This window comes from uncultured Rhodospira sp., from assembly GCF_937138205.1.
Classification (GTDB): domain Bacteria; phylum Pseudomonadota; class Alphaproteobacteria; order Rhodospirillales; family Rhodospirillaceae; genus Rhodospira.
This window is the reverse complement of record NZ_CAKZOT010000028.1, coordinates 1-46,364: the sequence shown is the minus strand read 5'-3', so window position 1 is coordinate 46,364 and position 46,364 is coordinate 1. Positions and strand designations below refer to the sequence as shown.

Here is a 46,364-nt window from a genome sequence, read left to right as displayed (position 1 = left end):
TAATTTCCAGTTATCCAATTCCGATATGAGACAAAAGCAGCGGGCAGGATGCACCCAACGCTCACCACTGATCCTTATGTTACCCCGAAAACGGCGCAAACGCCAGCGTGCTTTTTCCCAGGCAAGCACGTGTAAAGGATTTGGGCAACCCGGCGTGTCAGCGTCCGGCTCTGGGTCACTTCGGCGCGCCGGTGCTTCAGACTGACATTGTCATGCCATTCCACGGGCGTGCCGGCCGGCTGGCGCGCCCAATGCGTTCAGGCGCCGGCCGGCCTTGCCCCTCTCTCCCCATCCTCATTATGGTCGCCGGCCTCAGGGCGACAATTGTTCCCGCGGCCCCGTCACGCCGCTGCCGGCTGCTCCAGCGCCGCGCCGTTGACGATCAGGCCGTCCTCGCCGGCGGAGACACGGGCGGTGTCGCTGTCGCCCCCATCGCCGAGCCGGCCCTCCAGCACCATCATGGCCAGCGGGTTTTCCAGGTGGCGCTGGATGACGCGCTTTAGCGGCCGGGCGCCGTACACCGGGTCATACCCCCGCTCGGCCAACCACGCCCGCGCGGCCTTGTCCATCTCCAGGGCGATCCCCCGATCCTCCAGCCGCTGTGCCAGGCGGGCGACCTGGATGTCGACGATGCCGGCCATGTGCTCCTTGAACAGGCGGTGGAACAGCAGGATTTCGTCCAGCCGGTTGAGGAACTCCGGCCGGAAGGCGGCGCGCACCTCCTCCATCACCAGTCCGCGCACGGCCGACGAGTCCTCGCCCTCCGCCTGCGCCGCCAGGATGTCGGCGCCCAGGTTGGAGGTCATGACGATCAGGGTGTTCTTGAAGTCCACCACGCGGCCTTGACCGTCGGTCAGGCGGCCGTCGTCCAGCACCTGCAGCAGCACGTTGAACACGTCCGGGTGGGCCTTCTCGACCTCGTCGAACAGCACCACCTGATAGGGCCGGCGCCGCACGGCCTCGGTCAGTGCGCCGCCCTCGTCATAACCCACGTACCCAGGCGGCGCCCCGATCAGGCGGGCCACGGCGTGCTTTTCCATGTACTCCGACATGTCGACGCGGATCAGCGCCGTCTCGTCGTCGAACAGGAAGGCGGCCAGGGCCTTGGTCAGTTCGGTCTTGCCGACGCCGGTCGGCCCCAGGAACAGGAACGAGCCGATCGGCCGGTTCGGGTCGCCCAGCCCGGCGCGCGCCCGGCGCACGGCGTTGGAGACGGCCGAGACCGCCTCCGCCTGCCCGACCACGCGCGCGGCCAGGGCCGTTTCCATCGCCAGCAGCTTGTCGCGCTCGCCGGTCAGCATCTTGTCGACCGGGATGCCGGTCCAGCGCGAGACCACGCTGGCCACCGTCTCCTCGGTGACCACCTCGTTGAGCATGGCGTCGCCCTGGGACGTTTCCGCCGTCTCAAGCTGTTTGAGCAGGCCGGGGATCACCCCGTACTCCAACTCGCCCGCGCGCGCCCAGTTGGCCTCGCGCCGCGCGATGTCCAGTTCGCCGCGCGCCCGGTCGAGCTGTTCCTTCAGCGCCGTGGCGCCGGCCAGGGCACCCTTCTGCCGCTCCCAGTCGGCGGCCATCACCGCCGCCTTGGCCTCCAGGTCGCCGAGTTCGTCCTCCAGCTTGCCCAGGCGTTCGCGGGAGGCCGGGTCGTTCTCCTTCTTCAGCGCCTCGCGTTCGATCTTGAGCTGGATCACCCGACGGTCGAGGTCCTCCAGCGCCTCCGGTTTGCTGTCCACCTGCATCCGCAGGCGGGCGGCCGCCTCGTCCACCAGATCGATGGCCTTGTCCGGCAGGAACCGGTCGGTGATGTAGCGGTTGGACAGCGTCGCCGCCGCCACCAACGCGGCGTCGGCGATGCGCACGCCGTGGTGCAGTTCGTACTTCTCCTTGATGCCGCGCAGGATGGAGATGCTGTCCTCCACCGTCGGCTGCGAGACGAACACCGGCTGGAACCGCCGCGCCAGCGCCGCGTCCTTCTCGACGTGCTTGCGGTACTCGTCCAGCGTGGTGGCGCCGATGCAGTGCAGTTCGCCGCGCGCCAGGGCCGGCTTGAGCAGGTTGGAGGCATCCATGGAGCCTTCCGCCTTGCCGGCGCCGACCAGGGTATGCATCTCGTCGATGAACAGAACATACTCGCCGTCGCTGGAGGCGATTTCCGACAGCACGGCCTTCAGGCGTTCCTCGAACTCGCCCCGGTACTTGGCCCCGGCCACCATGGCGCCCAGGTCGAGCACCATCAGCTTCTTGTCGCGCAGGGATTCGGGCACGTCACCGTTGATCATGCGCAGGGCCAGGCCCTCGACGATGGCGGTTTTGCCGACGCCCGGCTCGCCGATCAGGACGGGGTTGTTCTTGGTGCGCCGCGACAGCACCTGGACCGTGCGGCGGATTTCCTCATCGCGGCCGATCACCGGGTCGAGCTTGCCCTCGCGCGCGGCGGCGGTCAGGTCGCGGGCGTATTTTTTCAGCGCGTCGTATTGGTTCTCTGCCCCGGCGGAATCGGCGGTGCGGCCCTTGCGCAGGCGCTCCACGGCGGCGTTCAGGCCCTGCGGCGTCACCCCGGCCTCGGCCAGCACCTTGGCGGCCGGCGAGCCCTTGGCCAGGGCGAGCGCGAGCAGGATGCGCTCGACGGTCACATAGCTGTCGCCGGCCTTCTGGCCGATCTGTTGCGCCTGATCGAGCAGCCGCGTGGTCTGCTGCGCCCAGTACATGGACGAGGCGCCCTCGACGCGGGGCAGCTTGCCGACCTCCATGTCGATGCCGGAGCGGGCCTTCTCGGCGTCGCCGCCGGCAGCCGTGATCAGGCTGGCGGCCAGGCCCTCCGGGTCGTCGAGCAGGGCCTTGAGCAGGTGTTCGGGTGTCACCTGCTGGTGGTGCTCCCTGAGGGCAATGGTTTGCGCGGCCTGGATGAAGCCCTTGGCACGGTCCGTGAGTTTTTCGATGTCCATGACGGGTGTCCTCTTTCCTGTGGCAGGGACACCGGCCCCGGAACGGCGGCCGCGCGTCCCCCCGATCGGCGCCCCCTGGTCCAGGCGGGCGCCACGTGGTGGCGGGTCGTCGTGAAACCCGGCTCTCGCTCCGGTCGATATAGGGAGGGCGGGAGAGGGGGCGCAAGTTGGCGTGGCGCGGCCCCACGAGAAGGCTTATGCTGGCATCGCATGGATTGCTGTCACATCGGTTGATCCCGATTTTGTTGAGATGCGCGGGCACTTGGCGTTACCGTGGCGCCCCTCTTGACATGAGTTTTTTGGTAGGGTGATGGTGTGATGGAGCTATTTCTCAGGAGCTTGAGAAGCAGTTTTCAGGTGTTCCTGGGATTCATAGGCATTTTCAGCGTCGCCTTTGCTGTGTTCGCCTATTTGGTTCCATTCTCAACGCAGGTTCCTGCGTTCTATCTTTTCGTTTCAATTGGGGTGTTGCTTATTGTATGTGTCACGCTTCTGGATGCGATGCGCTGGCTCATCAAGGAGGGGTGTGCGGTCGTTCCGATGGCGATCGGATGCCACACAATCGGGGAGAAAACGCTACTGCTCTTCCGCCGATCCGAGGTGCTGGGCGTTGGAACGCTGGTCTCGATATACTATCTGGAAAACAAGTGCGAGATCCTGATCGGCCAGGGTTACGTTGAGACGATTACGAAAGAAAAACTCGTGCAGATTGTGGTCCTGACTGCCGAGGATGGGACGGATGACAAATGGAAATCCATAATCGAGAGAAGTCCTGACGCATTGAGGTGTACTTTCGCCAAGCCGGGGTATCAGATCGGGAGAATGGCGTGATGGTCGAGGTCAAGACACGGCCCTTGCGGGTGGCTCGCGTTGTCGATGACTACAAGGTCGTCATCAATCGCGGCGCCGAGGACGGTATCAAGGAAGGCCAGCGCTTCCTGGTGTACGGAATCGGGGACGAGGTTGTGGATCCTGAAACGAAAGAAACACTTGGGCGCCTTGAACTGGTTCGAGGGCGTGGCGAAGTAGTTCATGTTCAGCCCCGGATGGCAACAATTCGAAGCATTGAAAAAATTCGGGTACTTGGTGCAAGGAGAAAATTAGTAACTGGCCTTGCGTCTGCTCTTGCATTCGGCCGGAATGCGTCAACTGAGGAAATAGAAGAGCCGGATCATGACGAGGATATGCCTTTCGAAGACCCCCAACCCGGCGATCAGGTGAAGCCCATTTGAAGGCGCTTGTGCCGGGATGTGGATGAGGGTGGCGATTGAGACGCCCCGTTTTGGGGGTGGGTCGCTGGCCCTGTCGTGCGAGTCGACATAGGAAGAGGGCAGACAGGCGCGCAAGTTGGGGGATTGTCGCCGCGTCGGCCGATGGCATATTCTGCCATGAACGCAAATGCCCGCCGAGGAGCCCCCACCATGCCTACCCGCAACGTCGTCCTCACCGATCATCAGGCGGCGATGATCGAGCGCCTCGTCGCCTCCGGCCGCTACCAGAACGCCAGCGAGGTGCTGCGCGACGGCCTGCGCCTGATCGAGACCCGCGACGCCGAGGAGGCCGCGCGCCTGGAGGCGCTGCGCGAGGCGGTCGCCGTGGGGATCCGGGACATCGAGGCGGGGCGGTACACGGTCCTGGACAGCGCGGAGGCGCTGGCGGACCATTTTGACGCCATTGCCGAACAAGCCTTCGCGGCGGCGGAAGCGGACGGTCCGGTCCGATGACTGGTCGCGAGGGTCGATGGATCGTGCGCCCGACCAAAAAGGCGGACAAAGACTTTGCCGACATCCTGTACTGGACCCTGCGCCAGTTTGGGAAGGCACAGGCGACAGCCTATAGGCAAACGATTGAATCCGCTCTGGAGGCGTTGCAAGGGGGGCCGACCGTGCCCGGGATCAGGCGGCTGGATGGCGTATCCGGTGGCCTCATGACCCTTCACGTCGCCCGACAGGGACGCAAGGGCCGTCATCTCATCGTCTTTCGCGTCGCGCCGAACACCGACCACCCGACGCTCGACATCTTGCGCATCCTGCACGACGCCATGGATCTGCCGCGTCATGTGCCTGACACAGAGGACGGCTCTCCGGTTTGAACGGCGGGTCTCCCGCCCGTCCCTCACCGTGGCGACGCCGACGCGCCGCCCCCGGCCATCGGGCTGAGCGACCCCCGGCTCTCGAACGGCAGCCCGTCGGGGTCGGCGCCGTCGACGAAGGCCGCGCCGCGCAGGACGTAGTCCAGCGACCGCTGCTGCCCGAGGTCCATGAAACGCTGCACCAAGTCCAGCGAGCCGACGGTGGTCCGCACCGGCACGGTGATGGTCGACAGGCGCGGCACGGTCAGGGACGCGTCGGCGTACCCCTGGGCCAGGGGGCGGCCGTTCAGGTCCAGCGCCACGCGCAGGCCGTTCAGGTCCATGGCGCGCGTGTTGGGGTTGGCCACGGACAGGATCAGTTCGACCTCCTGCTGCAACAGCCCGGCCTGGACGAACCGCATGTCGCGCAGACCGACGTCCGGCGGCTCCAGGCGGCCGGGCGGGGTGGCGCAGGCGACGAGCGGGGCGGCGGCCACAAGGGCGAGGGCGGCGCGGCGGGACAACATGGCGGACTCCAGTACAGAACCAAGACCCGAGCCTCAGTCCACCGGCACATCGTGACCAAAGTGAGATGGTGGCCACCACGGGGCGCCGCCACCTCGCCGGGCCGGCGCGCGGCATTCTGCTTTCTGGACAGGCGCCCCGCGGAACGGCTACACATGACACAGGGTCCAGCCGCCGGCCGGGCCGTCCGAGCGCCCCCCAACCCCACCGAAATGGAGAGGAAAGGCCGGATGCCGACGTCCAAGCCCCTCGTCGTCGTCACGCGCAAGCTGCCCGAGGCGATCGAAACGCGCATGGCCGAGCTGTTCCGCGTCAAGCTGAACCTGGAAGACCGTCCCTTCAGTCGCGAGGACCTGGTCGCGGCCATGGCCGAGGCCGATGTGCTGGTGCCGACCGTCACCGATCATCTCGACGCCGCCGTGCTGGCCCAGGCTGGTCCGAATCTGCGCCTGATCGCCAACTACGGCACCGGCGTCGACCACATCGACGTGGCCACGGCGCACCAGCGCGGCCTGACGGTCACCAACACCCCGGACGTGCTGACCGAGGACACCGCCGACATGACCATGGCGCTGATCCTGGCCGTGCCGCGCCGGCTGGTGGAAGGCGAACGCCTGCTGCACTCCGGCAACTGGAGCGGCTGGTCGCCCACCCACATGCTGGGCCACCGCATCTGGGGCAAGCGCCTGGGCATCGTCGGCATGGGCCGCATCGGCCAGGCTGTGGCGCGACGCGCGCGCGGATTCGGCATGGCCGTGCACTATCATAACCGCCGGCCGCTGCATCCGGACATCGAGTCCGAGCTGGAAGCCACCTACTGGGACAGCCTGGACCAGATGCTGGCCCGCATGGACGTGATCTCGGTGCACTGCCCGCACACGCCGGCCACCTATCACCTGCTGTCGGCGCGGCGTCTGAAGCTGTTGCAGCCGCACGCCTACGTGGTCAACACGGCGCGCGGCGAGGTGATCGACGAAGCCGCCCTGGTGCGGATGCTGTCGGCCGGGGAACTGGCCGGTGCCGGCCTGGACGTGTTCGAACACGCCCCGTCCGTCAACCCGAAGCTGCTGGCCATGGACAACGTGGTGGCCATCCCGCACATGGGCTCGGCCACCATCGAAGGGCGCATCGATATGGGCGAAAAGGTCGTCATCAACATCAAGACCTTCACAGACGGCCACCGCCCGCCGGACCGCGTGCTGCCGAATCTGATGTGAGGGGAGGGGCGGGTTCGAGGCGCTCCCGTTCCTGATGGTTCGTGCGGCCGATTGTACTCCGTAAGGAGTGCGCATACCTTGTGGTGACTCTTTGTCCAACGGTGGGGTCCAGCAACGGTCTGATCCTGGTCTGGTAACCGGGGTCCCGGCCGCGGATGCCTCTCTGTTGTCAAATTCATACGTGAGGCTGAATGGAGGCTGGGATGATCCTGAATACCTTGACCCCTGCCTACCCGAAACTGAAAAAGTTCGTTGAAACGCAGTTGTCGCATCGAGCAACGTCGAACCAGAAGACGTGGAAAGCATTTTTGCGGTATAGTGAACTAACCGACCAACAGGCCCGAAACGCTTTGACGAACGGCAAACTTCCTCATTTGAGGATCAAAGAAATGCCGGAGGCGAATGGCGAGTTCAACGGTGGAAAAGACCCGAATTCGATTGCCCTTGCCAAAGAAGTGGCGGTCATTTTCGAAAGCAATGCCAATGATGCGGCTTGGCAGCTTCTGGTCGAATCCACGGTCCTTCACGAACTTGTGCATTGGGGGGACTGGAAGGATGGTAAGGATCAGCCCGGCGAAGAGGGAAAGGCTTTCGAACGAGCCGCCTACGGCCGCGACATTGGCCGACCCGCCAGGACAAAGACACGCGCGCCGAATGTTGAAAAGCGGGGGTGTGGCACACCCACCTGCAAACCGTGACCGTCGCGGTTCCGCCAGAATACGGCGGGTCGACCTCATCAGCGTGACTGTCGCGGCCGCAATGGCGCTTTCCTGCGCACGCACGACTTGGGCCACGGAGGCCGACATGACCGAGGCACTGCTCCAGGACTTCCTCACGCAGGCGGTGATGCACGAGACCGTGCGGCCGTATTTTCACGTTGACAGCCGGCCGGAACGCCTGCCCGTGACCGTTCTCAACACAACGCCGAGCGCGGTTGGCTCCCTAACGCTTTTTGGCACGCCGGCTGTCGTTCACGAGGGCGCGACGGCCGCCGATGTCGACTCGAGCCAGGACAAGGCGGTGCTCGTCCTCGACTCCGTAGAGATGGATGAGTCGACCGCCCGGCTGCGGTTCCAGTATCCCATCGAAGGATTGGCGGTCGATGCCACGTTCGCGCGTCAAGACAACGCGTCCTGGACGATAACGACGATCGACGCTGCGGAACAATAGGTCGACAGCGTCGACGACCTGGGGTCTGCTGCTCGGGATGCCGCTTCGAAGGCGGCGCCGCACCGGAGCTTTTGTCCAACGATCCGTCATGACGGCATTCTTACTGGCTCTCACCGTCTTCCTCGCCGCCCACATGGTTCCCTCCATGCCCCCCGTGCGGCGCGCCCTGGTGGCGCGTCTGGGGGAGCGGGGCTATCTGGCGGTCTATGCAGGGGGCTCGACGGTCCTGCTGGTGTGGCTGATCGTCGAGGCATTGCGGGCGCCCTACGTGCATGTGTGGACGGCGCCGGCGTGGGTCTACGCCATCCCGGCGGTGGTGATGCCGGGGGCGTTCGTGCTGCTGTGCGCCGGGTTGCTGACCCCCAACCCGCTGTCGGTCAGTCTGTCCCGCGCGCCGTTCGATCCGGCGCGGCCCGGCGTGGCCGGCTTGGCCCGGCACCCTGTCCTGTGGGGCTTCGGCCTGTGGAGCCTGTCGCACATGCCGGCGAATGGCTCGGCCGTTCTGGTGATCCTGTTCGGCGTGTTCACCGCCTTTTCGTTCGGCGGCATGGGGCTGGTCGACGCCAAGCGCAAACGGACGATGGGCAAGGCCACGTGGGCGTGGCTGGATGCCGCCCGCCGCGCCGGACGGGGCGCGGGGCTGGCGGCGTGGCCGACGGTGGCCGGGACCGCCCTGGGCCTCGGCCTGTATGCGCTGTTTCTCTTCTGGGCGCACACGGCGTGGATCGGCGTCTCGCCGCTGCCCTTGTGGCCGGCGTTCTGGTGAGTGTCGCGCCGCCCGGAGCATCGGCCGTCACGCCCCACGCAAAAAGGCGATCGTCTTCACACTTCTTTCCGCCGAAGCGGCGGCACTTCGCTCACGCGACGACGCGCCTCGTCATTGCGAACCCTCGTCGCAAGACGAGGGTGAAGCAATCCAGAGCAAAGAACACCGATGTTCGCCCTGTATTGTTTCGTCGCTGCGCTTCTCGCAATGACGAGCATAAGTGAAGATGTGTGATGCCGTCCGACGAATGAACCGACTTCATTCGTCGGACGGCCGGCGCGCCCCTGGCATCGCTTCGCGATACCAGCTTCTGCCAAGATGGGGTCGGCGCCCACGGCGCCGTTTTGCGGCGCCGACAAAGTTTGGCCGCCCTTTGGGCGGCCGGGGCTGCGGCGAAAGAACACAAAGACTCAGCATCACCGGCGCGCCGGAGTGACTTTGAGCCGGTCGAGTCAATCCAATCGTCGGTCGGTATGAATCGGATAGCCAAAGGGGGGAGGTCGGGAGGCGGTTCAGGCGGAAGGCGCCGCCTTCGCGGATGTGAGAACCTGATAGCCCCCCGGGACCGCTACCACACCAGCGCGGGGATGGCGGCGATCGGCGCCACGCCCTCGGCCGCGCACAGGGCCGTGACGCGGTCCGGGTCGGGCATCTCGCCATGGCGGCTGAGGCCCAGCGGCTCGGCGTACAGCCCGCCGGTGACGAACACCGCGTCGATGGCGGCGGCGGCGGCGCCCCGGATGTCGGTGTGCAGGCCGTCGCCCACCACCAGCACGCGGCGGCGGTCGCTTACCCCCAGACGCTCCAACGCCAGCTCGTAGACGGCCGGGTCGGGCTTGCCCCGGTCGATCACGGTCCCGCCCATTTCGGCATACCGCGCCGCCAGGGCACCGGCGCAGATCACCTTGCGGCCCTCGCGGATGACCTCGTGGTCGGGGTTGGCGCAGACCATGGGCAGATCGCGCGTTCGGCAGCGGGCCAAACGCTCTTCATAGTCCGCCACGGTCTCGTCGAACGACCACGGCCCGGTGTTGAGCACGAAGTCGGCCTCGTCCGGCGTCTCCACCGGCGTCAGGTCCAGGCCCTCGAAAATGCTGCGGTCGCGCGCTGGCCCCAGGTGCCAGCAACGCCGGCCCAGCGCGGCGAAGGCCGGATCGGTCCGGTCCCGCAGCGCCTGATGGACGGCGTCCCCGGACGACAGAATGTCGCCGTACAACTCGCGCGGCAGGCCCATGCCGGCCATGGTCTCGATGATCGGCCCCGACAGGCGCGGCGCGTTGGTCAGCAGCACCGTGGCCAGCCCGGCCGCCTGGATGCGGGCCAGCGCCTCGGCCACGCCGGGATAGGCGGTGTTGCCGTCGTGCAGAACGCCCCAGAGGTCAAGGATCAGACCGTCGCGGTCGGTGCACAGTCCGCTCAAGCCCGGCAGCAGAGGAATGGGCGTCATGCGGCGGCGGCTCTCAGGTCGGCGCCGATGGCGTCGGACACCGAGGCGATGCCCTGCTCCCGCATCAGCGCCAGCAGGTCGGCCTTGAGCGTGGGGATCAGGCGCGGCCCGGTGTAGGACAGCGCCGAATAGAGCTGCACCAGGCTGGCCCCGGCGCGCAGGCGCTCCAGCACGTCCTGGGCGGTGGCGATGCCGCCCACCGAGACGATGGGCACGCGCCCGAACAGGCGCGCCGCCATGAAGTGCAGCACCTCCAGCGCGCGCGCCTTCAGGGGCGCGCCGGACAGGCCGCCGGGGGCCTCGCGCGCCGGGCTCTTCAGGCTGTCGGGGCGGGTGGTGGTGGTGTTGACGCAGACCAGGCCGTCCAGCGGATTGTCGGCCTCCACGGCGATGCGGGCGATCGCCTCCATCTCGGCGTCGGTCAGGTCGGGCGAGATCTTGGCCAGCAGTGGTGTGGTCACCCGCGTCGGCATGGCCGCGCGCACCCGGCGGATGACACCGCGCAGCAGGTCCGGCTCCTGCAGGCGGCGCAGGCCCTGGGTGTTGGGCGAAGAAAGGTTGAGCACCAGCAGGTCGCAATGCGGCCCCAGCACGGCGGCCAGGGTGGCGTAGTCGTCGGCGGCGTGCTCGATGGGCGTGTCGGCGTTCATGGCCAGGTTGGCCGCCACCAGCCCCCGGTCCTGCCAGCGCGGCCGGCGCGACAGCCGGTCGTAGGCGACGATCATGCCCTCGTTGTTGAGGCCCATGCGGTTGATGATGGCGCCGTCCTCGGGCAGCCGGAACAGGCGCGGGCGCTCGTTGCCGGGCTGTGGCAGCGGGGTGATGCCGCCCACCTCGACGAAGCCGAAGCCCATGCGCAGGCAGGCATCGGGCACCAGGGCGTTCTTGTCATAGCCGGCGGCCAGCCCGATCGGGTTGTTGAAGCGCCGGCCCCACAGCTCGACCGCCAGCGCGGGGTCGTCGGGCGGTGGCAGGCCCGGGCCGAGCCCGCGCGCCAGGGTGCGGACGCTCAGGTCGTGAGCCTTTTCCGGGTCCATGCCATGCAGAAGGCTGAGGAACATGGACTCGACCGGTTTCATGGACCGAAGTCTCCAGGCATGTCGGACAGAGGCGGGAAGATCAGGTGCCCCTCGCGATCCTCGCGCAGGGGCAGGGCCGCCAGGACCGCCTCCAGGGGAATGCGGCCATACAGGTGCGGAAAGGTGGCGCCGCCGCGCGATGGTTCCCAGCGCAGCTCGCCGTCCAGGCGGGCGCGATCCACCTCCAGCAGCATCAGGGGGCGAACGCGGGCGTAGTGCAGGCGGGCCGTCTCCTCCACCTGGTCGGCGGTGGAGAGATGAATGTACCCGTCGCGGGCGTCGTTGGCGGTGCCGGCGAAGACGCCGGCGGCGACGGCCTCGTGCCAGTCGTCGACGTGGCACAGCCGGTAGAGATGACGCGGGGGCGGGGTCTGGGGCGATGTCGTGATCATGGCGGCGAGATTAGCCCATTTCCGGCGGGGGCAAAACCCTTCCGGTGATCGTTACGACGCACCGCAGGTCCCCGGGAACCATAACGAAAGCGTCATGACGCCGCAGGGCAATTGTCAGGGAACCGGTGGTACGGTTCCACCATCAGACGCGCGCCCGGCCATGGCGCCGTCCCCCCACGGGCGGCCGGTTCCGTCTCAAACAAGCCGCCCCATCCCTGGGGATTGTTGCTTGACGCCGCGTCAAAGGCCATCTTGAATCGGACCATGGCTCACGCTCTGGAACAATCGTCCGCGCCAGTCGCGGACTATGGCTATCTCGAAGCCTTCACCCGCCAGCATCGGCAGGCGGACGACATTCGCGCGCTGTTCAAGGAACACATCGATCAAACCGCCACGGTGATCCGCGACACATCCACGAACTTCAAGACAGTGGCGCAATCGGTTTTGGACCGGTGCAACGCCGGTGAGACCGTTGAATGCGATGGTCTGGACGCGTTGATCGACGGCGTCATGACGTGGGAAGTGGCCCTTGCTCAGGATCAGGACGAACTGGCACGGGCACTGGAGATCGCGGAGCGCGCGGCGCGGGAAGAAAACCCGGCCGTTCTGCCGGTCATTGCCGAGGCCGGGCGCCACCTGACCGCCATTCACGCGGACAATGCCGAGGTGTGTCGCGACGCCCGATGGATGCTCATGGCCGTGAGGGCCCGCTGCCAGCCAAGCGCCCCCGTCGGTCCCATCCAGGGGCAGCCGATGGACCTGGACGCCTACGAGCGTTCGTTTGGCTGATGGCGCGGTGGGTCAAGGGCGACAAATACGACAAGCGCGCCGCCAAGCACCTTCGGCTGGAGGATCGTCGCCGGGCTGACCGCTTTTTGGAAAAACTGTCCGAAACGCCGCCAGACACGGCTCTGAACCTGAAGCCGATGGAAGGGCACAACGGAGAACTCTGGGAGATGAAAGCGGGCGGACAGAACAGGTTCATCTTGAGGCGCGTGCGGGATGACCAAGGCGGGTATTTTGTGGTCGAGGATGTCGGTCCGCATGACATTTACAAGGGATACAATAAACGCCGGTGATCCATTGCAACGGCCCTAGGGCGGATCGCGTCCCATTTGACCCGCGCCGCTGGGCAAATGGGACGCGTGAATCCGCCCTAACTATTTGATTTAGAGCAAATCGTGATCAAACTGAAGCACGGGGTGATTCAGATTGATCACGATCTGCTCTAGACAGAACCGGGACGCCGCTGCGTCTGTGCCGCCCACGCCATCGGCACAGAGTCCGCGTACAGGGTTTCCGGCGCCACGTCGATCTCGCCGGGCCAGGCGACCGTACCGTGTTCCACGCGCACGCGTTTGAAGAGCGCCGGTGCCGCAATCGCCGTCCACGGAGTCATGGCCAGCAAGGGGCGCATGTCGAACCGGCGGCGCTCTCCGTTGGCATAGTCCAACTCCAGGCAATACTCCGGCAGCGGCCGGACGGCAATGACGTCGACGGGCATCGGGGGCCTCACTGCAAGGGCGCGATCCGGAACGGAGCCTCACCGTTCACGGCCAAGTCCCAGTTGACCATGAGTTCTTCCTTATGCAGCTCAATCCACGCATGGACAAGCTTGAGCTGTTTCGGCGGCAGCCTTCCGTCAAGAACGGTCCCGTCCTCAATGGCAAGGGCCGCCTCTTCCCCCTGGTAGCGCGCATGGATGTGCGGCAGATGGTGCTGTCGCGTATCTCGGTAGAACATGAGAATAATGATGCCATAGAACATGCTGATCGTGGGCATGGCGTTTGTCTTCTCCGACCGCGCCCCAGATCGCCCAGGCGGGCACAGGCGACGCGTCACGACAGCCGAACAAAGCCGGCGATCGAAGTATCTTCATCCAACCGCGGCCAGTTTGCGGCCGTCCGCCAGGACGACGTGCAAAGCGGCCCCATCCGTGCGGACATCAACGATTGGCCTCATCACCCCACCTCCTTGATCGCCTCACCGACCGTGGTCAGAAGCTGGTCGATCTGCCCGGGCTCAATGATCAGCGGCGGCGAAAGCGCAATGATGTCCCCGGTCACGCGGATCAACACGCCCTTTTCATAGCACTTCAGGAACACCTCGAACGCGCGCTTGCCGGGGTCGCCCGGGCGCGGCTCCAGCTCGATGCCGGCGACCAGGCCCATGGTGCGCAGATCAATGACGTGGGGCAGGCCCTTCAGCCCGAACACGGCGTCGGCCCAGGTCTCTTCCAGGTCGCGGGCGCGGGTCAGCAGGCCCTCGCGCTGGTAGATCTCTTGAGTGGCGATGCCGGCGGCGCAGGCCAGCGGGTGGCCCGAGTAGGTATAGCCGTGGAACAGCTCGATCATGTGCGCCGGGCCGCTCATGAAGGCGTCGTAGATTTCGCGGCGGACGAACGCGGCGCCCATGGGCACGGCGGCGTTGTTGAGCCCCTTGGCGGTGGTGAGGATGTCCGGCGTGATGCCGAAGTGCTCGGCGGCGGTGGCGCTGCCCAGGCGGCCGAAGGCGGTGATGACCTCGTCGAAGATGAGCAGGATGCCGTGCCGGGCGGTGATCTCGCGCAGGCGCTCCAGATATCCCTTTGGTGGCATCAGCACGCCGGTCGAGCCGGCCATGGGTTCGACAATGACGGCGGCGATGGTCTCCGGCCCGTGCAGGGCAACCAGCCGCTCCAGATCGTCGGCCAGGTGGGCGCCGTGTTCCGGCTGGCCGCGCGAAAAGGCGTTCCGCTCCGGCAGGTGGGTGTGGGGCAGGTGGTCCACGCCGCTCAGCAGGCCACCGAAGAGGCGGCGGTTGTTGACGATGCCGCCCACCGAAATGCCGCCGAAGTTCACACCGTGATAGCCGCGCTCACGCCCGATCAGGCGGGTGCGCCCACCCTCGCCCCGGACGGCGTGGTAGGCGATGGCGATCTTCAGCGCCGTTTCGACCGCCTCGGAGCCCGAGTTGGTGAAGAACACATGATCGAGGCCGTCGGGCATGATCCGCGCCAGCCTGTTGGCGAAGTCAAAGGCCAGCGGGTGGCCCATCTGGAACGGCGGGGCGTAGTCCAGATGGCCGGCCATGGCGCGGATGGCCTCGACGATCTCGGGGCGGCCGTGGCCGGCGTTGACGCACCACAGGCCGGCCGTGCCGTCCAGGATCTGGCGGCCGTCGTGGCTGGTGTAGTGCATCCCCTCGGCCGCCACCAGCAGGCGCGGCGCGCCCTTGAACTGGCGGTTGGCGGTGAACGGCATCCACAAGGCGGACAGGTCGTTGACGACCGGCGGATTGACGTCGAGCGGCATGAAGAAGGCTCCTGGTCTGGATCATAGGCGGCGATCGCCGAGAAGGGCCGGCCGTCCCTACCCGGCCGTCATTCCGTTCAGGACCACCAGCACCACCAGGCTGAACGCATAGATGGCGGCGACCACGCCACCCAGGAACAGCACGTTGCCCAGGGTCAGCAGGGGATGCAACGTGCGCTCGCGGGCGCGGCGCGCGGCGCTGCGCAGTTCGGTGCCGGCCAGCACCACGAAGTAGTATCGGCGCCCGAACACGGGAATGGACAGCCGCACGTCGACGGCGTGGTCGCGCGGCAGCAGCGCGGCGAGCTGCTTGGTCTCGCTTGACGACGGGACGGGATCGGACTCGGGCGGGACAGGCCCTGGCGACGCGGTCATGGCGGGCGGCGCTCCTGCGATCCGGAGGGGTCAACCGGCCCCGAGTGTAATCGGTCGGTGTGGCCAAGACCATGCCCGTGAGCAGACGCATGACCGGACTCATCCGCTTGGCGGCGGGCGTGTCCGCGCCGCGCCGACCAAGGGGAGCGCGCACACGCAAACGGGGGGCGCCAAGCACCCCCCGAGTCCGGTCGGTCGCGGTCGCCGCGATCCCCTTGGTCGCCCTTACGGCACCCAGAACGGCTTGCGGGCCTCGTCCCAGGCGCTCAGATGATCGAGGCCGATGTCGCGCAACATGCGGTCGTCCATGGCCTGGAGCTGGGCGCGCGAGCGGGCGCGGTGGCGCCAAGCCACGACCAAGCGTGCCAGGCCGGCCGCGGCCGATTGCATGGTGGCGTGCCGGCTGGCCGACACCGCGCGCGGCAACGCCGTCGAGGCGGGCGCGATCCGGGGTGGAACGGAACACGTGGCGTGGGTCATCGCGCGATCTCCTTGCGGTCGGTCGGCGGGCGCGAAAGGCGCCGGCCCATGCCACCAAGGTGGATCACGGCCGTCCAGGCCACAAACGAGGAGTTCTCCGCCCAGGCATGAGCCGAATTCGGCCTTGGGCGTTGGCGACGGTCCCGTGCCGCGCGTCCCGGGCAGGGGGCGCCGTGGGGTGGGCGCGTCAGCCCGGCGACAGGTCGATCTGCATGTCCAGGGCAACGCCCCCCGATACACGCCGGACCGACTTTTCGGCGGCGCGCGGCAAGGGGATGCGCTGTTCCATGCAAAAGCGGATGACCGCCGCCGCGAGCAGCGTCGCGCTCAGCGTCATAACCTGTTCCTGGCGGTCCCTATGCTGCACGACGACCTCGACCTCAAGCGGATCCGCGCTCGTCACGCGGCTGGTCTGCAGGGCCGCCCCATGAAACACCTGATCCCGCGCCCGGACGAAGCGCCGCAGTGCATCCGTAAATTCCGCCTCGGACAACAGAATCCGACGCATTTCTTTCGCCATGGCGATGGGCCTTTCGCCGCCGAGGATCTCGGATCACGTCCGTTGGGTCTTGGCGCTTTCGTCCTGCGTCTCCATCCGGGCGCCCGGCAAGAGGATTTCAATCGACCCACAGGGCAACCTCACGGAAGGGATCAAGACTCAACCGAAATGACGCGTTGGGTTTCGAAGCACCCGCACGATAGAGCACATTGCACGGAAATGGAATCCTGTCCCGTTCCATTTTCAAGGGGGAGCCCTACCAGTCGAGACTATGCGGGGACGCAATGCAGTCGTCCGACGCGCCGCCAGCCGCGCGTCGTATCGCTCGCGCCAAAGAGTCAGCGCGCGACGATACCGAGGCGCGCCGGTGCGGCTCTCTAGAAGAAAGACTCTAGAGCAGATTCACGTGAAAACTCTGAATCGAATAGTTAGGGCGGAATCTAGTGCATTTTCGATCCAGGCAAATGATGTGCGTTGCATCTTTTGTCTGGATCAATGCACTAGGAATTCGGGGGGAAGTAACGGGAGGCGAGCGCCGCGGCGGACGTTCGGTTGCCGGCGCCCAGGGCATCCATGAGCGACCGGACATGGGTCTTGACCGTCGCCTCGGAAATACCGAGCTCGCGGCCGATTTCCTTGTTGGTGTGACCGCAGGCCAGAAGCTGGAGCACCTGGGCCTGCCGGCCGGTCAGGGTCGTCAGCACATCGTTCGGGACTTCGGCGTCCGCCTCGTGCGCAGGGTCGCCCCCGGCGGACGAAGCCGTCGCTTGGCCCGTGGCGGTCGGAGCGCCCTCCAGGAGGCCAATGACCTCCGTCCACAGATCGTCGAACCCGGCGAGCAGCGATTCCGCGTACTCAAAAAGAACGGCGTCGGCTCCGTCCGCGTCATTGAGCAGGGAGGCGGCCAGGTGGCGCGCATGTTCGTCCACCAGGATCACCAGTTGGCAGCCCCGCTCACCCCGAAGGACGCTGAACACGGCCACCAGGGGATGCGGGATCCCATCCCGCTTCACGACGGTCTGCATCCTGTGCCAGACGCCCTTGCCTGACTCCGTGGGCGTGCAGGGCGACGGCATCTGAAGGTATTCCGACAGCCGGCGCCCGACCGGCGGGGCGTCATCCGCGCCAACCGCACGCAGGAACACCGGGTTGGCGAACCGAACCGTGCCCTGCCCGTCCACCAGGACGACGCCCAGCAACCCCTTGGACAGGGCGTCGGCCAAGCCGCCGGCAACGGCCCGGCGCATGGTCTCCTGTGGTTCGAATTCCGCGATTCCGATCTTGCCGATCAACTGGCCCGTGCTTGGATTGAAGCAGCGCCGGCCTTCGACCCGGCAGTAAAGGGGCGTGCCGCGAACGGTCCGAGCTTGATGCATCGGGCTCAAGGGGCCCTCGCCCGTCGGCACCCTGCCGGCCCGTCGTAAATGCGCGTTCAGGGTCCAGGACCGATCCTCGAACACAGAACTGAACGCTTCGCCGATCAGTTCCGAGGGGTGCCGCTGCAGCACTTCCAAAGAAAGGCTTGAGATAAACCGCACCCTGTCCTGGGGATCGGTTTCCCAGACAATGTACGGAAGGATCGTCGTCAGGGCGAGGTAACGAACGTCGTGAGGTTCAGTCCATTTTGCTTGCCCGATATCGGAATACCGAAGCACCTCAGTCATTCCGCCACGCCTCCAGGTCGCGCACGGCGCCAAGAAAGCCCGGTTGACGACACCAGTGAGAGATCACGGACAGGGCCGTTTCCTCGCTGACGCGGTCGAAAAAGTCGGACAGGGTCGCGGGGTCTTCGTCCAAGCGGCCGGACGCGTGGGCCTTCAGGCGCGCGGCGGCGGCACTGAAATCCAGGAACTCGCGGCAGGTCATACCCAAGGCCCGGCACACGATGGCCAGCGATTCGCTGGTGCGTTCGACCAGAACGCGGCGCACCAGTACCTTGCGCAGGCCAAGGGACGTGCTGATCAGCGAGACGACCAGACGAATATCGCCCACGGCCATCGAAGAAATGACCAGCCGCTTGAGGCGGTCCCGATCACCCACCACCGCCTGCGCTAAGGCATCCGCCCGCACCTCGACGCCGTCCTCGTCCTTGAGGATCGCCGTGTCTTCCAGAACGGTTTCCAGGCTTTCGTCGATGGTCGCGGCGGGAACCGCCCAGTTCGCCAGGATGTACTGGCGCAACGCGGCGGAAACCCAGTGGTACAGCTTCTGCGCCAACTCAGTGGTCATTTCTGGCCGTTTGACCAGGGGCTCGTGGAACGTCCGTTCCGTTCGCGACCGCTCCACCAGGTAGGCCAGCGTCGCCTCGGCGATGGCCGCCGTCTCGTTGCGCAGCATTTCGACAATGACTTCGGACTCGCCGATGTGCGCGATGGTGTCCGACACGGTCTCGGAAAGATTGGCCCGTTTGGCGATCGTTAACCGATGCTCAATCGCCTTGTGCTTGATCAGTTCGATGAGATCCTCGTCGCGCAACACTTTACTGCGCAGGAGGATGGGATAGGCGATCTCGATCGGTTCGTTGGCCAGGAACCAGATCAGGTCATGGGGGCAGCCCTTGATGTCGGCCAAGACACTGACCAGGCGGTCGCGGATCGACCGCTCCACCGTGAAAATGATGGTGCGCAGGATGTCGCTCATCAGCGAGCGTTCGCTGTCGGACAGCGTGCCGGGACGCCCGTCCAACAAATCCATCATGAAGGAGGCCAGCGACTCGCGCGACTCCTGCGATCGCTGGCGTGCCAGTTCCAGCAGATGCCGGGTGTCAAATTGCCCGGTTTCCCCAAGCGAAGCGCTCGGGTTCTTGGCCGACGGGGCACTGTTTCCGTACACGTCGTTGTCCCCCTGATCCGTCATCGCCCACACTCACCAACTGGATCATTATACCGCCACGTCGCACAAATGACCACCAAGTTCGACTCGAGCAGTTGGTTGATGCCCGCTTTTCCGGCAATGCCCCTCGCCAAACGCGCCTTTCATAGGCCGGCCCCGCGATGGTAGAGGGAGACCTGCTCCGTCGGTTTCATTGCACCGGACCGGCCCATGCCGAGACCCGCCCACGCCCCGGCCGGAGTCCGGAGTGCAAGCGGGCCACGCCGCGCAGCGATCATCCGTGACCAACCACGGTCGGCTCACACCGTGGAATGCGAACGCAGGCTGCCGCGCTCCCGACCCCCTCGTCCGGCGCCCTGTTGATCACTTGCCCGACACGGGTCGGTGATTGCGACCAAGGAACGACATAGGGTCAGTCACGGCACTATACCATACGGCGGCGGACTTGCGGCGACCGATCTGCCAGGGCCGCTCCCCTCCGGGACCTGCTTCCCTGAGCGGGTCCGCCTCCGCCTCCGCCCCTTGCCGCGTCACGCCGCGTCCAGGCCGGCAATGGTGCACAGGTCTAGGGCGGATCGCGTCCCATTTGACCCGCTCGGCAGGGTAAATGGGACACGTGAATCCGCCCCAAATATTCGATTTAGAGCACACTCACGTGAACACTCTGAAACACGAGGTGATTCAGAGTGTTCACGATCTGCTCTAATACTGCCGCATCAGGCCCACCAGGCGCCCCTGCACCTTGACCCTGTCCGCTGGCAGCACCTGCGTCCGGTACGCCGGATTCGCGGGCTCCAGGGCGATCGACTGGCCCTTGCGGCGCAGGCGCTTGAGGGTTGCCTCGTGATCGTCCACCAACGCGACCACGATGGCGCCGGAGTCGGCCATATCGCAACTGCGGATCAGCACCGTGTCGCCGTCCAGGATGCCGGCATCGATCATCGAATCGCCATCCACTTGCAAGGCATAGTGATCGCCCCGCCCCAGCAGCCCGGCGGGCACCTCGATCAGGTTGGAAGCATCGGACAGGGCGGCGATGGGTGTACCGGCGGCGATCTTGCCCAACAGCGGCAGGTGCACGGCGTCGATGGCCTCGCGGACCGTGGCACTCGGCAGGCTGTGGCCACTGAAATCGCCCCGGATGACCTTTGGGTCAAAGTGGCCATGCACCGCCGGCTCCGGCGGGCGCGACTCGGCGACGGCAGGTTCGGCGGCCTCGCCCGGCCGGCGCAGGATCTCCAGGGCACGCGCCCGGTGGGGCAGGCGGCGGATAAACCCGCGTTCCTCCAGTGCCGAGATCAGCCGGTGGATGCCCGACTTCGAGCGCAGACCAAGCGCGTCCTTCATCTCGTCGAAGCTTGGCGCGACTCCGGTGGTACTCAGACGCTCGTCGAGAAAGACCAAGAGTTCGTGCTGCTTGCGCGTCAACATGCCGTTATGCCCCTTGCGCCGGCGTCCATTGCGCGTGTCGTCGGTCGCTGTTGTTGTTCCCTCTGAGCGGACCGGCCCAGGGCCTGCCCGCGCGCCTTCCACCCAGAGCACCGCCGATCCCATCGGTTCGCTCGTCGTTCCTGGTCACGGACCGTCACCCCGGCCCGTTACCCCGGCGGCGGGTGATCCCCGTCAAGGGCGAACGCCCGCGTTCCGCCTCCATTCGTTCTACTTTAGTTCCGGCAGCGGGGCAAAGGAAACAAGATGACAAAAGTTCTCGCCCCCACCCTGTGATGAGATCGCAACACGCGCGGCCATTCGGCCGAGCGGGTCTTTCAAGTCGCAACGCGAAGCGTCACCGGGGAGATGGAACGCCGCCGACGCCAAGGCGCACGTCGCATGGCAAAGACGCAACGCTTCGGTCGGCCGGTACGCGGTCTTTGGGTGCGGCACGTGTCGTTCAGCGATCTCGGCGATCGGTCATTTTGACCGCGCGCCGATGTCAGAAAGGCCGAAATCCCGGGGGCCGTTTGGGTGTTTCGCAAAATGGCATGGTCGGGGTGACGGGCGTGCCGCCGGATTGCCCAACGGGTACTGTACAACAGGATTTGTTATAGCAAAGATCACTTGCGACAAGAGGCGCCTCCTCGCGCTCTGGCCCGCGCGCCAGCCAATAAAAGGCCGGCATATTATTAAACATACGCAACGGACAATCTAGAAAGTACACAAGGAAGCAGCGGGAAGTCGATCAGACCGTTAGTCTCCGCCGAAAACAGACCGCGCACTGCTTTGCGCCGACACCTCGAACTCGATCCGACCTCCATTCTATATATCTTTTGTCCGGCCGGCACAGCCCCCCTTTTCAGTTGGCACACGACTTGCCATTATTCGGGAAACACATTCCCCCTGACGGTCTGCCCGACGCGCGCTCCCGCGCGAGCCGGGACGCCGCCTGGGCCGATCTGCCCGAGGAGCGGCGCCATGCACATGCCCTTTCCACTGTTCGGCGATCCGGGAAGCGGTCCCGGAGGACCCGGTCCCGACACACCGGTCGTCTCCCTCATTGTGGCGGGCTCGGCCGATCCCGGCGCCTTGCGCGAGACGCTGACCTCGATGCTGGCCATCACCAGGCCGTCGCACGAGGTGATCGTCGTCGATACGGGCCTCGGGCCGGCGTGCAGCGCGGTCATCCGGGACTTTGTCCGCCTTGACCCGACCGTGCGGCCGCACCACGCGGAGGGCCTGACCGTCACCACCGCCCTGAACGCCGGCGCGACGCTGGCGCGCGGCGCGGTGCTGGCCTTCGTCGTGCCGGGAACCTGCGTTCCCCCGGCGATCGCGAGCACGCGCTGGGACCTTCTGGAGCGGCGGACGGATACCGTGGCGGCGATGGTCGGGCACGATCCGGGCGACGAGGCGGTCGCCCCGCTGACCCCGGCGGCGTTGATGGACGGAATCGCCGCCACACACGGGGCGCCGCTGGCGATGACCCGGACCGCGTGGGAGATGGTCGGCGGCTTCGACGAGACCCAGCCGGAAACGATGATCGAGGACTGGATTCTACGTGCGCTGAAGGCCAGCCCGCGGTCCGTGTTCAGGCTGGGGCAGGCGTCTCTCCCGCCTGAGGCGCCGGTGATGACCGCGGCGCTGCCGCTGCCGTCCATAGGCGCGTGGGACCGGCTGTGGCAGCGCGCGGCCGCGCTCGATCCGGCCGCGTCGACCGGACGGGACAAGGCGCGCGCCCGTCACCGCCGCGCCCTGGCCGTGGCCAAACGCCGCGCCGGCGCGCCGCGCAGCCTGGCGCTGGGGATGCTGGCGCAGGCCGTGATGGAGTGGCCGGGGATGCTGACGGCGGAGCCGCGCGGCGTGTGGGATGCGGCCCGGGCGTTGATCCGGTCGGGCGGAAAATAGCCCGTCGGCGTGGGCCGCTGTCCGGTGCGTGCGGCGCATGGCCTCGGCGCCCGACACCCGCGCCCGGCTGCGGTCCGTAGCGTATCGGATCCCAGTCGCGTGTGGAGGTCATCCCAGAACGAGACGCCGAGCTTGCGGCAGGTCTTGTTCAGGCCGAGGAAGGCGTCACGGCAGTCTCGCCCGTGGTCGCTGTGGGTGGTGGCGCTGACCTTGCGGCGGGTCACATGGCAGCGGATGTCGTTTTCCGAGCCGTTGGTGTGCAGCGGGATCTCCGGCCGATCCAGGACGCGCAGGAGTTCGTCCCTGTTGGCCCGCAGTCGGGCCAGCAGGCGACCCAGGGTGACGAACCCGGTTCGGCGCCTGAAGATGCGCGCGAACCGGGCCTTCAGTTCGGCCTTGCGGCGCGGCATGGGCGCGGCGCGGTAGGCCTTCAGGTCGGTGTAGAACCGCCAGATCAGGGACCGAACCGTTTCCTTGGCGTGGCGGGCCGCCTCGGTGAAGGTGTCGAGCTTGTGAACCAGCCGCTCGGCGTGGACCCAGCACGACGCGTGCTCGCCGACATTGAACTGCCCGGCATCGTCGGAAAGGATGACGGCGGTCTCCAGGACGCCATGGGCGTGACGGCGCCCCACAACGCGATCCGCCCTAAGCGAGCCGAGGGATCTCGAGCCGCGGTGTGATGGACGGCCAGCAAGAACGGTCCACCTTTTCGATGGGCGGTATTATTCAGCCTGTTCGCCGGAGGTCGACGCCGAGAGGGCCCTCAACTCCCGTTCATAGCGTTCAGCCACCTGCGGGCGATCCTGGTCTCGCAGGGTGCGGGCGGCCCGCGCCAATTCGCCCGCATAGGCGGCCTGGGTCATCTCCCCGTGCTCCGTGGCCAGCTTGGCGTGTGCCATCGCCATGTCGATGAGCGTGACCGCGCCGAGCGATGTCGCCGCGTCATTGCCCTCCGCCAAGCGCAACAAAATGCGCGGTTCCGCCTGGACGTCCGGAAGATCGAGCGCGCGAACGTCGAGACCGTGCGGTCTGTCGGTCACCAGCGAACCGTCCGTGCTGAACCAGCGCCGGCGGACAAGCAGCCCCGAGGCCACGACCCGATGCTCGGTCATGGTGACGGTGCCCGCTTGATCGAGACGAAATGCCGCGTGGAGCAGTGTGTTGCCCCGCAGAACGGCCGCCGTGGCCCGCCATCCCCCGGGCGCATCCGGATCGCGCCAGACCGCCAGAGGGCGGATCAAGGCCCCGATCCGCTCCCGCGTGCTCGGATCGACGCCCGGCTGCAGGTGTAGATCGGCCAGGCTCTCGACAATGCGGTCGGGCGGTCCGCTGCCGTGCGGGGCCGTGTAGGCTTGTCGGAACTTAAGGTACCCAGCCGCCAGCGAGTGGGTATCGATCTCCAGGCCGCTGCTGTTGGCGGCAACAATGTACAGTTCCGTGCCGTCCAGAAGACGGGTGACGCCTTTCGCCCGCAAAGCCCCCAGGGACAGGATGCGACCATCCGGTCCCGGATACTCAGCTTCGAGAACCCGGGCGTCCTGGTAGAACGGGAGACGCAAGGTCCGAATGCGGATGTATTGCCGGCGGTTCTCTCCAGGCACATGATGCTGCATGGCCTTGAGATGGCCGACGGCTGTCTCGAAGTCCGCGCCAACCAGCGTGGTCCATGGCCCGGACATGAGAGGCGGCGCCTCCCAGCCGATGGAGCCGTCCGGGACGCCGGCCTGTGCGCTCGATCCGGCGGCGGTTGGCAGGTCCAACGGGCGGAAATCGATGGCGTGCGCTCGATTTCCGTGCGCCGGGTCCGTCTCGGTGGGCGGACGCTGCAGGCGCGTCGTGACGCGGTCCGCCTGGGACTGGAGATCGACAATCGTGTCTTGAAACGCGGAGGGAGAGGGCGCCGCTGTTTCAAGGGCCTCGGTCAACGCGATCCAAGAGTCGAAACGGGTCCTTGGATCGCCGGGAAGCGTGTCCAATCCGTCCAAAATCTCCGTGACCTCGGCAAACAGGGCCTTGGCGGCTGCCCAGTCCCCTGTCTTGGCCTGGGCTTTGAGCGCGCGTTGGGCATAGGCCAAGAGGTTCTGCAGCCGCGCCGCCGTCGGGGCGTCCGCGGCCATTGCCTTGGCGAAATCGCGCGCCGCCCTTGCATAGGCCTCCCCAGCCTCCTGCCACCGGTCCTGTTCGGCGCGCGTATCCGCCAGGCGCGCACGCAAAGCGCCCCGGTCCTGATGCCAAACCGCGCCCCCGCCGGTCAGGGACAACAGCACTGCGTTTTGCCGCAGGGCGTCGTCGAGCGCCTGGTCAAGCAGGCGCGTCTCCGTCATTTGTTCGGCGATTCGCACCAAATCAGTGAGTGCGGCGTGCCGGTCGATCTCCGTCGGCAAGCTGGCGGTCCCGTCGGCCGGCGGCCGGTCTGGCAGGGTGTCGAGAGCGGCCATGGCCGCTTCCTTCGCCTCCAGCAGGAGACGGCGCCTCGACGCATCGTCGGCTCGCGCGGGTCCGGCCTCGGCCCGTTTCAACAGGTGGCGCGCCAGCCCCTGTTTCGCGAGGAACTTGAACCGCGCCAAGGCGGGATCGTCCACGCCGTCGGCCGCCAAACCGTCGACACGCGTGGTAATGCGGGCGAAGGCGGCGCGGGCATCCTGGCTGCCCACCGCGCGATGCGCGCCGGTGACGTAGTCCGCCCAGTTCGCGGTCGCGAACACATCGCGGGTCAGACCCCCGTCCCTGAGACTGGACAGGGCGATCTGGCGCGCGGCCAGGGCGTCGCCCAACGACAGGGTCGCGTTGGAATGCGCCGACGCCCACTGTGCCCGCCGGCCCAGCGCGTGGGTCAGGATGTGCCGCCATTCCAGGTTCAGGAAATCCTGCTGGACAAGGCCGAACAAGCGCTGGATGGCGCGGGTCGCCAACGCTGTGGCGTCCTGTCCACCCCGTTCGGCGAGGTTCGCCGCCCGGGTCAGGTCCATGCTGGCCTCGATATAGACGAGGGCCGGATCCGATGGCTCGACGAAAACCGAGGCCACTTCCGCCGAAATCTCCGACGCGCGTTTGTGCCGGTCCTCGAAGTCGCGCGCTCCGGTTCCCGCCGCGAAGGCGGCATCGCCCACGGCGAGCTTGGCAAGGTGGAAGGCGATGAGGCGTGCCGCGCGGGTGTCGCCATTGTCGCGGGCCCGTTCGAGGTCGGCCCGGCGGCGCTCCACCGCCGCCATATGCTCTTCCTGGTAGGCCAGGGTGTCGCGTCTGGCGATCATCAGGGTGATCCGAAGATCGTCCATCCATGCCCTGAGCTCTGCAACGTCGGAAGCCGTGACCTCCGTCTCCGAGGCGGACAGGCGGGCCAGGCTGTCCTCTGCGCTGCGGAGATGGCGCTCCACGGCGGCTTGATCGAAGGCCTGCCATCGTCCCAAGGCCAAAGCGACGTTCACCCGGGCCTGGGTCAACGCCGCCGGCCGGGCCTTGTCCCAGCCGCGTGTGTCGATGGTGTCCGGATCGATCGTCGCCAATTGTCGGGCGGCGTTTTGCGCGCTGTCTTCCGCCGCGCGGTGATGACCGACGAGGGCAAGCATGTATGCGGTCGACGCCAGGACATCCGCGTACCGCAACCTCAGTACCTGGTCGTCTTCAACCTCCGCCACGAGGTCGCCGAGATTTCCCTCGATCCTGTCGGCGACGTAAAGCTTCTCCTCGACGGGGACGCTCCAGTTGGTTTGCAGGCCCTCGATGATGTCCAGGGCGAGGCCGTCGACCACATTCAGGGCGATCTGGTAGTTGCCGGCCGCCTCATTCCGGGCGGTTTCCGCCTGCATGTACGACCAAGCGGCGAGCACCGCGACGCCCGCGAAGACCGCCGCGGCCATGGTGGTGAGCCTCTGGCGCCGCCGCGCCCGCCGGCCCGAAGCGCGGATGAAGCCGCGCGTGTCCTCGGTCAACTCATCCTGGAACCGGGCGGCGAGGGATTCCGCCTCGGCCAGCGCGACGCCTGGGGGGATCAGGCGGTCGCGGGGGCGGTTGCTGGTCTGCCAGCGGACGCGGGCGTCCTCCACATCCTGGCGGATGCGGAAGAAGTCCACGTTGTCGGCGACGATCTTGCGTGCGAGCGCCCAGCTTTCCAGGACGCGCTGGTGCGCGAGCTGAACGTGCGCCTTTGGGCCGCTTCCGGACAGATACAGAATACGCGCTTCGATCAAGGCCTCCACGAGCCGGCGTTGCGCCGGGTCGCCCGTGGCCGTGCGCCAGGGGATCGGCCGCACGGCCATGCGGCGCGAGGCCTCGCTGGCCGAGCCCGCGTTGGTGGCTGGCACGACCATCAGGCGGAGCAGGCGCGGCAAGGTTTTCCGGTCCGCCTCGCCGAGATTGGCGATGGCCCGGTCGGCTTCCTGATTGATGGCCCCGTCAAGCCCCCCCATGGCGTCGTAGGCGGCATGGGTCAGCCGGATTTCGCCGCTCGCCTCGCTCCGGACCTCGAACAGCCGGTTCAGCGTGAACTGGACCAGGGGCAGCATGTCGGGCCGATCGGCCTCGGCCAGAATCCGCTCGTCGAGACCGGTACCCTTGGCATCGACCTCGTAGACGAGGGCGGCCGCCCGTGCCGGGGCGCGGATGATCTCGGCCATCGCGTCCATGCCGGGCGGACGGAGATCGACGTGGGCGCCGTCGCGCTTCAGGGGCAGCAGGTTGGGGTCGGCAATGAAGGCTTCATAGTAGTCGGCTCGCAGCGTGCCGATCACCCAGACGCGTCGCGTCTCCACAAGCGCCCGCAGCAGGGTTGTGAACGCGGTTCTGTCTGCCTGATCCACGGCGTCGGCGAAAAGCTGCTCGAACTGGTCCACGAGGAGCAAGAGGCGGACGGTGACCGGCCTGTCGAACGCTTCCGTGCGCCGGGTTTCCTCTGCCACGCGGTCCAATGCGGCCAGGATGGGGCCTGTTGCCGCAGTGGTGTTCGTGCCGGCGAGCAACGCCGCAAGGGCGTCCGGGGTCGCGAAGTCGCCGTGGGCAAGTTCCGGCAGGGCGCGCGGCCAGCCCTCATCGTCCGGCTCCATATCCCGCTCGGCCGTGAACAGGCGCGCGGCCAGGGCCGCAACGGGCCCGTCGGGATGTTCACCCGGACAGAGGCTGGCCACCCGCCACAGGTCGACGTCCGAGACCGCGCCCGGCGCGGTCAGATGCGGGATCAGTCCAGCGCGCGCCAGGGAGGATTTTCCGGAACCACTTGGGCCGACCAGCAGGAGCGCCGGTGTGCCCCGGTCCGCCGCATCCTTGAGCGCCTCGGCGGCGCGCAGGGTTTCACGCCGGCGACCGAAGAAGACGGCGGCGTGCCGGGCGCCGAACGCGGCAAGGCCTCGAAAAGGCGAGCCCTTGAGGTGGATCGGCCACTCGACCAGCTGGCCCGTGTTCAGATGGTCTTCGACCCAGGTTTGGAGGAGATCCTCCACCTGACCTTCCAACACGTCGACGCTGTCATATCGATGGAAGGCAGCCTTGAACTGACCGGTATCCGTCTCGAACCAGGACTGGAAGAACCCCTTCAGGCGTTCCCAGTCCTCCCGGGTCTGGGTCAGCGCCGCGGTGTCGTCGATATTGCCCACCTGGGGTGGGTGCGCGTAGCGGAACACGTAGACGTCGGGGGTCCCTTTGTGCTGGCTGGTGTGGACCGCCGAGAGGATCTCGTAGGCGGTCCCGCTGGGATATGGCGCGCCGTCCGACATCCGCTTGAAGTCCTCGGGCAGCGGCGTCCCCAGTCGGTGGCGCAGAACCGCCAGGACGATGTCGCACTCCGCCGCTTCCGGAATCTGGGTCTGGAAGGTGCTGGCCGCCGTGTAGTAGCCCGATTCCCAACGGATCGCCTTGAGGCGGACGGAGCCCCCTATCAGGCCGTTTAGTCGATCGATTGCCCTCTCAATGCGGGCGCGTTCCGCCTGTGCATCCCCTGGGGATGAAATGAAGACCCGGACGTCACCCACTGCCCCCTCCAACAAGATCAAATCGGAATCGCCTAAATGCTTTGCCGGCCAATTCGGGGAGTCACGTCCCCAGGCACGAGAATCGGCGCCGTATTCAATTGTCGACTGCTGGTTTCACCGTTCACCTTCCGTCGCCGCGGGGCGACGGACTGACGATTGAAAGGCCGAGCCCGGGTGCCGCCTCGCGGCAATACCATTCAACAGCACCTTGCCGACGAATCTGTTCCGTGCCCCTTGACAGAAAATCTATAATAGGATAAACACCACAAAATGCAATATTTAAATACGCCTCCCTATGGTTCATGGGTTCGGGGACAAAGAAACGATATTTCCCTTTGATCGTATTGGCATTCCGATCGTCGAACGCTTTCTTTGTATTGGAGGGGGGCTAGTGTTGGACGAGGAAGACCGTTTATCAAAGCATGTACGGTGCGCGGTTCTGTGCGTCGGTTTGTTTTTGTTTTTAAGTCCGGGGCCTGCCAGTGCGACGCCGGGCGGTGCCGACTCTTGTCGCAGTGCGCTGAAAGAATTTGTCGCCGCGCTCAAGCAGGCTGATATCACGACAGCCAGCGGTCTGATCGAGGACATCGACCTCTATTGCCCGCCGCAGAACCGGATCGATGCGCGGTCGAACCTTGGCCTGTTGGCGGCACGACTTGCTCGGCTCAGGCTCGAAAAGGGCGAGGACGTTTCCGGCGTCATCGCGGACGCCGAGGCCTTTCTCGCGTACGGGGATCATTGGGAATTGCGGCGTCTGCTCGGCGAACTCGCCATGTCCCGGAAACGGTTCAGCGACGCCACCGAGCAGTACTTCAAAGCCCTCGAACTGATTGACGATACGCGCTTCACCCGCACGCCGCCCGACCAGGAGACGATCCTGGCGGTGCACGACGCGGCATCGGAGGCGCTGTCCCTCAGTTCCATTCCGGTGGAGCCCACGACCCGCGGCGGCGCGCCGACGCCTTACTTCGCGCCGACCGTTCGGGGCATCGCCGTTCCGAAAAAGACGCCGCAAATCACGTTTGTCACAAACAAGGCCGAGTTCGATCCCCGTGGCCAGGTTTCGGCCGAGCGGCTGTTGCCGATCCTGCGCAAGGAAACGCCCCATTCCGTCACTGTGATCGGCCACACCGACGATCGAGGATCGGATATCCACAACCTGGAGCTGTCAAAGCGGCGCGCGCTCCGCCTCAAGGATTATCTTCAGGCCAACGGCTTCCCGGGATCCGTGCGGGTGCGGTGGTGCGGCGAACGGGTGCCTGTGCGGCTGAGCAATCCGGGCGGATACACTCAGGAGGAGCGCTGGCAAATCAACCGCAGGGTCGAGGTGTTCTACGGCCAGGGTGGCGTATCCGAGGAGCGCTATGGTGTCTGTGCCCAATAGAGTGTGCCGACCCGTGGCGTCCGCGCTGTTGGCCGGCAGTCTTGCCGGCGCGGCGCTGCTGGGCATGGTGTCCGATCCGGCTCTCGCGCAAGCGCAGGCCGGCGAGTGGCGGGCGGTGGTGGTTGGCATCGACGACTACCGCGACCCGGAAGGCATCCTCTCGGACCTGAGCGGCGCGGTCAATGACGCGCGGGATATCGCCGAGACGCTGCGAACGCTGGGCATCACGGATCTGTCGGTGCTTCTCGACGACCAGGCGACCCGGGGGGCCGTTGTGGGGGCATGGGATCGCGCCCTGGCGCGCGCGCACCCCGGTGACCTGCTGTTGCTGACGTATGCCGGCCACGGAATGCAGCGCGTCGCCGCCGTCGATAGCGAAGAAGCGGACGGCTACGACGAGTTCCTGGCCCTGCACGCCTTCGAACGGCGCGGACCCGGGCGCCAGGATTTCATCCTGGATGACGAGATCGGCGCGTTTGTTGACAAGGCTGGCGACAAGGGCGTCACCGTCGCCCTTGTCGTCGACGCCTGCCACTCGGGAACGACCTTCCGCGCCGTCGACCGGCGCGTGCGACCGCGCTACCGATTCTCGAACGTCAAGGTCGAGGGCGACCTTATGGCGGACCTCGATGAGTCGATGCTGTTCGAGGGATTGGACGTGGACTCAGGGGGCGCCGAGGAGACGATCGCCGACAACCTGTTTTCGTTTTCCGCCGTGCTGGATGACAGCCTCGCGCCGGAGATCGCCTTGCCCGACGAGTCCGGACAGGCGGTGCCGCGCGGCGCCCTGAGCTACTACTTCGCCCGGGGCCTGCGCGGCGCGGCGGATGCCGACCGGGACGGCGTGCTCAGGTTCGATGAGTTCAAGGACTACATCATCCGGAACATCAGGACCGCAACGCAGGGCCAGCAGATTCCCAGCATCGTCGCCAGTGACGAGAACTGGCACGCGGACTTGTCACCGGCCGCTGGCGCTCACTCCTCGCCCGCTCCCATGCCCGATCGGCCCATCCGGCTGGCCGTGCACGGAGAGGTCGCCGCGAGGCTGCCGCCACTGGAGGGCGTTCAGGTCGTCGCGGTAACCGAGACGCCGGACATCGTCTGGGATCCGGCGACCGGCGATGTGATCAGTGGCATTGATACGGTGGTCGCCGAGGACATCGACGCCGACGCATTGCAGGGCGTTGTGAGCAAGGCTCGCGCCCATCTGCGGTTCGCCGCGCTGGCCGAAATGGCCCCCTTGACAATCGCGGCGTCGCCCCCGAAGCCGACCTACGCCGACGGGGAACTGGTGACGCTGATCATGGACGACCTCACGTACCCTTACTTGACGCTCGTCAATCTGGCCAACGACGGCACCGTCCAGTTCCTTTACCCTCTCGATGCGGTGGAAGCCGGGCCGCGCGATCCGGCCGAGCCGTTTATCCTGGAGGATATCCTGGTCGGCCGCCCCTACGGGGCCGATCTGCTGGTCGGCCTCGCCACGGATCGCCCATTGCCCGACATGGTCGAAGCGTTGCGTGGCCTGGACGGCACGACGCGTGCGCTTGATGTGCCGGACAGGATGGAAGAGCGATTGCGATCGGCGTCCTATCGGTTGGGATTGTTCGCCTTGTACACCTGCGCACAAGGGGCCCCGCAATGCTGAACCGTTCAATCCTGGGGGTGCTGCTGATCGCCGTGGCCGCGGTGGCGGTCCTGTTTGGAAGCAACAGCGCGCGGGCAGAGGGCGGACTGCCGCGGTTCGAAATCGTTCGGGGCGGGACTCAAGACCCGTCCGGTGACCAGGCGAGCGGTGAGGACCGCCTGGTGCGCCCCGCCAACCGTCCCGTCCTCCCCTCGGGGGGGACGCGGATCATCGGCGGCAGGCCCGCTCGCGCGAACGCTTGGCCGTATCAGGCCTTCCTCTTCATTGCAAAGCGCGAGGGGAACATCATGTGCGGCGGGACCGTGGTCGCGCCCCGCTGGGTGCTCACCGCCGCGCATTGTGTTTACGATGAGGATAACCGCGTCATCCTGGATCCGGTCCGGGGGACCGCCACGGTCATTGTGCAGGCCGGCAACGTCCGTCGGCCCGACGTGGTGGCGCCCGGCAAGGTCCGTACCTATGGCCCCGCGTCGCAAGTCACTCGGGCCATTGTTCATCCGGACTACATTTCCACGAACGGAGAGCTGCACGACATTGCGCTGCTGGAACTGGAGGACGACCTTGACGTGCCGACCGTCCGCCTCGGTGTCGGACCGGTTGCCGCGCAGGTCGAGCAATCCGGCCAAGACGCGGTCGTCGTCGGCTGGGGGCGGACGGATCGACGCGGGACCGCCACGTCGGAACAGCTCCTGCGCGCGGAGGTTCCGGTGGTCTCGGTGCCGGACTGCCGGCGTCAGATGACGCCGAACCTGAGGGGGCTGATCACCGAGAACCAGATATGCGCCGGCGTTGGGGTCTCCGATACCTGCAAAGGGGACTCCGGGGGGCCCATTCTGACCCGCGCGGCGGACGGGCAATACTATCAAATCGGATTGACCAGTTGGGGCCCCGGCTCGGAGGCCGTCCCGTGCCTTCCGAAACCCAGCGTCTACACCCGCGTTTCGGCGTACGCCTCGTGGATCGAGCAATACGTCGCGCTCCCGCGCTACAATGGCCAGCCGGCACCGCCGCCGCCGCCGACCCCCACGGATTCAGACCGCGCGCTTGTCATCGGCATTGACGACTATGTCGGCGACCTCAACGACCTGGTCGGCTCGACCGTCGACGCCGACAACATGGCAACCCTCCTGGTCGAGCATTTTGGCTACCAGACGGATCAGGTGAAGGTTCTCAAGGACTCCGCCGCCACACGCGACGGCATTCTCGCCGCGATCGAGAGCTGGCTTGTCGAGGGTTCGAAACCCGGCGGCCGGGTGTTCCTGTCGTTTTCCGGACATGGTTTCAGCGTGGCGGATGATGACGGTGACGAAAGCGACGGAACCGATGAGGTTCTGGTGGCCCAGGATGGATCCGCCCAGGAGGACGGCGTCAAGAACGTCATCCGCGACGACGAGATCCGCGCGCTGCTGGCGCGGATACCCGACAGACAGGTCACCGTGGTTATCGACAGCTGCCACGCGGGGACCATGACGCGGGGTTTCGGTCCCGCCCAGAACCGAAGCCTGCGCCGTATGCCGTCAGGAACGCCGTGGCGGGCGGTGGCGAGCCCCACGCGGGGAAGCACGCGCGCGGCTCAACTGGCGCCTGGATTCGAGGCCCTGGACAGCCATGTCACGACCTGGACGGCGGTCAGCCCGAGCCAGCTCGCGCTGGTCGACGACGAGACTCCTGTTCCCCAAGGGGTCTTCACCGGGCGTTTCGTTGCCGGCATCGCCGAATTGAAGGCCGATTTCGACCACGACGGCGTCGTCAGCCATGCCGAGTTGCTCGACTACGTGACGGAGGAATCAGAGGCGTACTGCCAGCGGAACCGTGACATCTGCGGGCTTGGCCTGACGCCGGGTCTGTCGGCGCGGCGGGCGGTCCTGAGTTCAGACGTCGTCACGGGCGCGGCGGCGAACGATCCGGGAGACGCCATCAATGGGGGACTCAATCCGCCGCCGTCCGAGGCCCAGTTGGCCATCCGGGTCGAACCCACCCCGGACCGGCCCATCGGCGACCGCATCCGCATCCGGGTCGATACGGACCTGGGGGGACACTTCACGCTGTTCGAGGTTGGCCCGTCGGGCACCGTAAGTCGCGTCATCCCGGCTCCACAATCCTACATCGACCGGTATGTCATTCGGCCGGGACAGTCACAGGTTGTCCCCGATGTCTTGAACACTGGCTACGAATGGTTCACCGTTGCGCCCCCGGCGGGCGAGTATCTGCTGGTGGCCGTGGTGTCCGAGGCGCCCCTGGATCAGGCCTTGTTGGACGAAGTGCTGGCGGTCTCTGGTCCTCAGGCTTTCATCGATACCTTGGCGAAACAGCTGCGTCAGCCTACGGTCGGCGCGGATTCCAACGTTCGGCGGGCGCGCTGGTCCATGGCCAAGTCGACCTACCGGGTTCTCCCCTGAACGGCGCGTGCGGGCGGAGGGTGATCCGGGCCCAGTGCCAGTCAGCCACCGATTGGAGAAAGGGACGAAGACATGAGCGGCCATGCAATCCCCGTGGAGGGACGGTACCGTCCATCGGTCCGCGGATCCGGGCTGCGGCGCACCTGCCGGGCCGCCCTGATGGGGGCTGTGGGCGTGTGGGCCGGCTGCGGCCTGGCCATTGACGGCATGGCGCCGGGCACGGGGATCGAGCGGGGTCGCGGCGGCCAGCCGCTGGTGTCGTTGGCCTCACCGGCCTTCGCCCAGACGGGGACGGAGTCCTCGCAGAACGGTGGCGGAACGGTCGTGGCGGAGGGCGGGCAACCCGATCCGGCCGGCGCGATGGCGATCCCCTCGTCGGTCGTCGCCCTTGATCCGCCAGCCGAAACCCTGGGCGCCCGGGTGTACCAGGGATTGCTGGACCAGGGGGACGGCAATGTGGTGCTGTCGCCGGCCAGCATGGAGATCGCCGTCAGCATGATCGGCGAGGCCACCAGGGCCCCCCTCAGGGAGTCCATCCGTGAGGCCGTGGGGGTTCCGTATGAGAGTTTGGCCGCGATCAATGATTTGCCGCCGTCGGAAAAAGCCACGGTGACGTTTGCCAACGCCCTGTGGCTGGCGCCGGGCTACACGTTGACGCCGGACTATTCGCACCAAATGCAGTCCGTGTTCGGTGGCGAAGTCTTTTCCATCGACTTCGCCACCGGCGAACCGAGCAAGACGATCAACGACTGGGTCGCGGCGGAGACAAACAACGCGGTCGAGGCCATCGTCGACAGGCTCCCCAGGCAGACCAGCCTCGTCCTGACCAACGCGTTCTATTTCAAGGGCGATTGGTTGCGGCCCTTCGATCCGACCGATACGGCCGACGGTCCGTTCCAGACCGGAGCAGGGAGCCCGGTGCAGGTTCCCATGATGTCCCGCGCCGGCGTCTTCCCCTATGCCCGCACGGAGCATGGGCAGGTCGTTCGTCTGTTTTACATCGACCCGAAGCTGTCGCTGACGTTGTACCTGCCTGATACGGATAGCGACCCGAGCGCGGCGCGGTCCGAATCCTTGGCCTGGCTGTTCACAACCGACCACACGGAGACGACCCGGCCGGGCGAGGGAACCGTGAGCCTGCCACGACTGTCACTGGACCGGAAAATGGAACTCACACGCCTGTTGTCTTCCCTGGGCATGGGCGCGTTGCTCGGCGACAGCGCGGCCATTCAGGGCATCCAGGGCAGCATCCCTCCGTCGGTGACCAATGTGGTGCAGCGCTCGGTGGTGGAGGTGACGGAGCAAGGCACCGTCGCCGCCGCCGCGACGGCGGTCATCGGCCTGCGCACGGCGGGCTCCGAGCCGTTCACCTTTGTCGCCGACCGTCCGTTCCATCTGGCCTTGCACCACGCCGACGTTCCCACCCCTTTGTTGGTGGGGTATGTCAGTGACCCGTCCTGATCCTGGGCTTTCAGCGGAGGCATCTTTTATGACGTACACGAGGTCTCGCTTTTTCATGACAACGGCGGTCGCGACGGCGCTGGTCCTTGGCGGTTGCCAGACAACGAATATCGGCAGCATCCTTCCCGGGGGGTATCTGTCCGACAAGGACGACAAATGCTACGCCCAACGGGCCGCCCTGGACAGCACCGGCAACACGTTCGAAACCGAGGTGCTCCGCAATGTCCTGTTGGGGGCGGGGGCGGGTGCCCTGGGGGCGCTGCTCGCCGATGAGAATCCGTTTGTCGGGGCCGGTCTGGGCGCCGCGGCCGCGCTCGCCGGAACTCTGTTGTACGACCTTCAACGGCAGACCGGCAATTCGGTCGAACTTACGGAGGCGGCCATCAAGGGTGTTCGCGAGGAAAACACCCGCATCGACCTGCTGCTGACCCGGTTCGAGGCGTTGCGCGGGTGCCGGTACGACGAGGCCCAGGACATCCGCGAGGCCCTTGACGCCGGCCGCATCACGCGCGCCGTCGCCGAGGAGCGCATGGCCGCTGTGCGCGAACGGTACCAGGAAGACGTGCGACAGATGGAGCGCATCGCCAGCAACATTTCCGACCGAACCGAGGGCTATGCGGCCGTCTACAACCAGATCGCGGCGGACAACGGCGGCCGGCAGCTTGAGGTCAATGCGCCGCGCCTGTCCCAGGGCGGTGGCGCGCGCGTGACGCGCACCGCCAATTTGCGGTCGGGACCCGGAACGCAGTACGACAAGGTGGGCCGCCTGACCCGGGGAACCCGTGTGACAGTCTTGTCGAGCGCGAACGGGTGGTCGCGGATCGTCAATCCGAACGGCGGCCAAGCCTACATCGCCGATTTCCTGATCGGTCGCGGTCGCGGGGCCGGTCCGGCTTCGGCGCGAATCGAGAACCGGCCGGCGGAAAAACCGCTTCCTCCCGGGCGCGTTGACGACGTGGTTCTGCCCTCGAACGAGCGGGACAAGGTCGGCGACCTGCAGGCCGTCAGCCTGGCCAATGTCGAGAAGCGGGATCGCGTGTACGAGGAAGTGGCGACGTCCAAGGCGCAAACCGACGCCTTCACCCTCAGCTGATGCCCCTTGGGGCCTCGGCTTTGCAACCGTTTGCGCGGAACCGGTTCCGAAGCGGGGACCGGGACCGTGCGCGGGTGACGTGATCCGAACGAGAAGGGCTGGCGGAGCCCCCAGTGGAGTTCCCAGTGGAGTTCCCAGTGGAGCCCCCGTCACACGCCGGCGATGACAGACGACTCAGGGAGTTTGACGATGGTCATGACGGCCGAGCAGCCGCCGCTGTGGCGCATTGCGGTTCGCCTGTGTTGGGGTCTGGTGGGTCTGGTGACCCTGGCAATGAGTCATGGGTTGGTCAGCACGGCCGCCCGCGCGGACGGCCTGCCGACGGACCCGATCCTTCGGATCGAAACCGGCTCCCACACCAGCACAATTCGCGACATGACGGTGCGGGCCGACGGTAAGGTCGTGGCCACTGTTTCCGACGATAAAACGTTGCGGTTATGGGACGCCACCACAGGTGAACTGCTTGAGACCGTCCGGACGCCCATCGGACCCGAAGAGGAAGGCATTCTCAATGCCGTCCGATATTGGCCGGGGGAAAGCCACATCATCACCGCCGGGTTCACGGGCGCCCGCTATTTCGCCGACGAGCAGGGGCGGCGTTTCAACCTTCTGTACTTCATCCGTTTTGCCTCCGGCCTTGATGTCATCGACCGCGTGGCCAGCGGCGGCATTGTCAACGCCATCGATACCTTTCGCGCCGCGCCCGAGGCCCGCGAAACCCGCCTCGCGACCGCGCACTCCCGCAATCCCGCCGGGATCATTGTGATTAACGAGCGGCTGCAACGCGTCTTCTCGGATGATCTTGGGGCGCCCACGACGTGGGTCGAGTTCGCGCCCGATGGCCGCCTTGCGGCCGCGGCGACCAACGGGGTGGTTCGCGTCTACGGCGTGGGGTTCGAGACCGTTCAGTCGTGGCAGGCGGAATCCGGCCGGCCGGCCCAGGCGCGCTTTTCGCCCGATGGACGGTGGCTGGCCGTGACATACGTGGACCAGCCCCGCGTCGATATTCTGGAGGCCGATACGCTGGAACACGCGCGGACCCTTGCCGGCGATCGTCCCGACACCGACGAACGGTTTTTCAGTGCCGTCGCCTGGCGGACCGGTGCGGCGGGGCCGGAGCTTTGGGCCTCCGGCGGACTCGTCAACCCCGATCGGAAGATCGTGGTGCGGCGCTGGGCTGACCTGGAGCGGCCCGACGCGTTCGTCGATATCCCGGTCAGCCGCGATGCCGTGACGCGTCTGGAAACCACGCCTGACCAGGACGTCCTGTTCGCGACCGGGGACCCCGCCTGGGGCCGGATCACGGGCGAAACGGGCACGGTGGCATTTCGGCAAGGCCCGGCCACCGCCGATTTCCGGGGCATCTTTGATGATGTCTTCCGTGTCTCCCGCGATGGCGCGGTCGTTGATTTCACTTTCCGCACCGGGGACACCTCGAAGGTCCTGCGGTTCGACGCGCGGACGTTGACGCTCACCGACGCCCCCGAGGCCGCACCGGCATTTTCGGCGCCGTCGGTGCCGGAGGGGCTGACCGGATGGCGCGACGGACGCACGCCGTCAATCGCCGGGCAGCCACTCGACATGGCGCGGCCCCGCGACATCGCGCGCAGTGCGACGATGCTGCCGGGTGGCGGGGTCGCCATCGGCAGTGACTATGCGGTGACCACCTTCTCCGGGGATGGGGCCGTGACACGGGAAAAGGTGGTGCTGACGGCGGCCTCCGGGGTCGTGGCCTCGGGCGACGGCGACCGCCTTGTCGCCGCGCATCGAGACGGAACGATCCGGTGGTATGCGCTGGAGCCCGGCCCTGTTTTGCGGGAAATCGCGGCTCTGTTCGTGCATGGTGACGGACAGCGATGGATCCTGTGGTCGCCCGACGGCCGCTTCGCGCATTCGGCCGGCGGCCAGGAGCTGGCCGGCTACGTCCAGAACCGGGGCCGGCGCAATGTCGCGCGTTGGATCGACTTCTCACAGCTCTACAGCCGCTTCTATGATATCGACCGGATGCGCCAGCGGGTGGGCCGGATAGAGCTGGAGACACCCCCACGGGTCGAAGAAGAGGAATACGCGCCCGACCGCGAAGAAGCGCCCGGCGTGGCCGAGGCGATCGCCAAGGCGCCGAAGGTGCGTCTGGTGCGGTACTGCGCTGTCGACGCGGATGGCGCCGATGCCGCCTGTTTCCCGGCCGAGCACGCCCGTCGCGGGCTGTCACGCCGCCGAACCGAGGAGACAACGTCCCCCGCGGCGGTGTCCACGCTGCCGCCTGGGTTCGATCGGGTTCGCCTGGTCTATGAAATGACTCCGGGCTCTGAAGCCATTGACCGGCACGTTGTGTTCCTGAACGGGCGCACGACGGGCACCCTGACTCGCGGCCTGTCGCGCCAGCGGCCCGAGGTGGTTGCCGACGAGGGGGGCGAGGACGGGGAAAGCACGGTCCAGGCCGACCGGATTATTGCGGTCAAGCCCGGTCTGAACACGGTGTCCGTCAGGGCCTATGGCGCCTCGGGGGTGTTCGGCAAGTCCGTGACCCTTTCCCTGCAGGTTCCGGAACCCGAGAAGCAGGAGAAACCGATCCTCTTCGTCATCGCGGTCGGGATCGACGTCTATGACGCCGTCCAGGACCTGGCCTTTGCGCGGCGTGACGCGCTTTCTGTGTCCGAAAAGCTGTTGGCCATGCCCGCGACGGCGTACGACGACGTCATTGTTGTGCGGCGGTTCGACCAGGATGCGACGGTCTCGGGGCTGGAGAGCGCGTTCGCCGAGGTCGGCCAACGCATCAAGCCGAACGATACGGTCGTCGTCTATCTGGCGGGGCATGGGACCCTGACCGAGGATCGGCGATACCGCTTCCTGACCCACGACGGGCCCGGGGCGAGCGGCGCGTCGGCGGTGGGGGTCGACCAGGACCGGCTCATCTCCCTGTTCGGCTCCCTGATGGGGGCCAATACCCTGGTCATGCTTGATACGTGCCATTCGGGAGCGTTTCCGGCCAACACGCCCGGCGAGATCGGCAATGAAACGGGGTATTTCATTCTCGCAGCGTCTTCGACCGAAGAAGAAGCGCTGGACGGGTACAACGAGAGCAACGGTGTGTTCGGTCATGCCGTGCTGACCGCTCTCGAAGAGGCCACGCGAAGCGGCGATGGCGTCGCCACCGTCCTGGAACTGGGCACCGAGGTGAAGCAGCATGTCCCGCTGTTCGCCAGCGAGAAGGGATACCGGCAGCAGGCCCAGTTCAAGAGCGGCGGAACCATCCAGGACTTTCCCCTGGCGCAGGCCCGGTGAGGCTTGCCGGGCGGCTACCGCTGGGGTGGCGGCGGGTCGGCGGTGGCCGGACGGACCGTCGCCGGCGTGTCGAACGCCGGGGGAAAATGGTCCTCCCTGACCAGCCGCGCGGCGGCGGCCCGTCCGATGCGGTCGGCCAAGGGAACGATCGGCGGGTAGTCGAACCGTTCAAGGCCTTCGAGGTCCCGGTCCGAAACCGTCAGGCCGGTGTGCGTGGCGATCCAGCCGGGATCGAAACGCACGTCGAACCGTTGGAAGGACAGCAAGGGCTGCCCGCCGAGACAGTCGTCCTCCAGGCCCCCGATCTCGGAGTTGATGTGCCAGGGGTCGATCGGCCGCGACAGCGCCTGCAGCAAGGCAACCGCCAGGGCCTGCCCATCCTCGATGACCGCGCCCAGGGCACGCACCGCCAAGCCGACCGAGGACAGGCGGCCGACCTTGTCGGGCGGCACGCGTGTGCGTTGACAGCCGGTGCCGATGGACATCAGGAGGAGATTGTCCTCTCCCGTCTTCCACCGCAAGCCATGCGCGCGCAGCGTCGCGACTTGCAGCAGCGCCAGCGCGGGATTGTTGTAGGGCGAGACGCCGCCGTCCACGAACCAACCCGGGGGCTGGCCGTCGATCACCGGGATCGGCTCAGGCTGGAAGTAGTAGGGGGCCGCCGTACTCGCACGCAGCAGATTGGCGAGCCGGTAATGGCGGTTCCCCAGGAACGCCCCGTCGCTCGGCGTGTCCCAATAGGCCGTTCCCGGCACGTTGCTCAGGATCCATGGGCTTCCCGTGTCCATCCGCTTGGTGACGATGACCAGGCCGGTGCGCAGGTCCGGGCTGTCGAGCGCGCGGTCCCCGACCTGGCGGGAAATCTCCTCCGTCAGGCGGCGCGCGTCGAACAGCGGCTGCACGCCGACGATGCGGAACCAGCCCTGACGGAAGACCCGGGGCGCGAGGTCAAGGTAGAACCGCCGGATTTCCGCGACCTTCATCCCCAGGGCGAGGCCCGCGGCGATGATGGCGCCGGTGGAGGTGCCGCCGATGAGGTCGAAGTAGTCGCAGAGTCTGAACGTCTCCGGATCGGGATGGCGCCGAGCCAGCAGGGCCTCCAGCCGCTCCAGGAAGGCGACCGAGATGATCCCCCGCACGCCGCCACCGTCGAGCGCCAGCATTCGTTTCGGTCCCGGCGAGAACAGGTGTTCGTCACGGGTCGGGGCTTGAGGAAGGGACGTCACGGGGTGTCCTCGCCCGGCAGTGAATCCTGCTTGCGGGTGCCTCTGGAGAGATCATCGAGGTCGAGAACCACGCGGTCGCGTGTGAACGGGGACAACGCGAACAGTGTGCAGCCCGACAGCCATTTCCCGTCTTCGGTGAAGGCGTCGCGTTTGGCCAGCGTATCGGAGACGCCGCCCGGCGCGGGTGTTCCCTTTGCTTCGCTCAATCTGTCGGCCGCGAACAGGATATGGGCGCGTTCGGCGATGTAGTAGGCGGCCCTCTGGTAGGGTGTGTCCGGAGTGTCGCACCGCTCGCACGAGCGTGGCGTGGGCTCGCGCAGGTCGATGATCCATTCGGTTGTCTCTTCGTTCAGAATGTGTTCGCGGTTCGCTTTGTGGTCAGCACGCCAGCTTTCGCCGGGGTCCTGCGGCACCGTGTCGAACCCGTCGAAAGCGTCCGTTGATCCTTCGATTTTTCGGACATAATCGTCGAGAAGGATGTCCTCGGGCACGGCCTCAAGCACCAAGAGACGATACGCGCGCCCGAGATCGCTCAGAACCTCCTGGGCCGCCCGTGTCATGGCCACGTCGGCGCCCGGGGCAAGTGGGGTCACCAGGGACACGAACGCCTCGGGGTGGTCCGCCAGACTGCGCCGCAGTTTGGCCTTGAAGGTCTTGGGGGCGCCGCCATTCGGGTCCGCCTCGTCATCCGCCGCCAGCCAACACCCCTCGTCCGTTGTGATATAGAGCTTGCCGATCAGACCGATCCACAGGTCATGGCGGATCAGGCCGTCCTGATCCGCCTTTGATGCTTCCGTCAGCAATCCTTTTCGTGCTTCGCGCGTGTCCTGGTCCGCGCCCGAGCCTCTCCCCGTACGCCCGAGTTCTATTTGCAACAGGTCAACTTGGTCCAGGTCGTACGCCTTGAGGTCTTCGCCAAGGTCGTCGTAAGGAATGAGACTGGGATGCCACTGTCGGTCGTCATCGCGCTTCGCGTTGTACTGCCAGCCGTCCAGTCGGCGCCCGGCGATCCAAGATGCGTGCTCCAGTTCGGCCAGACGGTCGCGGCGTTTTCGATCCGCGTCCGTGTCTCTCGGGAGCAGGTCGAAACCGGGCGGAACAGGCAGCACCGGTTTGTCTTCGGACTGGGACGCTGAAATCAAATCGCTGGGGACATGGCACCCCGCCGCCGTCAGCTTGGCGAAGATGTGGTCGGCCGCCCGGCGGTTCGAATCCCGCCAGGTTTCCGGCAGTCTTGCCCACTCGGATACCGGCCTGGCACTCTGCGTGGGTGCTACTCCACCTTGCGAGTCCGCTTCTTTTTTCTCGCGCCTCTGTTCCGCGTACTTCTCGTGGATTGCCTCGGCCAGCGTTTCCATAGGGCCCGTCAGAACGGACAAACTGCACAACTGCTCCTCAACCCCGAAAGCCTGAAGAACCTCGCCGAACCGTTTGGTTTTCCGCGATTGGGTCAGGAAATTGTTCATGCCCTTGCAGCGCGACAGCCGAACAAGAACAGGGGAATGCCAAAGGTTCTCCTGGCGCATCCGGTCTTGCACGATCATGGCCGTGCGCAGGCTGGCGGCATCGCTCTCCTGGCTGACGAACACGGTGGTAACCGGTGCCCGCTCGACGATGGTCTCCATGATCGCGCCGCTCAATCGCTCCAGGTCGGCGCGGAACGTGTCGATCCGCACGTCGGCGACGGGGCCGAGGCGCCGTTCCATGTCGCGGACAGCAAGGTCCTTTCCGCTGTCGTCCGGAGTCTTCATCAGTTCGGGGAAGGATTCCGTCAGGCGCTCCTTGGCCGCTGCCGGGTCGGACGCAAGGATGCTGATCACCGGGGTCTTGAGCGCCGGGTGAGCCACCGCCGGCGGCAGGTGGCCGATCAGCGCTTCGGTGAAGTCGTCGTAGCCGATCAGCACGACGTGCAGCCGGTCCTGGTCGCGCAGCAGCGCCTGGGCCTCCAGCCGCTGGCCCCAGATCACGGCGCGCGCCGCCAGCGCGGCCATGTTGAACGGCAGCGGGTCCATGGCCTCCTGCTCCCGCCCGCCAACAGTCTTGCCCTCTCGCGCGGGCGCCAGGCCGTGAAAGCGCGACAGGGGGCGCCACAGGCGACGGTTCGAAATCTCGAAGCGGGTGAGGAGGGCGTTGTCTGGACCCTCGCGGGTCGCCGCGCAGACCTCCCGCGCTCGGCCGGTGATGTCGAGGGCGCGATTGTCGTCCCCCGGGGCGATGATCAAACATCGAGCCCCAGGCACGCCCACCTTGTGCAAGACGTCTGGATCGAGCGGGTCGCCCGCCTTTAACTCAATCCCGAGGCGGCGCAAGTCGGCGTCCGCATTGTCTTCCCCGGCGGAGGTGTCCACCATGATCACGTGCCGGCCGGCGTTATGTTCCGAGCGGGCGAAGGCGCGCGCACTGTCGCCATGGCCGCAAATGACGGTGTGACCGTGCATCCCTGCAATGCGAAAGGCGGCCAGTTGGTTGGACAGCACTTCGGCCCCAATCCTCAGAACGGCGCCGGCCGCAGCCAGGGGCGCCAGAAGTTGGGCGAGACGAAGCGATAGGGGGACCGAATCCATGGCGCAGTCCGGATTGCCGGGCTGGCATTCCGGCATGGTTGGCGCGCTGCCCGTGAAAATCTGCACCGTACCGATGGCACCATCGAGCAGCGCGCTGGGCGTCAATGCCGTTTCTGTCTTGTCCAGAACTTCCATCCAACCGGCCACGCTCAGCACGGCAGCCGAGATGCCCATGCCAATCACCACGGCCCAATACAGACTGGTTCCGTGCAGACCCGCCCTGTACAGGCCTCTGAAAAAGCGGTTGATCATGTCCGGCGTCCCCCTTGACCTGACGCCTCCCTCGCATTCGGGGTGCGGCGCCTCGTCTGCGCGGACGAATCTTCGCACCATCGTCGCCGGATTGCACGCTTGAGCATCAGTTCTAGGGCAGATAGGGCGGAGTTCGGCGGTTTTCCGGGCCGTGACCGATGAGCGGAATAGACTTGGCTAACAAGAAACTCCGTCAGGCGGTCGCCGTGCGGGGTCTGATCTCGACGTCGAATCCGAGATCGGTGATCCGCTTGAGGAGCCTGTTGAGCTGTTTTTCTGGGTTGCGTTTGTCGAAGTGATCGGCGCCCGGGTCCTGATAGAAGGTCCCGTTGCTGAGCATATGGTAGGCGGCGGTGAGCATTGAGGGGGGCCACGGCCGCTAAAAGGTCGGCCATACTTGGTCGGCGCCGCGAAGCGGCGCCGTGGGCGCCGGCCCCAGTCTGAAAAAGCTGGCGTCGCAAGGCGACGCCAAGGTCGCGCCGGCCGCCCGAGGAAAAGGTCATCCTTTTCGTCGGGCGGCACAAAAGATCAGCCGTTCCATCGACCGGCCTCAATGATCGTCGACCCGTTCAACAGGCCGGGGCGCTCGCCCCGCCGCGCCGCCACCACCGCCTCCAACCACGCTGTCAGGTCATCGGTGACGTGCTGGCAGTGGCTCCAGTCGGCGTCCGGATCAAAGCTCCAGTGCGACGGGTCGCGGACCAGCACCGTCGTCATGCCCAGCGCGTGGGCCGGCACCAGGTTCTTCAGGCTGTCCTCGACCATGGCGCTGGCGCGGGCGTCCAGGCCGAACCGGCGCAGCATGGCGTCATAGGTTTCCGGATGCGGCTTGGGCACAAACAGCCCGGCCTCGATGTCGAAGACAGCCTCGACGTGGTCGGCGATGCCGACCCGCTCCAGCACCTGCTCGGCGTGCTTGCGCGAGCCGTTGGTGAACACGACCTTGCGGCCGTCCAGCCCCGCCAGCGCGGCGGCCAGGCGCGGCGCCGGTGGGATGACCGTATGGTCGATGTCGTGCACGTAGTCCATGAAGGCGTGCGGGTCCATGCCGTGCTCGATCATCAGGCCGCGCATCGACGTACCGTACTGGTGATAGTAGAGCTTCTGGACCACGAACGCCTCGTCCTCCGGCAGGTCCAGGTAGTCGGCGATGAACCGCTTCATGCGCGCGTCCATCTGCGCGAACACCTGGGCGCTGGCCGGATAGAGCGTGTTGTCCAGGTCGAAGACCCAGTGCTCGACGTGGCGCAGGCCGCAGGCCGGGGCGGGAGTTGGGGTCATGCCGGGTCCGTTGCCGCGCCGCCGTCGCCGCCGCTCCAGCGCCGGTCCATAGCGCAGTGGCAGGCCGAGAACGCCGTGGTCTCCTCGGCCAGCGAGAAACGGGCGGCGCCGCACAGGCAACCGCCGGTGCGGGCGGGGGCGGACGGATCGCTCATGGGGGGGCTCCGCGTGCGTCGAGCAGGGCTGTAGCCTAGCGCGCCGCCGCCGCGCCGTCCATTATTGACGGCGGCACCGACACGGTGCCCTGGCGTGGCGCGCGCCCCTTGTGAAAGCGAAAGGCCAAATGCTTTAATAAGCACGACGCGAATGAAAGGATGCTTTCATAAGGGGGCGGATTGGACCGGGACAATCGGCTGGGCCGATACGAGGAAACCACAGTCGGCGAGACGGTGCGGGCGTTCATCCCGCCGCCGCTGCCACCCCATCCGCCCATCGACATGGCGCCGTTCGCCGGATCGCTGGAGCGGGCGACACAGTCCCTGGGACAGCTCGACGGGGTCGCATCCGTTCTGCCCGATACCCCGTTGTTCCTGTACATGTACGTCCGCAAGGAGGCCCTGCTGTCCTCACAGATCGAGGGGACGCAATCCTCCCTGTCCGACCTTCTCCTGTTCGAAAGCGAGGAAGCCCCTGGTGTTCCCCTGGACGACGTTCGAGAGGTCTCGAACTACGTCCGCGCCATGAACCATGGCCTTGACCGCCTGCGGGAGGGCTTTCCCCTGTCGCTGCGCCTCCTGCGCGAAATCCACGCCAAGCTGTTGGCCGGGGGGCGTGGGAACGAGATGGACCCGGGCGAATTCAGGCGCTCGCAGAACTGGATCGGAGGCACCCGCCCCGGCAACGCCACCTATGTGCCACCGCCGCCCCACCGCGTGCTCGATCTCATGGGCGATCTGGAAACCTTCCTGCACGCGGACACGCGAGGCCTGTCAACTCTGGTCAAGGCCGGACTGGCCCACGTGCAGTTCGAGACCATCCACCCGTTCCTGGACGGCAACGGACGCCTTGGGCGCCTGCTCATCACCCTGGTCCTGTGCGAGCGCGGCCTGCTCAGAGAGCCCGTGCTGTATCTCAGCCTGTACCTGAAAACGCACCGGCGGCGTTACTATGACCTTCTGCAAGGCGTGCGGGACACCGGGGACTGGGAAAGCTGGCTGGCATTCTTCCTGGATGGAGTGCGCCAGACCGCCGATCAGGCGGCGTCCACGGCGCGCACGATTCTGCGATTGTTCGAACGCGACGCCGCCCGCCTCACCGACCTGGGGCGGGCCGCGACCTCGGCGATCCGCGTGCATCAGCTGCTCCAGACGAAACCCCTGGTCCGGATTCCCGAGGCCGCGCAAAACCTGAACCTGTCGCAGCCGACGGTTTCGAA

38 protein-coding genes and 1 pseudogene are annotated in these 46,364 nt (G+C 66.6%); 18 read left to right on the top strand and 21 right to left on the bottom strand.

Translation table 11 applies throughout. The annotated features are described in order from the left end of the window. Positions 1 to 341: 341 nt before the first annotated feature. Positions 342 to 2,945, bottom strand: a complete 2,604-nt coding sequence (gene clpB / locus Q0309_RS03000; protein WP_299437306.1) for an ATP-dependent chaperone ClpB — start codon at positions 2,943 to 2,945, stop codon at positions 342 to 344. 318 nt (positions 2,946 to 3,263) lie between these two features. On the opposite strand from clpB, the gene Q0309_RS02995 reads away from it, so the two are divergent. From Q0309_RS02995 to Q0309_RS02980, 4 genes are all read left to right on the top strand, one after another. Further along, positions 3,264 to 3,776: a hypothetical protein gene (locus Q0309_RS02995; protein WP_299437304.1), complete on the top strand. Its 513-nt coding sequence runs from the start codon at positions 3,264 to 3,266 to the stop codon at positions 3,774 to 3,776. Then, on the top strand, positions 3,776 to 4,177 hold the full coding sequence (locus Q0309_RS02990) for a hypothetical protein (RefSeq protein WP_299437302.1): 402 nt from the start codon (positions 3,776 to 3,778) through the stop codon (positions 4,175 to 4,177). The genes Q0309_RS02995 and Q0309_RS02990 overlap by 1 nt, the downstream gene beginning before the upstream one ends. A gap of 189 nt (positions 4,178 to 4,366) precedes the next feature. After that, positions 4,367 to 4,669, top strand: coding sequence for a type II toxin-antitoxin system ParD family antitoxin (locus Q0309_RS02985; RefSeq protein WP_299437300.1), 303 nt, complete (start codon positions 4,367 to 4,369; stop codon positions 4,667 to 4,669). Next, positions 4,666 to 5,037, top strand: coding sequence for a type II toxin-antitoxin system RelE/ParE family toxin (locus Q0309_RS02980; protein ID WP_299437298.1), 372 nt, complete (start codon positions 4,666 to 4,668; stop codon positions 5,035 to 5,037). Before Q0309_RS02985 ends, Q0309_RS02980 begins: the two co-directional genes overlap by 4 nt. Positions 5,038 to 5,060: 23 nt before the next feature. On the opposite strand, the gene Q0309_RS02975 is transcribed toward Q0309_RS02980, so the two are convergent. Further along, complete coding sequence (locus Q0309_RS02975; protein ID WP_299437296.1) at positions 5,061 to 5,543, bottom strand: LEA type 2 family protein; 483 nt, start codon at positions 5,541 to 5,543, stop codon at positions 5,061 to 5,063. A 228-nt stretch (positions 5,544 to 5,771) separates the two neighbouring features. Between Q0309_RS02975 and Q0309_RS02970 the strand changes: the two genes are divergently transcribed. The 4 genes from Q0309_RS02970 to Q0309_RS02955 all read left to right on the top strand — a co-directional run bounded on the left by Q0309_RS02970 (position 5,772) and on the right by Q0309_RS02955 (position 8,694). Beyond that, a complete protein-coding gene (locus tag Q0309_RS02970) occupies positions 5,772 to 6,758 on the top strand; it encodes a D-glycerate dehydrogenase (protein ID WP_299437294.1) in 987 nt (328 codons plus the stop codon). Positions 6,759 to 6,961: 203 nt separating this feature from the next. Next, on the top strand, positions 6,962 to 7,456 hold the full coding sequence (locus tag Q0309_RS02965; RefSeq protein ID WP_299437291.1) for a hypothetical protein: 495 nt from the start codon (positions 6,962 to 6,964) through the stop codon (positions 7,454 to 7,456). 106 nt (positions 7,457 to 7,562) lie between these two features. Further along, on the top strand, positions 7,563 to 7,928 hold the full coding sequence (locus Q0309_RS02960) for a hypothetical protein (RefSeq protein WP_299437289.1): 366 nt from the start codon (positions 7,563 to 7,565) through the stop codon (positions 7,926 to 7,928). 88 nt (positions 7,929 to 8,016) lie between these two features. Then, on the top strand, positions 8,017 to 8,694 hold the full coding sequence (locus Q0309_RS02955) for an NnrU family protein (RefSeq protein WP_299437287.1): 678 nt from the start codon (positions 8,017 to 8,019) through the stop codon (positions 8,692 to 8,694). Between the two features lie 568 nt (positions 8,695 to 9,262). Here the strand turns inward: Q0309_RS02955 and Q0309_RS02950 are convergent. From Q0309_RS02950 to Q0309_RS02940, 3 genes are read right to left on the bottom strand one after another with little or no spacing between them, the layout of a single operon-like run. After that, positions 9,263 to 10,141 (bottom strand): TIGR01459 family HAD-type hydrolase, encoded by an 879-nt coding sequence (locus Q0309_RS02950; protein WP_299437285.1) that lies wholly within the window; start codon positions 10,139 to 10,141, stop codon positions 9,263 to 9,265. Further along, positions 10,138 to 11,220 (bottom strand): quinone-dependent dihydroorotate dehydrogenase, encoded by a 1,083-nt coding sequence (locus Q0309_RS02945; RefSeq protein ID WP_299437283.1) that lies wholly within the window; start codon positions 11,218 to 11,220, stop codon positions 10,138 to 10,140. Before Q0309_RS02945 ends, Q0309_RS02950 begins: the two co-directional genes overlap by 4 nt. Beyond that, positions 11,217 to 11,612, bottom strand: a complete 396-nt coding sequence (locus Q0309_RS02940) for a DUF952 domain-containing protein (protein ID WP_299437281.1) — start codon at positions 11,610 to 11,612, stop codon at positions 11,217 to 11,219. The genes Q0309_RS02945 and Q0309_RS02940 overlap by 4 nt, the downstream gene beginning before the upstream one ends. 264 nt (positions 11,613 to 11,876) lie before the next feature. Between Q0309_RS02940 and Q0309_RS02935 the strand changes: the two genes are divergently transcribed. Beyond that, positions 11,877 to 12,401 carry a hypothetical protein gene (locus Q0309_RS02935; protein WP_299437279.1) on the top strand — a complete coding sequence of 175 codons (525 nt, stop codon included), beginning with the start codon at positions 11,877 to 11,879 and terminating at the stop codon, positions 12,399 to 12,401. Further along, a complete protein-coding gene (locus Q0309_RS02930; protein ID WP_299437277.1) occupies positions 12,401 to 12,691 on the top strand; it encodes a hypothetical protein in 291 nt (96 codons plus the stop codon). The genes Q0309_RS02935 and Q0309_RS02930 overlap by 1 nt, the downstream gene beginning before the upstream one ends. Before the next feature lie 149 nt (positions 12,692 to 12,840). Here Q0309_RS02930 and Q0309_RS02925 read toward each other — a convergent pair whose 3' ends face one another. The 9 genes from Q0309_RS02925 to lexA form a co-directional block, all read right to left on the bottom strand. Continuing rightward, positions 12,841 to 13,116 carry a DUF2442 domain-containing protein gene (locus Q0309_RS02925; protein ID WP_299437275.1) on the bottom strand — a complete coding sequence of 92 codons (276 nt, stop codon included), beginning with the start codon at positions 13,114 to 13,116 and terminating at the stop codon, positions 12,841 to 12,843. 8 nt (positions 13,117 to 13,124) lie between these two features. Next, complete coding sequence (locus Q0309_RS02920; protein WP_299437273.1) at positions 13,125 to 13,394, bottom strand: DUF4160 domain-containing protein; 270 nt, start codon at positions 13,392 to 13,394, stop codon at positions 13,125 to 13,127. 179 nt (positions 13,395 to 13,573) lie between these two features. Then, the gene (locus tag Q0309_RS02915; RefSeq protein ID WP_299437271.1) at positions 13,574 to 14,905 is read right to left on the bottom strand and encodes an aspartate aminotransferase family protein; all 1,332 of its coding nucleotides are present in this window, start codon (positions 14,903 to 14,905) and stop codon (positions 13,574 to 13,576) included. Between the two features lie 57 nt (positions 14,906 to 14,962). Next, entirely contained in the window at positions 14,963 to 15,280 is a 318-nt protein-coding gene (locus tag Q0309_RS02910; RefSeq protein WP_299437269.1) for a hypothetical protein, read from the bottom strand. Between the two features lie 225 nt (positions 15,281 to 15,505). After that, on the bottom strand, positions 15,506 to 15,760 hold the full coding sequence (locus Q0309_RS02905; RefSeq protein ID WP_299437267.1) for a DUF1127 domain-containing protein: 255 nt from the start codon (positions 15,758 to 15,760) through the stop codon (positions 15,506 to 15,508). 187 nt (positions 15,761 to 15,947) lie between these two features. After that, complete coding sequence (locus tag Q0309_RS02900; RefSeq protein WP_299437265.1) at positions 15,948 to 16,280, bottom strand: hypothetical protein; 333 nt, start codon at positions 16,278 to 16,280, stop codon at positions 15,948 to 15,950. Positions 16,281 to 16,759: 479 nt separating this feature from the next. Continuing rightward, positions 16,760 to 17,635, bottom strand: a complete 876-nt coding sequence (locus tag Q0309_RS02895) for a LuxR C-terminal-related transcriptional regulator (RefSeq protein WP_299437263.1) — start codon at positions 17,633 to 17,635, stop codon at positions 16,760 to 16,762. A 280-nt stretch (positions 17,636 to 17,915) separates the two neighbouring features. Continuing rightward, positions 17,916 to 19,115, bottom strand: coding sequence for a DUF2336 domain-containing protein (locus tag Q0309_RS02890; RefSeq protein WP_299437261.1), 1,200 nt, complete (start codon positions 19,113 to 19,115; stop codon positions 17,916 to 17,918). Positions 19,116 to 19,793: 678 nt separating this feature from the next. Continuing rightward, the gene (lexA, locus tag Q0309_RS02885) at positions 19,794 to 20,522 is read right to left on the bottom strand and encodes a transcriptional repressor LexA (protein ID WP_299437259.1); all 729 of its coding nucleotides are present in this window, start codon (positions 20,520 to 20,522) and stop codon (positions 19,794 to 19,796) included. 981 nt (positions 20,523 to 21,503) lie between these two features. Between lexA and Q0309_RS18560 the strand changes: the two are divergent. Then, positions 21,504 to 21,818, top strand: a pseudogene (locus Q0309_RS18560) (glycosyltransferase family A protein); the annotation flags it as partial. A gap of 449 nt (positions 21,819 to 22,267) precedes the next feature. On the opposite strand, the gene Q0309_RS02880 reads toward Q0309_RS18560, so the two are convergent. Together Q0309_RS02880 and Q0309_RS02875 are read right to left on the bottom strand one after the other, a co-directional pair. Beyond that, complete coding sequence (locus Q0309_RS02880) at positions 22,268 to 23,065, bottom strand: transposase (protein WP_299437257.1); 798 nt, start codon at positions 23,063 to 23,065, stop codon at positions 22,268 to 22,270. A 90-nt stretch (positions 23,066 to 23,155) separates the two neighbouring features. Next, on the bottom strand, positions 23,156 to 28,396 hold the full coding sequence (locus Q0309_RS02875; RefSeq protein ID WP_299437255.1) for an AAA family ATPase: 5,241 nt from the start codon (positions 28,394 to 28,396) through the stop codon (positions 23,156 to 23,158). A 394-nt stretch (positions 28,397 to 28,790) separates the two neighbouring features. On the opposite strand from Q0309_RS02875, the gene Q0309_RS02870 reads away from it, so the two are divergent. From Q0309_RS02870 to Q0309_RS02845, 6 genes are all read left to right on the top strand, one after another. Further along, the gene (locus tag Q0309_RS02870; protein WP_299437253.1) at positions 28,791 to 29,780 is read left to right on the top strand and encodes an OmpA family protein; all 990 of its coding nucleotides are present in this window, start codon (positions 28,791 to 28,793) and stop codon (positions 29,778 to 29,780) included. A 13-nt stretch (positions 29,781 to 29,793) separates the two neighbouring features. Continuing rightward, positions 29,794 to 31,428 carry a caspase family protein gene (locus Q0309_RS02865; protein WP_299437252.1) on the top strand — a complete coding sequence of 545 codons (1,635 nt, stop codon included), beginning with the start codon at positions 29,794 to 29,796 and terminating at the stop codon, positions 31,426 to 31,428. A 17-nt stretch (positions 31,429 to 31,445) separates the two neighbouring features. Then, complete coding sequence (locus tag Q0309_RS02860; RefSeq protein WP_299437250.1) at positions 31,446 to 33,827, top strand: trypsin-like serine protease; 2,382 nt, start codon at positions 31,446 to 31,448, stop codon at positions 33,825 to 33,827. A gap of 72 nt (positions 33,828 to 33,899) precedes the next feature. Next, a complete protein-coding gene (locus Q0309_RS02855) occupies positions 33,900 to 35,288 on the top strand; it encodes a serpin family protein (RefSeq protein ID WP_299437248.1) in 1,389 nt (462 codons plus the stop codon). A 55-nt stretch (positions 35,289 to 35,343) separates the two neighbouring features. Next, positions 35,344 to 36,381 carry an SH3 domain-containing protein gene (locus Q0309_RS02850; protein WP_299437246.1) on the top strand — a complete coding sequence of 346 codons (1,038 nt, stop codon included), beginning with the start codon at positions 35,344 to 35,346 and terminating at the stop codon, positions 36,379 to 36,381. A 189-nt stretch (positions 36,382 to 36,570) separates the two neighbouring features. Beyond that, positions 36,571 to 39,666 (top strand): caspase family protein, encoded by a 3,096-nt coding sequence (locus Q0309_RS02845; protein ID WP_299437244.1) that lies wholly within the window; start codon positions 36,571 to 36,573, stop codon positions 39,664 to 39,666. Positions 39,667 to 39,680: 14 nt separating this feature from the next. Here the strand turns inward: Q0309_RS02845 and Q0309_RS02840 are convergent, their stop codons facing one another. The 5 genes from Q0309_RS02840 to Q0309_RS02820 form a co-directional block, all read right to left on the bottom strand. Further along, positions 39,681 to 40,892 carry a patatin-like phospholipase family protein gene (locus tag Q0309_RS02840; RefSeq protein WP_299437242.1) on the bottom strand — a complete coding sequence of 404 codons (1,212 nt, stop codon included), beginning with the start codon at positions 40,890 to 40,892 and terminating at the stop codon, positions 39,681 to 39,683. Then, on the bottom strand, positions 40,889 to 43,708 hold the full coding sequence (locus Q0309_RS02835; RefSeq protein ID WP_299437240.1) for a RyR domain-containing protein: 2,820 nt from the start codon (positions 43,706 to 43,708) through the stop codon (positions 40,889 to 40,891). The genes Q0309_RS02840 and Q0309_RS02835 overlap by 4 nt, the downstream gene beginning before the upstream one ends. Before the next feature lie 193 nt (positions 43,709 to 43,901). Beyond that, a complete protein-coding gene (locus tag Q0309_RS02830) occupies positions 43,902 to 44,069 on the bottom strand; it encodes a hypothetical protein (protein ID WP_299437239.1) in 168 nt (55 codons plus the stop codon). 167 nt (positions 44,070 to 44,236) lie between these two features. Further along, positions 44,237 to 44,989: a pyrimidine 5'-nucleotidase gene (locus Q0309_RS02825; protein WP_299437238.1), complete on the bottom strand. Its 753-nt coding sequence runs from the start codon at positions 44,987 to 44,989 to the stop codon at positions 44,237 to 44,239. Beyond that, a complete protein-coding gene (locus tag Q0309_RS02820; protein ID WP_299437237.1) occupies positions 44,986 to 45,144 on the bottom strand; it encodes a hypothetical protein in 159 nt (52 codons plus the stop codon). The genes Q0309_RS02825 and Q0309_RS02820 overlap by 4 nt, the downstream gene beginning before the upstream one ends. A gap of 180 nt (positions 45,145 to 45,324) precedes the next feature. Here Q0309_RS02820 and Q0309_RS02815 point away from each other — a divergent pair. Continuing rightward, the coding region (locus tag Q0309_RS02815; RefSeq protein WP_299437236.1) for a Fic family protein at positions 45,325 to 46,364 on the top strand (1,040 nt) is incomplete at its 3' end.

Excerpts from the sequence above, each read along its gene's own strand:
- clpB (WP_299437306.1), bottom strand. The coding sequence starts at position 2,945 with ATGGACATCGAAAAACTCACGGACCGTGCCAAGGGCTTCATCCAGGCC.
- Q0309_RS02995 (WP_299437304.1), top strand. The coding sequence starts at position 3,264 with ATGGAGCTATTTCTCAGGAGCTTGAGAAGCAGTTTTCAGGTGTTCCTG.
- Q0309_RS02990 (WP_299437302.1), top strand. The coding sequence starts at position 3,776 with ATGGTCGAGGTCAAGACACGGCCCTTGCGGGTGGCTCGCGTTGTCGAT.
- Q0309_RS02985 (WP_299437300.1), top strand. The coding sequence starts at position 4,367 with ATGCCTACCCGCAACGTCGTCCTCACCGATCATCAGGCGGCGATGATC.
- Q0309_RS02980 (WP_299437298.1), top strand. The coding sequence starts at position 4,666 with ATGACTGGTCGCGAGGGTCGATGGATCGTGCGCCCGACCAAAAAGGCG.
- Q0309_RS02975 (WP_299437296.1), bottom strand. The coding sequence starts at position 5,543 with ATGTTGTCCCGCCGCGCCGCCCTCGCCCTTGTGGCCGCCGCCCCGCTC.
- Q0309_RS02970 (WP_299437294.1), top strand. The coding sequence starts at position 5,772 with ATGCCGACGTCCAAGCCCCTCGTCGTCGTCACGCGCAAGCTGCCCGAG.
- Q0309_RS02965 (WP_299437291.1), top strand. The coding sequence starts at position 6,962 with ATGATCCTGAATACCTTGACCCCTGCCTACCCGAAACTGAAAAAGTTC.
- Q0309_RS02960 (WP_299437289.1), top strand. The coding sequence starts at position 7,563 with ATGACCGAGGCACTGCTCCAGGACTTCCTCACGCAGGCGGTGATGCAC.
- Q0309_RS02955 (WP_299437287.1), top strand. The coding sequence starts at position 8,017 with ATGACGGCATTCTTACTGGCTCTCACCGTCTTCCTCGCCGCCCACATG.
- Q0309_RS02950 (WP_299437285.1), bottom strand. The coding sequence starts at position 10,141 with ATGACGCCCATTCCTCTGCTGCCGGGCTTGAGCGGACTGTGCACCGAC.
- Q0309_RS02945 (WP_299437283.1), bottom strand. The coding sequence starts at position 11,220 with ATGAAACCGGTCGAGTCCATGTTCCTCAGCCTTCTGCATGGCATGGAC.
- Q0309_RS02940 (WP_299437281.1), bottom strand. The coding sequence starts at position 11,612 with ATGATCACGACATCGCCCCAGACCCCGCCCCCGCGTCATCTCTACCGG.
- Q0309_RS02935 (WP_299437279.1), top strand. The coding sequence starts at position 11,877 with ATGGCTCACGCTCTGGAACAATCGTCCGCGCCAGTCGCGGACTATGGC.
- Q0309_RS02930 (WP_299437277.1), top strand. The coding sequence starts at position 12,401 with ATGGCGCGGTGGGTCAAGGGCGACAAATACGACAAGCGCGCCGCCAAG.
- Q0309_RS02925 (WP_299437275.1), bottom strand. The coding sequence starts at position 13,116 with ATGCCCGTCGACGTCATTGCCGTCCGGCCGCTGCCGGAGTATTGCCTG.
- Q0309_RS02920 (WP_299437273.1), bottom strand. The coding sequence starts at position 13,394 with ATGCCCACGATCAGCATGTTCTATGGCATCATTATTCTCATGTTCTAC.
- Q0309_RS02915 (WP_299437271.1), bottom strand. The coding sequence starts at position 14,905 with ATGCCGCTCGACGTCAATCCGCCGGTCGTCAACGACCTGTCCGCCTTG.
- Q0309_RS02910 (WP_299437269.1), bottom strand. The coding sequence starts at position 15,280 with ATGACCGCGTCGCCAGGGCCTGTCCCGCCCGAGTCCGATCCCGTCCCG.
- Q0309_RS02905 (WP_299437267.1), bottom strand. The coding sequence starts at position 15,760 with ATGACCCACGCCACGTGTTCCGTTCCACCCCGGATCGCGCCCGCCTCG.
- Q0309_RS02900 (WP_299437265.1), bottom strand. The coding sequence starts at position 16,280 with ATGGCGAAAGAAATGCGTCGGATTCTGTTGTCCGAGGCGGAATTTACG.
- Q0309_RS02895 (WP_299437263.1), bottom strand. The coding sequence starts at position 17,635 with ATGCATCAAGCTCGGACCGTTCGCGGCACGCCCCTTTACTGCCGGGTC.
- Q0309_RS02890 (WP_299437261.1), bottom strand. The coding sequence starts at position 19,115 with ATGACGGATCAGGGGGACAACGACGTGTACGGAAACAGTGCCCCGTCG.
- lexA (WP_299437259.1), bottom strand. The coding sequence starts at position 20,522 with ATGTTGACGCGCAAGCAGCACGAACTCTTGGTCTTTCTCGACGAGCGT.
- Q0309_RS02855 (WP_299437248.1), top strand. The coding sequence starts at position 33,900 with ATGAGCGGCCATGCAATCCCCGTGGAGGGACGGTACCGTCCATCGGTC.
- Q0309_RS02850 (WP_299437246.1), top strand. The coding sequence starts at position 35,344 with ATGACAACGGCGGTCGCGACGGCGCTGGTCCTTGGCGGTTGCCAGACA.
- Q0309_RS02845 (WP_299437244.1), top strand. The coding sequence starts at position 36,571 with ATGGTCATGACGGCCGAGCAGCCGCCGCTGTGGCGCATTGCGGTTCGC.
- Q0309_RS02835 (WP_299437240.1), bottom strand. The coding sequence starts at position 43,708 with ATGATCAACCGCTTTTTCAGAGGCCTGTACAGGGCGGGTCTGCACGGA.
- Q0309_RS02830 (WP_299437239.1), bottom strand. The coding sequence starts at position 44,069 with ATGCTCACCGCCGCCTACCATATGCTCAGCAACGGGACCTTCTATCAG.
- Q0309_RS02825 (WP_299437238.1), bottom strand. The coding sequence starts at position 44,989 with ATGACCCCAACTCCCGCCCCGGCCTGCGGCCTGCGCCACGTCGAGCAC.
- Q0309_RS02820 (WP_299437237.1), bottom strand. The coding sequence starts at position 45,144 with ATGAGCGATCCGTCCGCCCCCGCCCGCACCGGCGGTTGCCTGTGCGGC.